Source organism: Ensifer sp. ENS03 (assembly GCF_014852035.1).
In the GTDB taxonomy this organism is placed as follows: domain Bacteria; phylum Pseudomonadota; class Alphaproteobacteria; order Rhizobiales; family Rhizobiaceae; genus Ensifer; species Ensifer adhaerens.
Window position 1 is genome coordinate 1 of sequence record NZ_JACVAV010000020.1, and the last position, 42,177, is coordinate 42,177.

At 57.7% G+C, this 42,177-nt stretch carries 42 protein-coding genes and 2 pseudogenes; 22 read left to right on the top strand and 22 right to left on the bottom strand.

Going from position 1 to position 42,177, the window contains the following annotated elements:
* The 4 genes from IB263_RS33375 to IB263_RS33390 form a co-directional block, all read right to left on the bottom strand.
* A partial coding sequence (locus IB263_RS33375) for an amidohydrolase family protein (RefSeq protein ID WP_192439588.1) occupies positions 1-514 on the bottom strand: 514 nt, incomplete at its 3' end.
* A 2-nt stretch (positions 515-516) separates the two neighbouring features.
* Positions 517-789, bottom strand: a complete 273-nt coding sequence (locus IB263_RS33380; RefSeq protein WP_060520944.1) for a XapX domain-containing protein — start codon at positions 787-789, stop codon at positions 517-519.
* Positions 790-860: 71 nt separating this feature from the next.
* A complete protein-coding gene (locus IB263_RS33385; RefSeq protein WP_034802234.1) occupies positions 861-1,550 on the bottom strand; it encodes a hydrolase in 690 nt (229 codons plus the stop codon).
* A gap of 134 nt (positions 1,551-1,684) precedes the next feature.
* The gene (locus IB263_RS33390; protein WP_034802231.1) at positions 1,685-2,617 is read right to left on the bottom strand and encodes a VOC family protein; all 933 of its coding nucleotides are present in this window, start codon (positions 2,615-2,617) and stop codon (positions 1,685-1,687) included.
* Between the two features lie 116 nt (positions 2,618-2,733).
* Between IB263_RS33390 and IB263_RS33395 the strand changes: the two genes are divergently transcribed.
* A complete protein-coding gene (locus tag IB263_RS33395; RefSeq protein WP_034802228.1) occupies positions 2,734-3,633 on the top strand; it encodes a LysR family transcriptional regulator in 900 nt (299 codons plus the stop codon).
* A 261-nt stretch (positions 3,634-3,894) separates the two neighbouring features.
* On the opposite strand, the gene IB263_RS33400 is transcribed toward IB263_RS33395, so the two are convergent.
* Positions 3,895-4,662 (bottom strand): alpha/beta fold hydrolase, encoded by a 768-nt coding sequence (locus IB263_RS33400; RefSeq protein WP_090429265.1) that lies wholly within the window; start codon positions 4,660-4,662, stop codon positions 3,895-3,897.
* A gap of 466 nt (positions 4,663-5,128) precedes the next feature.
* Between IB263_RS33400 and IB263_RS33405 the strand changes: the two genes are divergently transcribed.
* The 4 genes from IB263_RS33405 to IB263_RS33420 all read left to right on the top strand — a co-directional run bounded on the left by IB263_RS33405 (position 5,129) and on the right by IB263_RS33420 (position 8,298).
* Positions 5,129-5,518, top strand: coding sequence for a hypothetical protein (locus tag IB263_RS33405; RefSeq protein WP_034802223.1), 390 nt, complete (start codon positions 5,129-5,131; stop codon positions 5,516-5,518).
* A 66-nt stretch (positions 5,519-5,584) separates the two neighbouring features.
* Positions 5,585-6,088 carry a DUF3833 family protein gene (locus IB263_RS33410; protein WP_034802220.1) on the top strand — a complete coding sequence of 168 codons (504 nt, stop codon included), beginning with the start codon at positions 5,585-5,587 and terminating at the stop codon, positions 6,086-6,088.
* Positions 6,089-6,091: 3 nt separating this feature from the next.
* Complete coding sequence (locus IB263_RS33415; RefSeq protein ID WP_192439589.1) at positions 6,092-7,420, top strand: MFS transporter; 1,329 nt, start codon at positions 6,092-6,094, stop codon at positions 7,418-7,420.
* A gap of 71 nt (positions 7,421-7,491) precedes the next feature.
* Entirely contained in the window at positions 7,492-8,298 is an 807-nt protein-coding gene (locus tag IB263_RS33420; protein WP_112984513.1) for an SDR family oxidoreductase, read from the top strand.
* Positions 8,299-8,304: 6 nt separating this feature from the next.
* Here IB263_RS33420 and IB263_RS33425 read toward each other — a convergent pair whose 3' ends face one another.
* From IB263_RS33425 to IB263_RS33435, 3 genes are read right to left on the bottom strand one after another with little or no spacing between them, the layout of a single operon-like run.
* Positions 8,305-9,522: a cyclopropane-fatty-acyl-phospholipid synthase family protein gene (locus tag IB263_RS33425; protein WP_112984514.1), complete on the bottom strand. Its 1,218-nt coding sequence runs from the start codon at positions 9,520-9,522 to the stop codon at positions 8,305-8,307.
* The gene (locus IB263_RS33430) at positions 9,519-10,379 is read right to left on the bottom strand and encodes a DUF1365 family protein (RefSeq protein WP_335669416.1); all 861 of its coding nucleotides are present in this window, start codon (positions 10,377-10,379) and stop codon (positions 9,519-9,521) included. Before IB263_RS33430 ends, IB263_RS33425 begins: the two co-directional genes overlap by 4 nt.
* A complete protein-coding gene (locus IB263_RS33435; protein ID WP_051659616.1) occupies positions 10,316-11,674 on the bottom strand; it encodes an NAD(P)/FAD-dependent oxidoreductase in 1,359 nt (452 codons plus the stop codon). The genes IB263_RS33430 and IB263_RS33435 overlap by 64 nt, the downstream gene beginning before the upstream one ends.
* 89 nt (positions 11,675-11,763) lie before the next feature.
* On the opposite strand from IB263_RS33435, the gene IB263_RS33440 reads away from it, so the two are divergent.
* From IB263_RS33440 to IB263_RS33450, 3 genes are read left to right on the top strand one after another with little or no spacing between them, the layout of a single operon-like run.
* Entirely contained in the window at positions 11,764-12,477 is a 714-nt protein-coding gene (locus IB263_RS33440) for a sigma-70 family RNA polymerase sigma factor (protein WP_309139286.1), read from the top strand.
* Entirely contained in the window at positions 12,474-13,145 is a 672-nt protein-coding gene (locus tag IB263_RS33445) for a ChrR family anti-sigma-E factor (RefSeq protein ID WP_034802209.1), read from the top strand. Before IB263_RS33440 ends, IB263_RS33445 begins: the two co-directional genes overlap by 4 nt.
* 13 nt (positions 13,146-13,158) lie before the next feature.
* Positions 13,159-13,563 (top strand): DUF2177 family protein, encoded by a 405-nt coding sequence (locus IB263_RS33450; protein WP_112984515.1) that lies wholly within the window; start codon positions 13,159-13,161, stop codon positions 13,561-13,563.
* A 34-nt stretch (positions 13,564-13,597) separates the two neighbouring features.
* Here the strand turns inward: IB263_RS33450 and IB263_RS33455 are convergent, their stop codons facing one another.
* Genes IB263_RS33455 through IB263_RS33475 form a run of 5 tightly spaced genes read right to left on the bottom strand, consistent with a single transcriptional unit; the run spans position 13,598 to position 17,782 of the window.
* Complete coding sequence (locus IB263_RS33455) at positions 13,598-14,368, bottom strand: ABC transporter ATP-binding protein (protein WP_090302314.1); 771 nt, start codon at positions 14,366-14,368, stop codon at positions 13,598-13,600.
* Positions 14,369-14,391: 23 nt separating this feature from the next.
* Positions 14,392-15,510 carry a succinylglutamate desuccinylase/aspartoacylase family protein gene (locus IB263_RS33460; protein ID WP_192439590.1) on the bottom strand — a complete coding sequence of 373 codons (1,119 nt, stop codon included), beginning with the start codon at positions 15,508-15,510 and terminating at the stop codon, positions 14,392-14,394.
* Entirely contained in the window at positions 15,507-16,250 is a 744-nt protein-coding gene (locus IB263_RS33465; RefSeq protein ID WP_089046277.1) for an ABC transporter permease, read from the bottom strand. The genes IB263_RS33460 and IB263_RS33465 overlap by 4 nt, the downstream gene beginning before the upstream one ends.
* The gene (locus tag IB263_RS33470; RefSeq protein WP_034802202.1) at positions 16,247-16,936 is read right to left on the bottom strand and encodes an ABC transporter permease; all 690 of its coding nucleotides are present in this window, start codon (positions 16,934-16,936) and stop codon (positions 16,247-16,249) included. Before IB263_RS33470 ends, IB263_RS33465 begins: the two co-directional genes overlap by 4 nt.
* 54 nt (positions 16,937-16,990) lie before the next feature.
* Entirely contained in the window at positions 16,991-17,782 is a 792-nt protein-coding gene (locus tag IB263_RS33475; protein WP_192439591.1) for a transporter substrate-binding domain-containing protein, read from the bottom strand.
* Between the two features lie 51 nt (positions 17,783-17,833).
* On the opposite strand from IB263_RS33475, the gene IB263_RS33480 reads away from it, so the two are divergent.
* Together IB263_RS33480 and IB263_RS33485 are read left to right on the top strand one after the other, a co-directional pair.
* Positions 17,834-18,748 (top strand): MurR/RpiR family transcriptional regulator, encoded by a 915-nt coding sequence (locus IB263_RS33480; protein WP_060520958.1) that lies wholly within the window; start codon positions 17,834-17,836, stop codon positions 18,746-18,748.
* Positions 18,749-19,241: 493 nt separating this feature from the next.
* Positions 19,242-19,937: an SDR family oxidoreductase gene (locus IB263_RS33485; protein ID WP_113294392.1), complete on the top strand. Its 696-nt coding sequence runs from the start codon at positions 19,242-19,244 to the stop codon at positions 19,935-19,937.
* Between the two features lie 173 nt (positions 19,938-20,110).
* On the opposite strand, the gene IB263_RS33490 is transcribed toward IB263_RS33485, so the two are convergent.
* Positions 20,111-20,668, bottom strand: a complete 558-nt coding sequence (locus IB263_RS33490; RefSeq protein ID WP_112984519.1) for a fasciclin domain-containing protein — start codon at positions 20,666-20,668, stop codon at positions 20,111-20,113.
* Positions 20,669-21,051: 383 nt separating this feature from the next.
* Between IB263_RS33490 and IB263_RS33495 the strand changes: the two genes are divergently transcribed.
* Positions 21,052-21,549: a TspO/MBR family protein gene (locus IB263_RS33495; protein ID WP_112984520.1), complete on the top strand. Its 498-nt coding sequence runs from the start codon at positions 21,052-21,054 to the stop codon at positions 21,547-21,549.
* Positions 21,550-21,792: 243 nt separating this feature from the next.
* Here the strand turns inward: IB263_RS33495 and hemH are convergent, their stop codons facing one another.
* Complete coding sequence (hemH, locus tag IB263_RS33500; protein WP_192439592.1) at positions 21,793-22,839, bottom strand: ferrochelatase; 1,047 nt, start codon at positions 22,837-22,839, stop codon at positions 21,793-21,795.
* A gap of 221 nt (positions 22,840-23,060) precedes the next feature.
* Here hemH and IB263_RS33505 point away from each other — a divergent pair, with 221 nt between their 5' ends.
* The 5 genes from IB263_RS33505 to IB263_RS33525 all read left to right on the top strand — a co-directional run bounded on the left by IB263_RS33505 (position 23,061) and on the right by IB263_RS33525 (position 29,192).
* Entirely contained in the window at positions 23,061-24,284 is a 1,224-nt protein-coding gene (locus IB263_RS33505) for a putative DNA modification/repair radical SAM protein (protein ID WP_162744680.1), read from the top strand.
* Positions 24,281-25,744 (top strand): UdgX family uracil-DNA binding protein, encoded by a 1,464-nt coding sequence (locus IB263_RS33510; protein WP_113554969.1) that lies wholly within the window; start codon positions 24,281-24,283, stop codon positions 25,742-25,744. The genes IB263_RS33505 and IB263_RS33510 overlap by 4 nt, the downstream gene beginning before the upstream one ends.
* Before the next feature lie 239 nt (positions 25,745-25,983).
* On the top strand, positions 25,984-27,519 hold the full coding sequence (locus IB263_RS33515) for a sensor histidine kinase (RefSeq protein WP_192439593.1): 1,536 nt from the start codon (positions 25,984-25,986) through the stop codon (positions 27,517-27,519).
* A 154-nt stretch (positions 27,520-27,673) separates the two neighbouring features.
* On the top strand, positions 27,674-28,780 hold the full coding sequence (locus tag IB263_RS33520) for a PAS domain-containing protein (RefSeq protein WP_192439594.1): 1,107 nt from the start codon (positions 27,674-27,676) through the stop codon (positions 28,778-28,780).
* A 13-nt stretch (positions 28,781-28,793) separates the two neighbouring features.
* A complete protein-coding gene (locus tag IB263_RS33525) occupies positions 28,794-29,192 on the top strand; it encodes a response regulator (protein WP_113080340.1) in 399 nt (132 codons plus the stop codon).
* Between the two features lie 1,441 nt (positions 29,193-30,633).
* Here the strand turns inward: IB263_RS33525 and IB263_RS33530 are convergent.
* From IB263_RS33530 to IB263_RS33545, 4 genes and pseudogenes are all read right to left on the bottom strand, one after another.
* Positions 30,634-30,936, bottom strand: a complete 303-nt coding sequence (locus IB263_RS33530) for a DUF982 domain-containing protein (RefSeq protein ID WP_034800027.1) — start codon at positions 30,934-30,936, stop codon at positions 30,634-30,636.
* 100 nt (positions 30,937-31,036) lie between these two features.
* Positions 31,037-31,285: pseudogene (locus tag IB263_RS33535) on the bottom strand (DUF982 domain-containing protein); the annotation flags it as partial.
* Positions 31,286-31,350: 65 nt separating this feature from the next.
* A complete protein-coding gene (locus IB263_RS33540; protein WP_060520794.1) occupies positions 31,351-31,827 on the bottom strand; it encodes an Hsp20 family protein in 477 nt (158 codons plus the stop codon).
* 192 nt (positions 31,828-32,019) lie between these two features.
* Positions 32,020-32,292: an usg protein gene (locus tag IB263_RS33545; protein ID WP_034799997.1), complete on the bottom strand. Its 273-nt coding sequence runs from the start codon at positions 32,290-32,292 to the stop codon at positions 32,020-32,022.
* A 278-nt stretch (positions 32,293-32,570) separates the two neighbouring features.
* On the opposite strand from IB263_RS33545, the gene IB263_RS33550 reads away from it, so the two are divergent.
* The 3 genes from IB263_RS33550 to IB263_RS33560 all read left to right on the top strand — a co-directional run bounded on the left by IB263_RS33550 (position 32,571) and on the right by IB263_RS33560 (position 34,982).
* Positions 32,571-32,885 (top strand): co-chaperone GroES, encoded by a 315-nt coding sequence (locus IB263_RS33550; RefSeq protein WP_034799999.1) that lies wholly within the window; start codon positions 32,571-32,573, stop codon positions 32,883-32,885.
* A 56-nt stretch (positions 32,886-32,941) separates the two neighbouring features.
* Complete coding sequence (gene groL / locus IB263_RS33555) at positions 32,942-34,570, top strand: chaperonin GroEL (RefSeq protein WP_110819907.1); 1,629 nt, start codon at positions 32,942-32,944, stop codon at positions 34,568-34,570.
* A 109-nt stretch (positions 34,571-34,679) separates the two neighbouring features.
* Positions 34,680-34,982: a DUF982 domain-containing protein gene (locus IB263_RS33560; RefSeq protein ID WP_162728919.1), complete on the top strand. Its 303-nt coding sequence runs from the start codon at positions 34,680-34,682 to the stop codon at positions 34,980-34,982.
* Positions 34,983-35,173: 191 nt separating this feature from the next.
* On the opposite strand, the gene IB263_RS33565 is transcribed toward IB263_RS33560, so the two are convergent.
* Positions 35,174-35,425, bottom strand: coding sequence for a hypothetical protein (locus IB263_RS33565; RefSeq protein WP_110819905.1), 252 nt, complete (start codon positions 35,423-35,425; stop codon positions 35,174-35,176).
* A 269-nt stretch (positions 35,426-35,694) separates the two neighbouring features.
* Between IB263_RS33565 and IB263_RS33570 the strand changes: the two genes are divergently transcribed.
* Positions 35,695-35,970, top strand: coding sequence for a hypothetical protein (locus IB263_RS33570; RefSeq protein ID WP_146243060.1), 276 nt, complete (start codon positions 35,695-35,697; stop codon positions 35,968-35,970).
* A 188-nt stretch (positions 35,971-36,158) separates the two neighbouring features.
* On the opposite strand, the gene IB263_RS33575 is transcribed toward IB263_RS33570, so the two are convergent.
* Together IB263_RS33575 and IB263_RS33580 are read right to left on the bottom strand one after the other, a co-directional pair.
* Positions 36,159-36,563: a hypothetical protein gene (locus IB263_RS33575; protein ID WP_110819902.1), complete on the bottom strand. Its 405-nt coding sequence runs from the start codon at positions 36,561-36,563 to the stop codon at positions 36,159-36,161.
* Positions 36,564-37,638: 1,075 nt separating this feature from the next.
* Positions 37,639-37,956: a hypothetical protein gene (locus tag IB263_RS33580; RefSeq protein ID WP_089046285.1), complete on the bottom strand. Its 318-nt coding sequence runs from the start codon at positions 37,954-37,956 to the stop codon at positions 37,639-37,641.
* Positions 37,957-39,459: 1,503 nt separating this feature from the next.
* Between IB263_RS33580 and IB263_RS33585 the strand changes: the two genes are divergently transcribed.
* Positions 39,460-41,565 (top strand): putative bifunctional diguanylate cyclase/phosphodiesterase, encoded by a 2,106-nt coding sequence (locus IB263_RS33585; protein WP_371814294.1) that lies wholly within the window; start codon positions 39,460-39,462, stop codon positions 41,563-41,565.
* Between the two features lie 388 nt (positions 41,566-41,953).
* Positions 41,954-42,177, top strand: a pseudogene (locus IB263_RS34010) (DUF4118 domain-containing protein); the annotation flags it as partial.

Sequence of the window (42,177 nt, forward strand, 5' to 3'; positions counted from 1 at the left end):
CGGGCGCGACCGCGTTGATCTCATCGATCGTCGGCAACCGCTTTTCGGCGAACTGGTGCTCGGTGAAGCCGCCGACGACCCGCACCCATTGCGGCGCCGGCGTGATCGCCACCTGCCGCTTCAGCATGTCCATCGCATCGGCAAGCGAGCGCACGCCGTCCCAGCGCAGCTCCATGTTGAAGTTGAGGCCGCCACGCACGACGTGGGTATGATTGTCGTTCAGGCCCGGCAGGACGCGCTTGCCCTTGAGGTCGATGGTCTTTGTGCCTGAGCCTGCCAGCGCCATGATCGTCCTGTCGTCACCGACAGCGAGGATCAGGCCATCCTTAACGGCAACGGCAGTGGCAGTCGGATTGGCGCGGTCGAGCGTCGTCACGAGGCCGCTGTGAAGGATCAGGTCGGGCGTCATCGAAGTATCTCCGGTCTGTTGGGCGCCGGCGGTGCGGGCCGACGAGAAGAGAGCGGGCAGCGCCAGCGACGAGGCGGCACCGAGGAACGAGCGTCTAGTCGGCATGATCAGACACTCTCGCGATCGTTAACTTTGCGAGCCGCTGTCTGTCCGCCCGGGAGGTGGCCGAACATGTGCGGCTTGACCTGGTTGATCCACGAGATTGCCGCCGTCTCGTTGCTCCACAGGGTCTTGGCAAAGGGGACGATCTGTTCGCCGAGCAGAATCCCAAGAAGGCCGACAAGGGCAATGACCGGGGGCGCTGGCGAACGGACATTGAGGAGGCTGTAGACGATTCCGACCAGAAGTCCGGCGCCGAGTGACATGAGGTAAAGTTTCATGCGGGTGATCCTCACCTGTTGAGGCTGCCGCCCTTACCGGTTCGACCCGGTCAGAGCGGCTGCCTACTGCATCACTTGACCGGGTTCGGGCCGATCCGCTTTCCGTGGGTGACGCGTTCGCCGGCCTTGTGGACCATGGTGTAGGCATAGTCGATGCCCATGCCATAGGCACCGGAGTGCTCCTTCACCAGCGAAGTGACGGCGTCGTAGGTTTCCTTGCGAGCCCAATCGCGCTGCCATTCGAGCAGGACCTGCTGCCAGGTGACCGGAATGACGCCAACCTGGACCATGCGGTCCATCGCATATTTGTGGGCGTCGGCCGAGGTGCCGCCCGACGCGTCGGCGACCATGTAGATTTCGTAGTCCGGAACATCATGGAGGGCTGAAAGCGCGAAGGTGGTGTTGCAGACCTCGGTCCAGAGCCCCGAGACGATGATCTTCTTGCGACCGTTGGCGGCGTTCTTCGCCAGGGCATCACGGACGTTCTGGTCATCCCAGGAGTTCATCGAAGTGCGCTCAAGGATGTCGTTTTCCGGGAACACGGCGAGCAGTTCAGGATAGGTGTGGCCGGAGAAGGACTCGGTTTCGACAGTGGTGATCGTCGTCGGGATGTTGAAGATCTTGGCAGCCTTTCCGAGGCCGACGACGTTGTTCTTCAGAGCCTGGCGATCGATCGACTGCACGCCGAAAGCCATCTGCGGCTGCTGGTCGATAAAGATAAGCTGGCTGTTTTGCGGGGTCAGAACTTCGAGCTTGGACATCTGGAATACTCCGTTTGGTGTCGCCGGCGTGCGACGGTTGAAATGAGAAGGGTTTCGGAGACGAGCCGGCTGGCGCGAGTAGCCGGCTCAAGGTTGTCGGTTGGTTAAGTCGTGCGTATCAGATTCGACGGGTTCTAAGCGGCAAGCGGAACCAGACCGGCCTCGATCTTGTTGCGGAAAGGCTCGTAACGGTTCGGAAGCTTCAACGCCTCGCCGAGATGGGCGGTGTCCTCGTCACGGTCGAAGCCGGGCTCGTTGGTTGCAATCTCGAACAAGATACCACCGGGTGTCCGGAAATAGATCGCCCAGAAATAGTCCCGGTCGATGACGGGGGTTACCTGGTAGCCGGTATCCATCAGGGCCTTGCGCACTTCGAGTTGCTTTTCCCGATTTTCGACCGCAAAAGCGATATGGTGGACCGAACCCGCCCCCTGACGGGCGAACGGCGTCTTCGGCAAGGCCGCCAGTTCAATGGTGTCTGCACCGTTGCCACCCGGAAGGATCAATCGCGTGACGTCTCCTTCCACTCCGGCAATCTCATAGCCCATGAAGCGCAGCAATTCCTCGGTCGCAGCAGTGTCGTGCAGATTGAAACGGGCGCCGGTAAAGCCGCGAATGGCGTTGTCCTCCGAGATGCCCTCACCAAGCCATGGCGCCCGCCCGTCGATAGCCGTTTCGACCAAAGCGAGGCCATCGCCATCGGGGCCTGTGAAGCGCAAGCGCTCTGCGCCGAAGACCGTTTCAGCCTGCATGCCACCGACACCTTGAGCAACCAGGCGCTCCTTCCAGAAACTAAGCGTTCCTTTCGGGATAGAGAACTGGGTTTCGCCGACTTCGCCGACACCGGGCCGTCCGGTCATTATATGGGGAAAGGGAAAGTAGGTCATGACCGTTCCGGGCGTGCCCAACTCATCACCGTAATAGAGGTGGTAGACACTGGGCTCGTCGAAGTTGACCGTCTTCTTCACCCGGCGCAGGCCGAGCGTGTTGGTGAAAAACCTGTTGTTCTTTTGCGCGTCCGACGCCATCGAAGTGACGTGATGCAGTCCCTTGATATCCTTGATCATGGCCAGTGCCCTTTCCGTTGACGTTGTCCGTCGATAGACAAGGTTATAGCCGGGTTGATTGGCGCAAAGAATTGCAATATTTATCTCGAATGAATTGCAAAAATTGAAACAATGCGATGAACGACTACAAAGCCCTGAAGACCTTCCTTATGGCGGCTGAGAAGCGCAACTTCGCGCAGGTTGCACGCGAGCTTGATATGACGCCGGCCGCAGTTACGCGGGCGATCGCCGCGCTCGAAGACGATCTCGGCGTGCAGCTGTTTGTGCGGACAACGCGCCAGGTTTCGCTGACGACGGACGGCGCCGTCTTTGCCGCGCAAATCCAGCCGTCCCTAGAGGCGCTGGAAAGCGCCAGACGCGACGTAAGAAACGCTCATAAGGCGGACCAGGGTCGCTTGCGAATAAGCGCTCCGACTTGGCTCGGTAAAACCGTTCTACCGTCGATCCTGTCCGGCTTTCGAGAACTCTATCCAAAAATGTCGTTTGAAATCTCGCTCTCGGACGGCTTGGTCAACATCGTCGATGATGACTACGATCTCGCGATCCGCATCTCATCCCAGCCATCGGACAAGTTTACGATATGGCGCAAGATCCGGGCCGTGCCGAGAATTTTGGTGGCGGCGCCGGGCACCCGGTTCACCGAGATGGACCACCCGAGCGAGTTGACGCCGGACGACTGCCTTGCATACAGCGGCGAAAGCAGGCGGGAGACCTGGCACCTTTCTGATGGCGGATCGAGCACGACCATCACGGCCGGGAGGGCGTTCAGCGCCAACAGCGGCGAGGTGCTTGCCGACATGGCCGCCGATGGAGCGGGCGTTGCCATGCTTCCGGGATTTCATATCGCGGAGCGAGTCCGCAGCGGTCGCCTCGTCCATGTCCTTCAAGGCTGGTCGCCCCCGGAACTTTGGCTGACCCTATACTATCCGCCTTATCAAGCGCTGCCGCCCCGCATAGCGACCTTCTCGAAATTCTTCGAAGAACAGTTGCCGGCTCACATGATCATGCTTGATTGACGAGCGAATGGGATCCGGAGCTACAACCCGATGCGGCTGTTAGCGCCTGGCGTTCAGTCATTCTGACGCAGGGTTCGCGCGCGTCAGCACCGGCGCTTCGCCCGCAGGATCACGTCGAACAGCAGCGCCTCGCCGATGCTGTCGCTGAAGCGCTAGCACACGCCTCGGCCCGTCGGCGCCGCCGCAATGGCTGAACCGCCCCGTCACGGCAAAGCCGCCACCCTCTCGGGTGACGGCTTTGGTCACTGGAGTTTTCAGAGACTACTTCGCAGCCTCTTCGATCACGTCTGCGACGGCTTGGGGCTGCGACACCATCACAACGTGGGATGCACCCTCGATTACGACAGTGTGCTTGGAGCCCGCCCGTTCGGCCATGAAGCCGAGTGCCTTCGCTGGGATGTTCTTGTCGCCGTCCCCATAGATGAAATAGGAGGGCAGCGTCTTCCAGGCGGGCGAACCTGACTTTTCCGTCAAGGCAGCTTCGGTGATCGGGCGCTGCCCGGCGGCCATCAGTGCCGCATCCTCGATTGAAACATCGTGGGCGAACTGGTCGTGAAACTTCGCCTGGTCGATGGAAAGATCGACGCCGCCACCTATCAGCTTTACCGGGGCGGCGAGCGCTTGGCCAAGCGTGCCCCCGGGGAACTTACCGGCGAGATCGGCAGCTGCTTCTCCAGCTTCCGGAGCGAAGGCTGCAACGTAGACCAGCGACTTGACGTTGTCCTTGCCGTTTGCCGCGGTCGAGATCACCTGGCCTCCGTAGGAATGCCCAACGAGGACGACGGATCCTTTGATGCTCGAGATGATGTCTGAAACATAGGCCGCATCGCCTGCGACACTGCGCAGTGGATTGGCAGCGGCAACGACCGTGAACCCGTTTTTCTGAAGGATCTTCGTCACACCATTCCAGCTCGACGCATCGGCGAAAGCGCCATGAACGAGAACGACTGTGGGCTTTGCGGGCTGGGCAACAGCCCCGCCGGACAGGAGAGCGGCGATTAAGGCAACGGTCGCAGCGAGTTTAAACATGACGATATCCTTTGTGGCTTCGGTCCAATACAGGCTACGAGGGAATTTTTATCGCGCCCGATTAGTTTGTGCACAATCTATATTGCCTCAAAAGAAACATGTCAACCGCGCTAATAGATCGCGCGCGACTAATTTTTTTGCGCAACGAAGCCAGAGCGCTATTTTGCGTCGCAGATCGCCACTGCGAGGGTCCGGCCGCGCATTCTCATCCTTCAGCTGCTTCAGCTTTTCCAATCTCCGGCGGCAATATACCGGCGTATTTTTCTTCCAGCTGTAATGGGTCAACTGACTGCCTCCGGCACGCGATGGAGCATCTGCGGTAGCTTCAGTTTTTTATACGAATACGAATGAGGCGCGGATCGTGGCGCCTATCGAAATCACTACAAGTCTCATCCGGACTGATCCAACCGCGCCCACTTCTCGTAATCCAGGCTGACGAAAAACAACGGGAGCGAACGAACGAGCCATGTTCCGAACCGCAATAGCGATCGCAGCTGTGTGCGCAGCCGTACCGTCAGAGGCCGCTGCGGAGCAATACAGAGCAAACGAGATCAAGGGAGAGATCGTCGGCAGGCGCATCTTCCTTGAAGCTCCATTGGGTGGGGAATTCCCGCTAAACTATCGAAGAAGTGGCAGTGTCGACGGTGACGGCGAAGCTTTGGGCCTCGGCCGGTTCGTCAAACCCAAAGACACCGGCACTTGGTGGATACAGTCTGACCGTCTCTGCCAGCAGTTTCGCACCTGGTACGACGGTCGCCCGATGTGTTTTGAGCTCTACCGGGTCGAACAGAAAAAGCTGAAGTGGATCCGGAACGACGGAAAGACCGGTATCGCCCGAATAGGTCCCGAGCTTTGATGTGGCAGCGAAAGGAGGCCGCGAATTGAAGCTTATGCCGCGCAATCGATTTGACGGAGGAAATGCATGCGCATCTTCAGCGTTTTTCTTACGGTCCTCGCCATGAACCTTGCATTGGTTGCGCCAGCGGCCGCCGGGTCCTTTTCGCTTGAAAGCTTCTTTACAGGCAGGTCGAGCGCCGAGGGAAGCTTTCAAAGCATCACCGGGGTTAAAAGGACATTCGAAGTCCAGTTGGTCGGAAAATGGGACGGCCGCACCCTGACGCTCAGGGAAGATTTCAGGTTCGATGACGGCAGTCGAGATCGCAAGACGTGGCGGTTCATAAAGGATGGACCCGGCAGATACAGGGGTACGCGCGAGGACGTGATTGGAGAGACGCAGGTGCGGATTAAAGATAATGTCGCGCGCTTCAGCTATCTGGTCTTCCTCGACTCAAAAAACCGCAAGAACAAAGTTCGCTTTCACGACACCATGACATTGAACAATGACGGTCGTGTCCTCAATACCGCCTATGTGACGAAATTCGGATTGCCGGTTGCCTGGACGCGTGTCGAATTCAGGAGACAGTGACTGATGTGGAAAGTGTCTAGCAGACGAGCATCCAGGTCACACCCTTCGACACTCATCCTCTATGCGCTTCCAGCGTTCCCATTGGCGGCGCTTGCGCTGCCGCTTTTCGTCATCGTTCCGACGTTTTACTCCGAAGTCATGGGACTACCGGTCGCGGCCGTCGGCGGTGCACTTTTTGCCATTCGTCTTCTTGATGCAGCGAGTGATCCGATATTCGGCTGGCTTGCCGACCGGTGGAATGGCGTTGGCGGTCGCCGGCGTGGCTTTTTTCTTGCGTCAATTCCGCTAACCGCGGTCGCCGCGTTCATGCTTTTTTGGCCGCCTCAAACAATCGGGCTCGGTTATCTGCTTATATGGGGTGGCCTTTTGTCACTTGGCTTTACCTGGTCCTCTCTGCCCTACACCGCCTGGGGGGCAGAACTTTCAACCGACTATGCCGAGCGAACACGCGTTGCAGCTTTCCGCGAAGGCGCGACGCTTATCGGGACTTTATCGGCCATCAGCCTCCCCTTCGCTGTTGGGACGGCTGGGGCAAATAACGCCGATGGGCTAAAGGCGGTAGCCCTTCTTGTCGCGGTCTTGCTTCCGCTCACAGGGCTTATGGCTTTCGTTTTCGTCCCCGAACCCGTCAATCGGTCGACGCGGGAGTTTGGCCTGATGCAAAGCCTGGTTTTCATGTCGAAGAACCGGCCGTTCCTGCGTCTCATCGCCGCTTTTCTTTTGAATGGATTTGCAAACGCAATCCCAGCCACTTTGTTTCTTTACTTTGTCTCAGGGCGGCTGGGAGCTGCGGAATGGCGCGGCCCGTTTCTCCTACTCTATTTCGCATGCGCAGTTCTTGGCGTACCGCTCGCAGTAAAGGCCGCAAGGCGCTGGAGCAAGCACAAGGCCTGGAGCGGCGCTATGCTGGTGACGTGCTCGATCTTTGCGGTATCAGGATTTCTCGACGACGGAGACCTGGTCGCCTTTGGTGCCATATGCGTGTGCACCGGTCTTCTGCTCGCCTTCGACCTTGTTTTGCCTCCATCCATGCAGGCAGACGTAATCGACAACGACACAGCAGTCTCAGGCTCTCAGCGTTCCGGCATGTATTTCGCGGCGTGGGCACTTGCCACGAAGCTCTCTCTGGCGACAGCAGTCGGGTTAACGTTTCCCATGCTCAGTCTGATTGGCTTCGACCCGGCTCAAGATCGTTCGTCGCCCGACGCTCTCAATGGTCTTTCGTTGCTTTACGCCTGGGCACCAATCGTCCCGAAGCTCGCAGCAATCGGGCTCATGTGGGGCTTTCCGATCGATCGTGTGACCCAACGAGAGCTTATTGGCCGGACTTGACGGTATTGCGCTCGTCTACGGCTGCCAGGTTGATGACACGTTTTCCCCATCGCCCACTGAGGTAGGTTTCCATGACTATCGGTCGCGATTTAATCAACAATCACGCCTTCCACGAGACGGATCGTCGAAAGGTGGCGTGGGTTACCGGCGCAAGCTCCGGCATCGGGAAATCGCTTGCACTCCGTTTGGCACTTGACGGCTGGACCGTCGCCGTAAGCGCGCGCAACTCGGTGGAGCTCGATACTCTCGCACGATCGCTGGAGAACAAGATCCATTCTTTTCCCCTCGATGTGACCGACCGCGAAGCGGCAGAAAACACCGTACGCGACATTGAAACGCGCCTGGGTCCGATTTCCCTTGCGGTCTTCGGCGCAGGAACGTACCGGCGCGATAGCCTGTCGACCTTCGACGCCGCGGCGATCGGAGAGATGGTCGGGCTCAACATCATGGGAACCGTGAACTGTTTGCAGGCGATCATGCCAGCGATGACGACGCGCCGGTCGGGACGGATTGCCGTCATGGCATCTGTGGCAGGCTACACCGGTCTTCCTGGTGCCGCGGGCTACGGCGCGACCAAAGCCGCCTTGATCAACTTGTGCGAAGCCCTTTATCCCGAACTTGAACGGCAAGGCGTTCAGATGACAATTATCAATCCAGGATTTGTCGATACGCCTTTGACGCGTCAGAATGACTTTCCAATGCCGTTCCTGATCTCTTCGGAAAGTGCGGCGGAATACATCATGCGCGGGCTTGAGCGGGGGAAGTTCGAGATCGCATTCCCGTGGAGGATGAAAGTGGTCTTGAAGCTATTGAAGGCGCTTCCTCCAAGCCTGAGGTTCGCCTTGACGCGCCGCATGTTGCGTGAGGAGCAGACCTGACCTCCGTCACGTTGGTTCGAGCCGGAACTGGTAGACATCGATGGTCCCGTTGCGAAAGCCGGCGGCGCAGTAGTGAAGGTAGTAGCGCCACAAGCGCTTGAACCGTTCGTCGAATGCAGCGGATTCAATCTTGTGCCAACTTTTGAGGAAAGCACCTTCCCACAAGAGCAGGGTTTTCTCGTAGTCACGGCCGAAAGAAAATGCATCCCGCACCCGTAGGCCGGAAGTGACAGCCTCCTGCCTGAAGACTGCCGCAGAAGGCAGCATGCCACCGGGAAACACATAGGTTTGAATGAAATCGGCGTTTTGCCGATACCGCTCATACCGCCTCTCGTCGATCGTGATGACCTGGATCAGCGCTTGTCCGTCAGGAGCGAGGTTCGTCCGCAGCTTCTCAAAGTAAACCGGCCAATTCTCCTCTCCCACGGCTTCGAACATCTCTATTGAGACGATCTTGGTGAAACGTCCTTCACAATCCCTATAGTCTTGCAGCCGCACCTCGGCCAACGGAGACAATCCCTTGTTTGCCAGCCGAGCTCTCGCAAAGTCGGCCTGCTCCTTCGACAAAGTCAGCCCGGTAATGCGACACCCCGTGCGCGAGGCCGCGTACTCCATAAACCCGCCCCAGCCGCAACCGATCTCAAGAACATGATCTTGCGGACCGATTCGCAGCTCACTTAGGATCCTGTCGTACTTGGCTTGTTGGGCTTCACCGAGTGACTGCCCTTGCCGCTCAAAGATGGCGGCAGAGTACGTCATCGTCTCATCGAGCCATGCGCGGTAGAAATCGTTCCCGAGGTCGTAATGGAACGCGATATTTCGGCGGCTCCCGGCACGGGAGTTTCGTCTGAACAGATGCCGGAGGTAAGCGAGGCGGCTTATTAGCGGGCGAGAGGCGAGCGCTGGCTTGAGGGTCTCTTCGTTGGCAAGCGCCAAATCCATAAGCGTTCCCAGGTCTGGCGTCTCCCAGTCGCCATCAAGATAGGATCGAGCAAACCCGAGGCTGCCGCTTGTGAGCATACGCCAGACCGCTCTTGAGTTCGTAAAGACGATCGCTGCAGTCGGACCGGGGACGTCGCCTTTGACCAAGTGCACTGCCCCACAGGGGAACTCCGCGCGCAACTGCCCGCGTTTGATACGGGCAAGCCAACCGCATACTATTCTTTGCCACAGCGGGCGGCCCGACGATATTGAAAATGCCGCACCCTGATCAAGCTCGCTCATGCCAAGGTGTCTTTCTGTTCGAAACGGGAGACAATCGTTGTGGCGACCCGCAGGTCCGCCGGTCGATGACGATGCACGGGCATGCCCTTTAGCCAGATCTTGAGCGCCTCCCAATGGATCGCACCCATTACTTTTACTGTCATCATGGGGTGTTTCAGGAAGGTTAGAAAAAGCCTCTTATCCGAGATCTCTTCCCTTTCTCCGGAAAATACAGCCGTGAGAAGTCGCCCGTCACAATCGTTTTCGGTTATGCCGACGAACACGGTTTCCCCCGGCGGCCTGAGGTTGAACTCATAGCGGCAATCCATGGGTACAAACGGAGAAACGTAAAGTTCTTTGACGCACGACTGCCGGATCGCTCCGCCCTCGTCGTCGCTCACCGGAATGACATAGGTATGGCGTTCGTGGAATGTGTTGCAGACCTCATAGAGAACGGCCCGGACTTGGCCATCGCTTGCCTCACAGTAAAAGACCGTCAAAGGGTTGAAAACGTAGCCGAGTATGCGGGGATAACATAGCACACGGATACGCATCTGCTTCACGTCCACCCCGGCCTCGGAAAGCTGGCGTTCGACCCAACTGCGTAGCGCGCCTACTTCACCATTCCCGTGATCGCTGTCGCGAAAACTGAACAGAGCAAAGCGATTATGGCCGAACAGGCGCAACTTGCTGTCCAGCCAAGCCAACTCGTCCAGATCGAGGAGCAGCGAAAAGACCCTGTAGGAAAGCCTATGCCGGCGGGGTCTAAACCGAACGTGGCACACCTGGCCGCTGTAAAGAGCCGACCTCGACATCATTGAGCCGCCGCGTAACCGATCTCGCAGGGGAGCCTGCCAGAATCGTCGCGGACCGTCCATGGACGCCGCTCGCCGGAGATGGCCTCGGCAACCGCAAGCCCGGACTGCAGTCCGTCTTCGTGAAATCCGCTGCCGAAGTAGGCCCCGCAAAACCAGACACCGCCGCGTCCTTGGAGATCCCAAAGCTCCTTTTGAGACGCCAACGCTCGCTGATCAAACAGGGGATGGTCATAATCGAATGTCGCGATTATCCGCTCACTGGCTATCTTTTGATGCGGGTTCAGCGTCACAAAAAGCGGCGTCGCCGGATCGATCCCTTGCAATCGGTTCATCCAGTAGGTCACACAAAGCTGGCGCTCACCACAATCATCCGACGCGCCAATGTAGTTCCAGCTCGACCACACGTTTCGCCGCCTGGGCATCAATGAGGTATCTGAGTGCAGAACCGCCTTATTGCTTGTGTAGCTGATCGCGGACAACAGCTCTCTTTCACGTGCGTCAGGCTCGGCAAGCATCGCCAGCGCTAGATCGGCGTGAGTTGCGATGACCACATCCGTGAAAGTGTCACGATTGCCATCACGATCTGTTATGACCACCGTCCCCACCTCGCGGCGGATCTCCCGGACTGCCCTTCTTGTTCGAAGCTCACCGCAATAGTCCGACATCAGCCTGCTGACATATTCTCGGCTTCCGCCGGTTACGGTTCGCCAACGAGGTCTGTCCGTCAATGCAAGCAAACCATGACTGTCGCAGAATCGAATGAAGGCATGCAGCGGATAATCACGCATGCGTTTGGTCGTTGTGGACCAGATCGCAGCGCCCATGGGAAGGAGATGATCGGTAACAAAGGCATTGCTGTAGCCATTCTCGTCGAGATACTCCCCCAGCGTCTTGCTAGCGAGATTTAGCCGATTAAGAGCTTTGGGAGCTTCTCGATAGAAGCGCAAAATGTCTGACAATATTCTCCAGAAGCGCGGACGAAGTGCGTTTAACGGTTGACCGAACAAGCCTGTCAATCCAGAGCCCGAGTATTCGAATGCCCCGCCATCCAATGAAGCGGAGAACGACATATTGGAAGCTTGGGTCGGGACGTCAAGGTGGTCAAACAGCGCTACAAGGTTGGGATAGTTGCGATCGTTGTACACGATGAACCCGGTATCGACCGGAACCGGTCCAACAGCCGTCGGCGCGAGGACGGTGTTGGCATGACCGCCAGGTTTGTCGCCGGCTTCGTAAAGAACGACCTCTAAGCTTTTACCGAGTAGCCAAGCCGCGGACATTCCCGAGATACCGGCGCCAATCACAGCGACACGCCGTTGCCCGAATTCACCCCTCATACCCCGATCAAACCGCATGTTATCCCCTCAATCTGACGAACAATTACGAACGCACTACGAAAAAATCTCCCGATCGGATTGATCACCTTGAAAAATTTTGGACAACAATGATCCAAGAAGCAGAAGGCATCGTAATCGGTGCCATGGAGACAATTCTTGCGATTTCCGCTACCGCTGTTCCAGATATCCCATTTGTTCGATCTGGGCATGAGCCGCTGATCGACCTTGGGAGGCAGAAGAAGCGTGGACGCATGGTAGAGCCGGGCGGGGAACTGACTAAAGATGAAGCCTGCTCTCTGCTCGAGGCAGTCGGTCGCAAGCGAGATATTGAATCTTTCGAGGCGCTGTTTCGCTATTACGCTCCGCGCGTAAAGGCCTATATGGCGCGCCTTACGCGTGATCCAAACATCGCCGAGGAATTGATGCAGGAAGTGATGATCACCGTTTGGAACAAGGCAGGCCAGTTCGAAGCGACACGCGGTAACGCAGGTACGTGGATCTTCACGATTGCCCGCAACCTTCGTATTGACGCCTACCGCAAGAACCGGAGGCCGGATTTCGACGTCAATGACCCCGCATTTGTGGCAGACGATGCCAAAAGCGCGGAGAACGAGCTGGCGGAACGCCAGGATGCGACCCGGTTAAAGGACGCCATGAAGGACTTGCCTCAGGAACAGATCCAATTGCTGACGCTGTCGTTCTTCGACGATTGCTCTCACAGTGCGATTGCCACCAAGCTGAACCTGCCGCTCGGAACGGTGAAGTCGAGAATCCGACTTGCCTTTGCGAGGCTTCGGGCTGCGCTGGAGGACGGAAAATGAATATCCGTCATCATGTGAGCGACGAATTGCTGGTGGGATATGCATCCGGCACGCTTGAAGAGGGTTGGCGGCTTGCTGTTGCAACGCATCTTGCGTTGTGCCCCAACTGCCGGACAAGACTGACTTTGATGGAGAATACGGCCGGAGAGTTGCTCGAGAGCATGGAGCCAGTGCCAATAGAAATCTCGTCTTTCGATCGGTTGAAAGAGCGCCTACGAACCGCGGAATCTCACCCAAGCGTCTCGCCGAAGCAACCTGCGAGAGTAATGCAAGTCGTTTCGCCGCCAACCATCCCGGAACCGTTGCGATCCTATCTTGGAGGAGATCTGGCGGAGCTGAAATGGAAGTCTCTGGGACGTGGCGCCTATCACATTCCGATCAAGCTGGCCGATCGGTCGACAACGGCCCGTCTGCTTCGCATACCGGCCGGAAAACCCGTGCCGGAACACAGCCATGGAGGGCGCGAATTGACGCTAGTGCTCAGCGGAAGCTTCAATGACGGAGAACTCTTGTTCGCCCGCGGAGATATAGAGGAGGCAGACCCGAGCGTTGAACACCAGCCCCTGGCAACGCCTGAGCAAGATTGTATCTGTCTGGCGGTAACCGACGCGCCGCTCAGGTTCCGGAGCTGGTTTATGCGTTTGCTTCAACCTGTCCTTCGGATCTGATCGGAGGCGACGGATGACCTACGCGATATCCTACGTGGCGACAGCGATCGTCTTTCTCGGCTTGGACTTTTTGTGGCTGACCGGGTCGTCGAAATTCTATCGCAGCCGAATTGGAGAGCTTCTGCTCGAGCATCCAAATCTCATTGCCGCCGCTGCATTTTACGTCATTTATGTAACCGGTGTTTCATATTTTGCCGTCATACCTGCGCTCAGCTCCGGACGTTGGACGACAGCAATGGTATCGGGAGCTCTGCTCGGCCTTGTCGCTTTCGGCACCTACGACATGACAAATCTGGCAACGATCAAGGGGTGGTCGTTGGAGGTAAGCTTGGTGGACATGATGTGGGGTGTCTTCATCACCACGGCGTCCGCTCTCGCCGGGTATTTTTCCGTTTCGGCCGTACAAAAGCTGATTTGACCCCAACTCGGAGATTGAAGCGGCCAGGGGCCGCTCAATTCGTGTGCCGCGAAGAAAGAAAGCTTTGAAGACGTTCGGAACTCGGATTGCTCAGAACGTCGCGTGGATCGCCCTGTTCCTCGATCACACCCTGGCTGAGAAAGATGACATGATTGCCAACGTCGCGGGCAAATGCCATTTCGTGGGTGACGACGATCATGGTCCTTCCCTCCTCGGCCAATCCCCGCATGACCCGAAGCACTTCGCCGACAAGCTCCGGATCAAGCGCCGAGGTCGGCTCGTCGAAAAGCATGATCTCCGGTTCCATCGCGAGCGCCCGGGCGATCGCAACTCGCTGCTGTTCTCCGCCCGAGAGAAATGCCGGAAAGGCATCGCGGCGGTGCGACACGCCAACCTTTGCCAAGTATGCGTCGGCTCGTTCAGCTGCCTCAGCGCGACTTATCCCCTGTACGCGCATCGGCCCCAGCATCACGTTCTCCCTCGCCGTCATGTGGCTCCACAGGTTAAATTGCTGAAAGACCATTGATAACCGCGAGCGCATCGAAGCGAGCTTGTTGGGGTCATGTACCGTCAGGTCTCCGCTCGACGCCTTTCTCAGGTCAAGTTTTTCTCCCTGAAACCGATAGCTGCCCTCACACGGGTGCTCCAGGAAATTGAGGCATCGCAAGAACGTGCTTTTTCCCGAGCCGGACGCGCCGATCATGGAAATCACATCTCCGCGCCTCGCGCTGAGCGAGATGCCTTTTAGCACCTCAACGGAGCCGAACCTCTTTCGGATGTTGGTCACTTCGAGCATCGCTGTCATAGTCTGTCTCCGCGCCTTGGCGCTCATGGGCTTAAAAGTGGACCGTTGCGGAACACATCGTTGCCGGCGATCTTGCCAAGGCGTTTACCGCGCTCGGCGATGCGGCTGTCAGCGCGTGCGTAGAACACGCCTGATGTCTGCGCCTTCACGGCCGTCACCGTTCCTGAAAGCGGGTCGATGATCTCAACTATCACATCACCAGCCCTTACATGATGGCCAAGGTCGAGTGCGTAGCTCACGACCCCCGCAGACGGTGAAATGACAGCTTCTGAACCTGCGAGCGGGGTGGGCTCGCACAGCTTGGCCGGCGCCTGCGCGGCCGAACCCTTGACGACCCCCAGATCGCGTAGGAACTCGACGATCGCCTCGGCGTCGCTCCGGGCGCGTCGCCGATCCACATCGCTACGACCGCGCAACTCAACGGTGGTCGAAGCGCAGCCAAGCGGGATGTTCGCGTCGGGCAGCGATCTTGCCAGGTCCAACCATGGGCGCACGAGGGCCTCGTCGAACGGATTGAGTCCTGAGATCTCAGCAAGCAGCACCGCTCGGGCGTGAAGACGCGTCGCAAGCGACGAGAATATCCGTGCGAAATGCGGTTGCGTGTAGAGATGAACCTCAGCCTCTCCATCACAATGGAGATCCAGCACATAATCGGCATCAATCGCAAGTTTCATGAGGCATTTTCGAACGTTGTCCGAGGGGGTGACGACGTGCCATTCCTCAACCAGGGCCATCAACTCGGCGCGGATGACGGCCGCGTTAGCGCTGGCGTCTGTGCCCAAGCGGTTGGAAAGCCGGGCGGACAGCTTGGGTCCGAAATCCGGATAATGCCGGTTGAAGTTCCGTCCGTCATAAAGATCGAAACGGCCTTCCTGCTGACCAAGGGAAAACTGAGACAGCCCGACTGGATTGGCAACCGGAACGACCCGAACGCAGCCGAAGATCGCGTCGGCCGCCTCAAGCTCCGCCAACGTCTCGCAAAGCGCATGCGCGACAATGATGCCGGGAGCCTCGTCGGCATGGAGACCACCTTGGATATAGACGAGTGGCGTGTCTGCGTGCCGCCCGAATTCGACACATTTCAAGCTATGCCGCGTGCCGGGTCCCTGACCTTCGATATCAAAGATTGTCTCTTTCATCATGCAACTTTCGGGTTGAGATGCTCGGCTGGCTTCTCTCTGGCGTTCGGAGCGTCCGAGCGGGAGAGATGCCGCAAAAAGTGCGTCTCGAGCCAGCGGAAAAAAGTGGTGAGACCGATGGTCAGACACAGATAAATTGCGGCGGCGACGCCGAAGGATTCCGCCAGCACGAGATAATTGGTGTAGACGTCGCGCGCGACCCGCATCACCTCGACAATCGTCACCGTGCTCGCAAGGGCGGTGGCATGCATCATCATTACCACCTCGTTGCCGTATTGCGGCAGTGCGCGACGCCAGGCCGATGGCCAGATCACGTACCTGAGAACCGCCGCGCGGCTCAGGCCGATCGAACGTGCCGCTTCGATTTCGCCTGGCGCCGTGGTTCGGATCGCGCCGGCGAATATCTCGGTCGTATAGGCGACAGTGTTGATCGTCAGCGCAAGCCACGCGCAAAACCACGGAGAGCGGAATAGCGGCCATATCGCGCTGCTGCGCACGAACTCGAACTGAGCAATTCCGTAGTAAATGACAAACAGCTGAACAAGAAGCGGCGTGCCGCGGATGACGTAGGTGAACAGCCATACCGCGCGAGAAAAATAGGGCGACCGCATTGAGCGCACGAGCGCCAGTGGCACCGAGACCGCAAAACCGCTGACGACGACGGTTGCCAACAGGATCAAAGTGTTTACCAGACCGCCCGCAAATGCCGGCAGGTTATCGGCAACGATTTCCCAGTCGATCATGCAGCACCTCCGCTGCGAACGCCGCGTGAAGAAAGCTTCTCAAGCGCTCCGAAGAGGAGAACCGAAAATGTGGTGACCGCGAGATAGATGAGGCCGATAAGCGCGTAGAAGGTAAATGGCTCCCGCGTCGCCGCAGACGCAAGCCCGGCCCGGTGGACCATATCGTCGAGCCCGATGATCGAAACCAGCGCTGTCGCTTTCAACATGACCAGCCACGTATTCGTCAGGCCGGGCACGGCATGCCGTATCATCTGCGGCAGCAGAATGTAGAAGGCCACCTGCCAGCGGGAAAGACCGTATGCAAAGCCAGCCTCGATTTGCCCCGCCGGCACGCTCAGGATCGCTCCCCTGAACGTCTCGGTCAGGTAAGCTCCGAATACAAAGCCGATTGTGCTAACGCCGGCTATGTAGGGATCGACATCGAGATAACCCCACCCATAGGTTTCGGAGATGGAATTGAGCAGGATCTGGCCGCCGTAAAAGACGACGAGCATAACAAGCAAATCCGGCAAAGCGCGCACCGTCGTCGTGTACGCGGCAGCCGACAATCTTGCCGCTTTCCCGCCGTAGACCTTTGCGGACGCGCCAATCAGGCCGATAACACAGGCGATCGCCAGTGAGACCGACGCCACGCTGAGGGTCACACGGAGCCCCCCCAGAATCATCGGTAGATAACCTTGGAACATGGAACAGCACCCCTTGCGACCGGCGCCGCCCAGGCGCCGATCGCGGGAAAAGAACTACTTCTTTGCCGATTGCGGCGTGACGTCGAAGTCGAAGTATTTGCCCGACATTTGCTTGTAAGTACCGTCGCTCATGATGGAAGACAGAGCGGCATTTACTTCCTCGCGCAGAGCGCCATCTGACTTACGCACAGCGATGCCGACGCCGCCGTCGGCGTCCTCGCCCAAGAAGAGGGTGTCGCCGACTTGCTCAAAGTCCTTTCCTTCGGGCTTCTTCAGGAAAGATTCGGCCGAAACCACCGACGATCCGAAGGCGATGTCGCCGCGACCCGCCGCCAGCTCCAGGTAGACGGCCGGCTCCTTGTCCACCGCCAAAACGGTGCTGTCAGGGTAGTTCTTGGCAACATACTCGGCACGCGGAGAGTTGCGCAGGACGATGATCGTCTTGCCCTTTAGCTCTTCCGGCGACCAGCTCTTGTAGTCACCCTTGCGCGCCACCCATCGCGACGGGACGTCATAGTAAGGGTTGGAAAAGTCGACGACCTTCTTGCGCTTTTCGTTGATCGTCATCGAAGCCACGATGATATCGAACTTCTTGGCATTAAGCGCCGGGATCATCCCGTCCCATTCTTGCTGCACCATCACGCAGTTCTTCTTCATCTTCGCACAGATCGCATTTGCGATGTCGATATCGAAGCCGGAAAGCGTTCCATCGGGAGCAACTACTGAGAAGGGCGGATAGTTTCCTTCCACGCCTATGCGAAGATCCTCCGCAAACGCAGTACCGGCGAGCATCGTTGTGGCAACGATTGACGCGAGAAATTTCATTCGCATGCGATTTCCTCCCAAAATCAGCTAAGCTGACTTCTCAATGGCAGGATATTTTCATAGAGTCAACAAATGAAAGAAAATTTTCAGACATCCCTCACCTGGAACGCAGAAGCCGATCGACGCTTCGCCACCTCTGCTTTAGGTCTCGAACTCAGCAGACTGCTGCGGGACGGATCGGCTTCGCAGCGGGCACTGTCCGGTTTTGTACTCCGGGACCCGATGTTCGTGGCAACGCACGGCATCGAGGAACTCGCTTCCGCAACGGGAACTTCGGCTTCAAGCGTCAGCCGTTTTGTTCGAGACCTCGGATTGGCGGGCTTTTCGGAATTTCGATCGTCCATCGCCGCTATGGTGAGCGAATTGATAGCGCCTGTCGCCAAGCTCGATGCCTCGATAAGAGACCTCGATAAGCGTAGCCAGGGTGTTGAACTCAGCATCGAGGTGACGGGCTCCAACATTGACGCGCTCAAGAGCCCGCAGACCGCCGAATACATACGCGTTGCTTGCGGTGACATAAGAGCGGCTCGAAGGGTATTCGTGATAGGCTTTGGCCTTTCTGCGCACCTCGCGGCAATGCTGGTCCTTTCGCTGCAACCTTATCGGGACGAAGTTATAAATGTCGCTCAATACGGAGGAACGGAGTCCGCTGCCGCGCGTGCGATGTCGATTGGAGAAGGCGACGTACTGGTTGCAATATCTTTTCCCAGGTATTCCAGGGATGTTGTCGAGATCGTCAGATTTGCGCGTGACAAAAAGGCGAAAATTGTCGCCATAACGGATTCTCCAGCCGCTCCGCTGGCTCAATTCGCCGACCGATTGCTTCTCGCGCCATCCAGACACCCGGTTCTTTCGGCCACAAACGTTCCGGCCATGGCAATCATCGAAGCCCTGGCGTCCGACTTCATGCTGGCGGATCCTGACAATGTCAGGCGAGCAGAGCAGCTTGCAAAGGCTATTTCGTCATACCTAACCGAAGGCGATTGACGAGCCCACCATCCCTTAAGGCCACGAAGGATCGAAGGGTAACCATCGGTGCTCTCGCTCATAGGTCAACTTGCCGAGGATCCACTCACGCGTCGTTGTCCTATCAAATACGCCCTCTCTCCCGTCGCGTCCGCTGGACAGGGCATATCCGTCGCCTGAGGAAACTTTTGGCGCTGCCAAGCGTGAGTCCTCTATAGGGCCGAACTCTCTCTGCTGCGCCGAAAAACCTCCCCGGCCACGCTATGCGATAATCCAACGAGCCGTTCCCCTCGTAAACGCTCTTGGGTTTTCAAACGGTGTTCCCCCATGAAATGCTGTCGCAGACTGATCTTTATTTTTGGCGACCAAGAGCTTTCGGCAAACCGAAGACTTCAACACCCCTACGCCACCTGACGGCGCATGACGCAGGACCGGAGAAATGAGTACGGCAAAGCGCCAGCGCTTTCCTGCAACGTCTGGACGAGGGTCTTGGTGTTTAGAGGAGGATTGAAAGATGCCGCTTACGTCACTTGCTAAAGGATACCGCGCCGTTGTTTTGGGAGCCAGCGGCGGCATCGGATCCGCAATCGCCGGCGAACTCCGGTCCGATCCCAATTGCCTGCAGCTTGTAGCGCTCTCGCGTAGGGACAATTCCTTCGATATCACAGACGAAGAGAGTGTCGCAGCAGTAGCAGCGGAGACTGTAGATGGGCTGCATCTTGTTTTTTGTGCGACCGGCGGACTTGTTGTCGACGGCGTGGGTCCTGAAAAATCACTCAAGCAAGTCGACCCAGATGTGATGATGCGGCAATTCGCGCTGAACGCGATTGGACCGGCACTCGTTCTCAAACACTTCGCGCCGAAGCTCGTCCGCAGCGACCGCGGCATAGTCGCCTTCCTGTCTGCCCGGGTCGGGTCGATCGGAGACAATCGCCTGGGGGGCTGGATTTCCTACCGCGCGTCGAAGGCTGCGCTCAACCAGATCGTCCGCACAGCTTCCGTCGAATTGAGCCGCACCCATCCGCGCGCGGTGGTCGTCGCACTCCACCCGGGAACGGTCGCGACAAAAATGACGGCAGACTACTCCACTCGCCACCGCCGGTTGGATCCCAGTGAGAGCGCATGTGCAATGCTCCGGGTTATTGATCGGTTGACGCCGGAAAATACCGGAGAGTTCTTCGACTATGGTGGCCTGCCCGTTGAGTGGTGAGCATTGTTAGGGGGCACAGCACTTAGATCTTTGGTCCACGGCGAAAACGTCCGGTATTTCAAGCATTGCCATCGTTTGACGGTGAACGGCGCAGGGACCGATGTTGCCAGTTTGCCGCCGACCTAGCCGGCGGCAAACGCATGTGGTCAACCACGACCCGTTCTTATGTTTTACTACGCTTTCGGAAGCAGCACTTTGTCGATCACATGAATGACACCGTTTGACTGCTTGACGTCGGCGATCGTTACAGTGGCAATGCCACCCGTTTCGTCAGTGAGTGTGATCTTGTCGCCATCCATCTTTGCCGAAAGCGTGCAACCGCCCACGGTCTTGACTGAATGGTTCCCTCCGTCATCGGCAATCATCTTGCCGACTGCATCGGAAAGCGCATTGGCAGCCACGACATGACAAGTCAGCACTTTGGCGAGCTTTTCTTTGTTCTCGGGTTTCAGGAGTGTGTCGACAGTGCCGGCAGGCAAGGCATCGAAAGCTGCGTTCGTCGGCGCAAACACGGTGAACGGGCCATCACCGGACAGCGTATCCACGAGACCGGCGGCTTTCACTGCTGCAACGAGTGTCGTGTGGTCCTTCGAATTTGCTGCGTTTTCCACGATGTTTTTGCTTTCGGACATGGCCGCTCCACCGACCATGGGGTTGTCGGCATTAGCAGCGAAGGCTACGAGAGCGAAAGTAGACGCGATCGCGGCGGTACGTCTTAGGGACCGTTTCATTCGTGCATTCCTCCTTGCTGGCCCGCACCATGCGGGCGTTCCCAACCGATGTTCGCCAGACGTTGTCCAGCACCATCAATACGCCGTCTTTACCAAACTGGATCACCGTCGCGTCCGATATGACCGACGTTGCGGAAAACCGACCCAATGTTGGACCGCTGCTTCAGTGAATGCGTGAGAACGGGATTGGGCTCGCCGGGCCGCGTAAGATCCCAACTTCAATTCGCTGATCCAATCAGCAAGGTCGTACGTAAAGGAAGAAAAGTCAGCCGTCGGCTCGCGCTTCGACGGCAACCGCTCGCCAGCGCCGCCAGCGGATCTGGCAGTCCTCACCGAATGAGACAGGTCTGGTCAGCGTTGGCACCGCATTAGGGGGTAGAAGAATGTTGCAACGAACTTCCACTGACAAAAGAAGATGGGTCCGTGCGCTGGCATTTGCGATTGTACCGGTCGGCGCGACATCCATGCTAGGACAATTGGCGACCTATCCAAACCTCGAACGCTGGTATTCAGCGCTGGAGAAGCCGAGTTTTAATCCTGCGAACTGGGTGTTTGCTCCGGTCTGGACAACGCTTTACATCCTCATGGCTTACGCTGCCTGGCGGCTCTTGATCCTCCCTGCCAGGACGCCGGGCAGGCTGACGGCACTGGCGCTATTTTACGTTCAGCTCGCCCTCAATGCGTTGTGGTCCTGGATGTTCTTCGCCATGCAAAGTCCGGTCGCCGGTCTGGTGAACATCATCGTGCAAATCGGGTTTATCCTCGCAACGATCGCGCAGGCCTGGCGCCTCGACAAGAAAGCGGCACTTTGCCTCTTGCCGCTCGCAGCGTGGGTCTCCTTTGCGGCTGTACTGAATTTCGCAATCTGGTTTCTCAATTGATGGCGTTGGCGCGCAGGGCATAGGTGTTCTCGCTTTCGGGCGAGCTCGCGTTGCCCCTTGCGTTGCCTCGTAAACAGCTACGCGCTCGAGCAATTCGATCTTCTTTTCGAGACCTACGCGCTTGCCGCGATGAGAGTCGACGAACTGTTGAGCAAACAATCTCCTGAGCAAGACCTTGTGTAGGACTATCGCGAAATATGCCTGGACATCCAGGAAAGGAAATCCGAGTAAATTTGGGGCGACTTACAAGCTATTTTCCCGGTTTTCCTGTAGCCAGCCGGCAAGCTCCCGGCGCACGACGTGTTCGAGCACGGCCATGCCTTCGGCGCTGTCGTTCAGGCAGGGGATGTGGGTGAACTTCTCGCCGCCATTGTGATGGAAGCTTTCGGCCGCCTGCTCGGCGATCTCTTCCAACGTTTCCAGACAGTCGGAGACGAAGCCCGGGTTGAGGACGGCAATGCGCTTGACACCGTCCTGCGCAAGTTTTTCGACCGTCTTGTCGGTATCGGGCTGCAGCCATTCCTCAGGCCCGAAGCGCGACTGGAAGGTGACCTGCAGCTTCTCCTTCGACCAGCCGAGCTTTTCGCGCAAAAGCCGCGCGGTCTTCTGGCACTGGCAGTAGTAGGGATCGCCCTTGTCGAAATAGCTCTTCGGAATGCCGTGGAAGGAGGTCAGAACCACCTCCGGCACCCAGTCGAGCGTCGCCAAGTGACGCTCGATCGAGGTTGCCAGAGCGTCGATGTAGACGGGATCGTCGTGGTAGGGCGGAACGGTGCGCAGTGCCGGCTGCCAGCGCATCTTCAGAAGCGCCTCGAAGGCCTTGTCATTAACGGTGGCGGTGGTGGCGGCGGCATATTGCGGATAGAGCGGGAAGACGAGAATGCGTTCGCAGCCGGCCTTCTGCAGTGCGTCCATGCGCGAGGCGATCGACGGCTGGCCGTAGCGCATGCCCCAGTCGACGATGACGTTAGGCTGGTCGGCGAAGGACTTCGCCATCAGTTCGGACTGGTTGCGGGTGTAGGTCCGGAGGTAGCTTTCGTTCAAGTCCTTGTTCCAGATCGTCTCATAGGCCTTGCCGACCTTGCCGGGGCGGGTGTTGAGCACGATGCCGAACAGGATCGGGTACCAGAACAGTCGCGACCACTCGATCACCCGGCGGTCGGTCAGAAACTCCTTCAGGTAGCGGCGCATCGAGGTGTAGTCGGTGCCATCGGGCGTGCCGAGATTGACCAGCAGCACTCCAATGCCGCCGTGTTTAATATTGGGGTGACTGGCAGGTTTTTTGAGCATCACATCCTTCTTCATTTATCAACCCAATGAAATACGCATGGAATGCGGGATGGATCAGCGGCGACTGAAAATTCTGAAGCGACCAGGGAAAGCGTTCTTGATTGAAAGCTCCGATACTGGAAGCGGAACACAGCGACCGTTCATCTTCGACATTCGCCTGCGGCTCCCCGCGAAACCTTGACGAACATAACGTGAACATCTAAAGTCGCGTCATGACACCTATGGCACTTGGAAAGAAGCTGGCGATCCTATCGGACGCAGCCAAGTACGACGCCTCATGCGCCTCGAGCGGTGGCGAGAAGCGAGATTCACGCAAAGGAGGAATAGGATCTTCCGGTGGGAGCGGTATTTGCCATGCCTACACGCCAGATGGGCGATGCATATCGCTATTAAAGATCCTGATGACGAACTTCTGCATCTTCGACTGTGCCTATTGCATCAATCGCGTCAGTTCCAATGTCGAGCGCGCGCGGTTTAGCGTCGAAGAAGTGGTATCATTGACGCTCGAGTTTTACCGACGCAACTACATTGAAGGCTTGTTTCTCTCCTCCGGTATCATCCGCTCGCCTGACCAGACCATGGCCGACATGGTCCGCATTGCCCGAACGCTGAGAGAAGTCCACGAATTTAAAGGCTACATTCACCTCAAGACCATCCCCGACGCACAGGCTGAGCTCATTCGTGAGGCCGGCCTTTGGGCCGACCGGTTGTCAATAAATGTCGAACTTCCAAGGGATTCGAGCGTAAGGAAGTTCGCGCCGGAGAAGCGGCCGGAAACCATTCGTGCCGCCATGGCACAGGTTCGGCTGGAAGGTGAAGCCGCGCAAGACAAGACCCACACCGGCCGCAAGCCGCAACGCTTTGCCCCTGCCGGCCAGAGCACGCAGATGATTGTCGGCGCTGATGGCGCCGACGATACCGCCATCCTGTCCTGCGCAACCCGGCTTTATAGCGGTTACAAGCTGCGGCGCGTTTACTATTCGGCGTTCTCACCGATCCCGGACGCTTCCTCTGCGCTTCCCCTGGTTCAGCCACCGCTTGTTCGCGAGCACCGGCTCTATCAGGCCGACTGGCTTCTGCGATTTTATGGCTTTACGACCGACGAGATCGCGACCGGCACGCAAGGAGGCTTTCTGGATCTGGAGCTCGATCCGAAGACGGCATGGGCGCTGCAGAACCGGCAATTCTTTCCGGTCGACGTCAACCTCGCCTCCCGCGATACGCTTCTGCGCGTGCCGGGATTTGGGACGCGCGTGGTCGACCGCATCATCACCGCGCGACGCAACCGCCGCCTCCGTGTCGAGGATCTCGCTCGAATGGGAGCGCTGACACGAAAGGCCCGCCCCTTCGTTGCCCTGCCCGGCTGGAGCCCCGGCGGTTTGACGGACAGCGGCGATCTGCGCGCGCGCCTGGCGCCCCCGCCAAAGCAACTTCAGCTTCTATGACTTACGGGGTCTCACTTCCGGACAAGGGAACTTTTGATGCCTGGCGAAATGCCGCCAGGCGCGCTATCAGCCACCGGATCGCCCCCGACCAAATTGACTGGAATAGCGCGGGCGGCCTATTCGACAGGGCCTTTCTCCCGGAGACTACAGGCGAGCACGCAGCACGCGTTCCTCAAGCCTTCATGACTTTGGCGCAGTCCGTGATCTGGCATTCAGCACCAGAACGCTTGGCGCTCCTTTATCGCGCGCTTTGGCGCCTCGACAGGCGCGAGGGCGAGCCGCTCTCGCCCGCCGATCCGCTCGGTCGCAAACTGTCGCTTATGCGGAAATCCGTCGCACGGGACATTCACAAGATGCATGCATTCGTTCGCTTCCGCGAAATCTCAGCAGAGGGTCCGCGTCGACGCTTTGCCGCCTGGTTTGAGCCGACGCACAATACGCTGGAGCCGGGAAGCGCTTTCTTTGCCCGCCGGTTCGGCGACATGGATTGGATGATTGCGACGCCGCGCTTGACCGCCCTTTTTGTTGACGGCGCGTTGACCTTTGATCAGGGTGGCACGAAACCAGACCTGCCGGAGGATGCGGCCGAGAAACTTTGGGCAGCCTATTTCGTCAACATCTTCAATCCGGCCCGCATCAAGCTCGACGCCATGCAGTCGGAGATGCCGAAGAAATACTGGCACAACCTGCCGGAAACGCGCCTGATCCCCGAGATGCTCGCCGCAGCGGAAGCACGGGTGAAAAAGATGCACGAGGCAGGCATCTCCGCGCCGCGAACGGGCGCAGCCCCGGTGTCCGAGCGCTATCGGGCTTCAATGCCGCAGCCGCCCGAGCAAATTGACACCCTGGAGGAGGCATCGAAGGCCGCGGCACAATGTCGGCGTTGCGACCTGTGCGAATCCGCGACGCAGACCGTCTGGGGTGAAGGTGCCGCTGACGCGCAGCTCATGATCGTCGGCGAACAGCCTGGCGACCGGGAAGATATCGAGGGCCGCCCGTTTACGGGGCCGGCCGGGCAGTTGCTTCGGGCATTGCTTTCCGACGCCGGTATAGACGCAAGGACGCTGTGGCTGACGAACGCCGTCAAGCATTTCAAGTTCAGCCCACGTGGCAAGCGGCGCCTGCACCGCAATCCGGACCGCGGTGAAATTGCTCATTGTCGCTGGTGGCTGGGACTGGAACTGACCCTTGTCAAACCGAAGTTGACGGTGGCGCTTGGCGCGTCCGCGGCCTTCGCCCTCACAGGCGACAACCGTCCAATGGCGGAGCGGCGGGGGGAGATTGAAACCGGTCTTCACGGCGGCCCCGTCCTCGTGACATGGCATCCTTCCTATATTCTGCGTGCAGGCGACCCAGCAGCCGCCACGATCGCCCGAGATGATTTGGCGCGTGACCTGGCCAAGGCCATGGCAGTTATCTATGAAAGAGGAGTGGAGCAACTCAACCAGAGATCGTGCTGAGTTACCGAATATGCAGCCTCCGGCCGTACGAGGGGATGGCGAGAGTGAAAGAGAGGCACGTACTGCTTGGTCGCTTGGCGCTTCCCAGCCTACCCTACTCTTGAGGATCTATCGGCCGGAGCTTCCATGATGCCCAGGTGCTTGGTGACCAGGACTGAAAGGCGTCCGATCGAGGGGTGGAGTTTCTTGCATTGGATTAGAAGCCTTCTAATATGTACTCAGGTTTTAGGGACTGGGGCATGGCGAGAAGTCTGACGGTTACGGTGTCCAGAGCCGCGACGTTTGTCATTGCGGCAATGTTTGCGGCGCTTGTCGTGCTACTGAGCCTGTGGTTATACGAGAGCTACCATGCCGCGATACGGCGGACCGAAGAGCGCGCAATTGCCGCCTCGAAAATCGTATCCACGAACGCCTCATGGATAAACGCGCTCTCGGCACAGACACTTCAACGAATTGATGACGCTCTTGGACCGACGCTGGGCATTGCCACGGATGACGTCAAGAACATCAACGAGGCGGTTTCTAATCTTCCGGGTCAAGTTCAGGCCTACGTCGTCGACCGGAATGGCCGGACACTTCTGTCAACCGATCCCGATATAAAGCCCATCGACATAAGGGACCGCGAATACTTCGCCGCCGTCGAAAAGGGAGCGAAAACTTTCGTTTCCGGTCTCCTGGTCAGCAGACTCAACAATCAGCAGATATTCGTGTTCAGCCGGCGCCTGGAACGGAACGGCGTGTTCGTCGGCGCTGCAATGGTGTCGTTCCAAGGGAGCGACCTGCTGAAGGATGTTTGGGAGGCCGTCTCTCTCGGCACGAATTCGACTATCAGCATGATCCGCAAGGACGGAGAACTCGTCGCACGCTACCCCGCCCCCGGCGGTCCGTTGAACATGAGCAAGTACGTATTGTTTACCGACTATCTTCCCTCCTCGCCCACCGGGACTTACGAGGCAATATCTCCAGCGGACGGCGAGCACCGTATGGTCGCCTATCGGGTTGTTGAGGGAACGGACATCGTTGCGCTCGCGTCGGCTGACTACCGTGTCGGGCTGGTCCCCTTCCGCAATGACGTCTTCATCGCGATCGCCGTTATGGCACTTGCTGCCGCTTCATCGCTTGCCGCAGGAGGATGGGTCAGGCACCTCGTTAAGCGCGATGTGAAGAAATCCGCCCAACTTGAGGCCGCACTTGAGGACAATCGCCTTCTGCTGCGCGAAATCCATCATCGGGTCAAAAACAACTTTCAGGCTGTGCAAGGCGTCATCCGCATGCAGCTACTGCCGCCCGAGGCACAGAAGTCGCTCTTTGACCGGATCGGCGCCATGATCGCGGTCCATGAGCAAATATATGATCGCGACCAGTTCAACGCCCTGTCCGCCCGTGATCTTATCCCGTCGATCGTGGACAAACTCGTCAGCGCCTATTCTGACAACGTATCCGTACGGTACGATATCGGTGAGTTTGACCTGACACCCGAACAGGCCACGGCCATCGCGCTCTTGGTGAACGAGGTCGTGACAAACAGTCTTAAATACGCGTTTCCGGACGGCCGCCCAGGGAAGCTCGAGATAGCGTTCCACAAAGTGTCTTCGCGCCGCTCCCTGCTTACCATCTGCGACAACGGCGTGGGCTTCGACACATCGACTGTGCGCAAAGGCATGGGCAGCCGTATCATTCGCGGGGTCGTAAGTCAGTTGCGCGGTTCATTCGAATACAAGTCAACAGAAGGCACGCACTTTATCGCGCAAGTCGAGCTCGGTCTAACAGACTGAGGAGCAACCTCGTTAAGACTGTTTGCGTGACCTCCTAAGATGCCGTGTGCGCCCCATTTCGGAAAACCTTGAAAACACAAAACGCGCGGATAGATACCTATCATCTGCAATCCGTTGTTTGGGTGGCCCGCAACAGCCGACCTGGATGAGCAAAATGGCCGACGAAAACCACCTTCGTGACGCCCGTGATGCGGGCGACCGCCTCTTAGCTTCACACCCATCTGAAGATCCATTCGCGGCTGCGTTCAAGGCCACACGCATGCCGATGCTAATTACCGATCCAAGGCAGGACGATAATCCCATCATCTTCGCGAACCGAGCCTTCACCGAGTTGACCGGCTACAGTCAGAATGAGTTGGTCGGCCGGAACTGTCGCATTCTCCAAGGGCCGGACACGGACAAAGCGGCGATCGCTAAGATCAGGGATGCCATTTCAGAAGCGCGCGATGTCTCGGTCGACATCCTCAATTACCGTAAGGACGGCGGTAGCTTCTGGAACGCGCTGTTTGTCAGCCCCGTCCGCGATCAGGGCGGCGCAGTGATCTACTTCTTCGCGTCGCAACTCGACTTCACGAGCACCAAAAGCAAAGAAGCCGAGCTGGCCAAGGCGCGCCAGCTTGCGGAAGAGGAAGTCTCAAGTCGCACTGCGGAGCTCATGGAAGCGCTGCGCGTGAAAACTGCCCTTGTCCACGAGGTCGATCACAGGGTTAAAAACAACCTTCTGACAATCGCCTCGATCATCAGATTGCAAATGCGGATGACCAGCAACGCTACGGTCGCACAGACACTTAAATCAATACTCGACCGCGTCGAGGCTCTGAGTGCCGCGCAAAGGAAGCTTCTCAATGATAACCGCGTTGGTCAGTTCGATGTGGCCGATTTCGGTCGAGACCTGATTACCGAAATCGTGGGTTCTCTGAAAAGGCCAGACATCATCTTAACTACGGACCTTCATTTTGTGACAGTCTCGGCGTCGAAAGCTTCGGCCCTCGCCCTTATCGTTAACGAACTCGTCGGTGATGCAGTCCGACGCGGCCTCAGTGATGGCGGGGGCGAAATACACCTCGAAATCCGAAGGCTCAACGGACACTTGCTCATACGCGTCCTGGACACGGTCACACCCGTCGAGGTCGACAAAGAACAAGAGTCCTTCAGCCGCGCCATGCTTGACGCCTCGATCAGGCAGCTAAGGGCAACGAGCGAGCGAGAGGTTTCCGGTCACCGCACGGAAGTTCGTGTAACGCTGCCGGTAGGAGATTAGGAAGGGCCGATATTTGCGAACCCTGATTGTCGAAGACGAAATGCTCCTGGCCCTGCAACTTGAACATGAGGTCGAGTCCAGCGGTTACAGGGTTATCGGCCTGGCAAGCGACGCAAGCGAAGCGATTGCGCTCGTCGAGCGAGAACAACCAGAGTTCGCTTTCGTCGATATCCACCTGCGCGATGGTCCGACTGGTATTGATATCGGTCGATACTTGGCCTCGAGGGGCATCCCCTTCGTTTTTGTCTCAGGCAACCTTAAACGAATTCCGGCGGACTTCGCGGGTGCACTCGGCGCTATCGAGAAACCTTACTCGGCCAACGGCCTACAAAACGCTCTGTTGTATCTGCGGGCGGTGTTATCTGGAGAGGATCTGCCACCACCTCCCTCAAGCCTGACAATCTTTCAATAAAGCATCTCCGGAGTAGCGCCGGCGCCGTCGATTATCTCACACCACTTGCTCTGATCGCATGCCTGTGCCCATCTCAAGTGCCGAGCAGCTGGTGTGTTTCGGCGACAGCGCCGCTCGCCCGCTCAGACCCTTACTGCACCGCCGGAACGTTCTGCCGGCCGAACTGGCTCTTATGCAGTCTTATCCGAGCCGCGGAACGCGGGCCTGCGCTTCGCTTGGACGCAGTCTGGTACGAGCCGCAAACGTCAGGCCAGCTTGAACGCGCCACTCGCCCCGCAGATGCTTACGGGGCGAGACATTCCTCGCATATGCCACAACCATCGACGTCCATACGTGAGGCTGGGAACTGCTTTTGACAACACTGACACGTCAAAGTGCTCCGCGCGTCCCGCTTTACGGGCGCAGGCGGGATGATTTCGATCACGCGATCGGTAGGGAGTTTTCGTGCCATCTGGTCCATCTCGAGGCTCCATGTCGAGGGTGGAATCTGAGATAGGAAGTGCTGAGGCTTGTACAAGATAATCCTCTCAAAGAGTCTTCGCTGACGCTTTCATCGGTCGTCCCTCGCTGAAAGGCCGATGGCTTCGACAACCAATCGCTTGTCTAACACCCGGCCGCTTCCGTTGCTCGGTCCGTCGAACCATCCATCGCGGCAGATTCAGCATGGTTCATTTCATCAAATGTCACGCGGTCAGATCAATTGAGGGAGTACGTTTTGGACGGCCACACAGCTAGTCACGGAAGCGAGCCCGGGAGGTATACAGCTCCGCTCTGGGGCGTGACGTCTTGTTCCCCATCGCAAGCACCACGTCCGGATGGTTACCGTATTGCAGTTCAGCGACGAGGACCTTCTGATGTGCCCACAACTCCCGCATCTCGTGGACGTCGGTCGACGTTCCGAGCCACTCGAGGATCCAGCCAGTTTCATTTCGAACCGGCGCGGCTCGGGAACCAGCGGTACTCGTCGAACCGTGCACGACAGATGGGTGGCTCAAACTCAAGAGGTCCCTTGCTTGGGACTGACCTATCGATCAAGCAGAGCCGTCAATCGATGTGAGACGGGTGCAGCCACCCACTCTCGCCGGCCCTCTCTGCCCCAACGACCTGTCGCTTGCTGAGGGCTGGAACCAGTTATTCCCCAACGCGGTTTGACAAGCGGCGACGGATACAGCTCTGCTCTGCAACCGAAGTCGCCCCGTCCAGCTGCTGTAGGGGCGAGGTAAGGAATCGTGCAGAGGTGCCCACAAGCCACTGCGCTCGTACGAGGGTTCTGACTGGTTTCTACGGAGGTTGATTTCTCGTCTCCTACCCGGTCGCGTCGGCGACCGGGTCGATGACCCTCGTCTCTCACATGCCACTCCTGCGGCTAAAGCAGTCTGGCGCACGAGCGGCCTCGAGAAGTGGGGAGTCGGGCGCTTCGGGTTGCCCGGATTATCACATTCTAAATTGGGGAATGGTGGCCACCAGCATCGGGTTTGGCGCCGAACGGCCGCTCGGCATCTGTCGACATTCCAGCGTCTCGGCAGGCCTCAACGAACGCTTCGCGGGCGATGGCAACCGGCGTCATTCGGTTAAGCGCCCGACGACATGTTTGTACCGCCCTATTGTGCTTGCGGCCTCTATAAATAGTCCATTCGCCTTCCAGGAAATCGAGAACGTCGTTGACAGACGCAAATACCTGCCGCGTGCCGTCCTTCATCTGGACCGAGATGGGTGCCATGAGCAGTAGTTCGGGATTAAGCATGGTGATCTCCCTTCGCCTTGATGCCATACAAAGACTTTTCAACGGCCGTGCCAGGCACGGTGCCGATCTCAAAAGCCGGCGGCGCAGATGGGATGCTCGCATCCATCGCTGGCGCTAGAAGATGGTGCCTTTCGGCGAAGGCGACGAAAAGGCCGCGCACAGTCTCTGCTTCAACCTCTCCACGTAATGCAGCCAGACAAGCCTTGATCGCCACCGAATGCACCGCATCCCCCGACGGGGCTGGCCAATCGACGAGGAGACGATAAGCGTCCATCACGGAGCGGATTTCACCGGGGAAACCAAGACCAACAAGGATGCTAACAGGCCGCTCGAACATATCGGGTTTCATCGTGCTCTCCTTTCCAACCCGGAATGCCGATGGGCGCCTTGAAACCGGCGCCCAATTTACGTCAGCTACGCGGCATTCGATGCTTCGATTTGCATCTGAGCTTTTGACTGCTCAACCGCCGCAGCTGTTTCGATCGCGATTTTGCGTGGCTTCATCTCCTCCGGGATTTCCCGCACGAGATCGATCTCTAGAAGGCCGTTGTTCAGATCCGCGCCCATCACTCGGACGTGGTCGGCAAGCTCGAACCGATGCTCGAACGGTCGGCCGGCGATCCCGCGATGCAGATAGGCTTCGGAAGAGGTCTCCTGCTTCTTGCCGACGACCGTCAAAAGATTGGTTTGAAACGTGATGTCGAGATCGTCGCGAGCAAAGCCGGCCACCGCAATCGAGATCCGGTAGCTATCGTCACCGGTCTTGGCAATGTCGTAGGGAGGCCAATCACTGATCGAACGAGCGCGCTGCGCGTTTTCGAGCAAATTGAAGAGCCGGTCGAACCCGACAGTCGAACGGAACAGTGGTGCGTAGTCGTAAGTTGTTGCCATAACCATATCCTCCTTGAGCAACATGGGTACGGAAGCGCCGAAAGACGACGCTTCCAGCAAGGCCAGCCCTACAACGAGCGGCTGGCGGAAAGCGATTTGGTTAGGATGGACCGCAGTTTCAAGGGCCCATAATAAAAAAAATCGCGTGCGCTTTTCGACGTTTTTGAACGACTCAAAACCCCAACAGAGGGCTCAGTTCAGTCGGAACTCGCCATCCACGCGTCGCCATTCATTCGGGCCGATCAGATGGTGATGCGTATAGCGAACGGAATGCAGCGGACCGTCAAGATTGGCTTGCCAGAAATCGAGGAATTTCTGCATCTCAGGAAACTCGGGAGCAAGATCATAATCCTGCCAGATATAGGTCTGCAGAACGGATTCGAAATCGGGAATGCGGTAAAGGATATGCGCGGTGGTCAGTCCGTAGCCGTTTATTTGACGCTCGAAATCCGATGAATATCGCATGTTTCATCTCCGTTGCCTCAACAAGCGCCAAGGTGGCGCAATTGTTCGCGGTCATCAACGAAATTCTAAACGGCAAGGAGGCTTTGTTGTTCCTTTACAGCATGTTAGCAGCCGCACGATGCGAGTGCTGATTTTTTTGATTTCACCCCTTGAATTCGAAAAATTGTGAAACCAGATGATTTGCGCAAGACGCTCATTCGAGGTTTTGCACCCGTCCGGACTGTCCGGTCCGGTGATGGGGGAACAACGTCAATAGTGTTTGTCCATTGGAGGAAAACATGTCTTTCCGACCGCTGCATGATCGCATTCTCGTCCGCCGGGTTGACTCAGAAGAGAAAACCAGGGGCGGCATCATCATTCCTGATACGGCAAAGGAGAAACCCCAGGAGGGAGAAGTCGTTTCCGTCGGACCTGGCGCACGCAATGAAGCGGGCCAAGTCCAGGCGCTCGACGTCAAAGCAGGCGACCGTATTCTGTTCGGCAAGTGGTCAGGAACCGAGATCAAGATCAATGGGGAAGACCTGTTGATCATGAAAGAAAGCGACGTCCTGGGTGTCCTCGAGGCCCAAGTCGAGCGCAAGCAGGCAGCTTGAGCCAACCACACCATAAATCCATCAGTCAAATAGCTGCCTATTGAGGAGTTAAGGAAATGGCTGCGAAAGAAGTCAAGTTTCATACCGATGCCCGTGAACGCATGCTGCGTGGGGTCGATGTTCTTGCCAATGCCGTCAAGGTGACGCTCGGCCCAAAGGGGCGCAATGTCGTTATCGACAAGTCTTTTGGCGCCCCTCGCATCACCAAGGACGGTGTCTCGGTCGCCAAGGAAATCGAGCTGGAAGACAAGTTCGAGAATATGGGCGCGCAGATGCTGCGCGAAGTCGCCTCCAAAACCAACGACCTCGCCGGTGACGGGACGACTACGGCCACTGTGCTTGCGCAAGCGATCGTCAAGGAAGGCGCGAAGGCCGTTGCTTCGGGCATGAATCCTATGGATCTGAAGCGGGGCATCGACCTTGCGGTTGACGCGATCGTGAGGGAACTCAAGACAAACGCCCGCAAGATCTCCAATAATTCGGAGATCGCCCAGGTCGGCACCATCTCGGCCAACGGCGACGAGGAGATCGGCCGCTACCTGGCTGAGGCGATGCAGAAGGTGGGCAATGAAGGTGTCATCACCGTCGAGGAGGCCAAGACTGCAGAGACTGAACTCGAAGTCGTTGAGGGCATGCAGTTCGACCGCGGCTATCTCAGCCCGTATTTCGTAACCAATGCGGACAAGATGCGGACCGAGTTTGACGATCCCTACATCCTGATCCACGAAAAGAAGCTTTCCAACCTTCAGGCCATGCTGCCCGTTCTCGAAGCGGTGGTGCAATCCAGCAAGCCGCTGCTCATCATCGCTGAAGATGTGGAGGGCGAAGCGCTAGCGACGCTGGTCGTCAACAAGTTGCGCGGCGGCTTGAAGATTGCAGCGGTCAAAGCTCCGGGCTTCGGCGATCGCCGCAAAGCCATGCTTGAAGATATCGCCGTTCTCACCGGCGGCACGGTTGTCTCCGACGACGTCGGTATCAAGCTCGAGAACGTCACCCTCGACATGCTCGGTCGGGCAAAGAAAGTTGCGATCGAGAAGGAGAACACAACGATCATCGACGGCGTTGGCGCCAAAGCTGATATCGACGGCCGTGTCGCACAGATCCGCGCCCAGATCGAAGAAACCACGTCCGACTACGATCGCGAGAAGCTCCAGGAGCGTCTGGCCAAACTCGCCGGCGGTGTTGCTGTCATTCGAGTGGGCGGGTCGACTGAGGTAGAGGTGAAGGAAAAGAAAGACCGCGTCGACGATGCGCTGCATGCCACCCGAGCGGCCGTTGAGGAAGGTATTCTTCCGGGCGGCGGTGTCGCGCTGCTGAGGGCCGTCAAGGCGCTCGACGATCTGCCTTCGGCCAATCGAGACCAAAAGGTTGGGATCGAGATCGTTCGACGTGCGGTCGAGGCCCCGGTTCGCCAGATCGCTGAGAATGCTGGCGCAGAAGGCTCAATCATCGTCGGCAAGCTGCGCGAGAAGACGGACTTCTCCTACGGCTGGAACGCCCAGACCGGAGAATACGGTGATCTTTACGCCCAGGGCGTGATCGACCCGGCGAAGGTCGTGCGCACAGCGCTCCAGGATGCTGCCTCGGTCGCTGGCCTCCTGGTAACTACCGAGGCGATGATTGCAGAAAAGCCGAAGAAGGACGCCGCGCCAGCACTACCGGCCGGCCCTGGCATGGACTTCTAAAGCGATGGTTCAGGCCCGTTCTCACGGGAGCGGGCCTGACGACTCCACCGATCGGCCCCGCCGGCTGGTCCACAGGTTGGTGGTGCCGCAGCTATTAAGTGAGGTAGAAATGCAAATGAAGATGTTTGACCGGCCACTTTACCTGCGTGAAAGGAAGGATCTAATCCTCGAAATCACAAACCTGGACGATGCGATCGATTTCCTTGAGGAGTGGTCCAAAGGAGACCGTGACATCATTCACGACGCAACCCTGAAGACGTGCTACCTCGCCCACGACGGACATAAGCCCCTTCAGGTGGCGCGAGACGCACTGCGCGCCTTCGCGAAGAAGAAGGGTATACTCGTGAAAACTCCCGCGGTTGGGCCGTGGATGATCAAAGCAAAGTCCGGCGGCGGGCGACTCTCGCCGTAAACCAACCTTCCCGCGAGAGGCTGCGATTGCAGCCTCTCCCCCCAGATCCTTACGCTCGCCCGTATCGGCGAAGTATGCGGGCGAGCAAGCAGTGGCAGCCGGCAATTCCACTGCTTAGGGAACGAGCGCGGGATGCACTCCAGGCGCATTGTCCCCCGCTTCAAAGGGACGGCGTGCTTGCCCCGACGACGTTACGACTTATCCTTTCTCAGCGCGAGCATCGTTATCACTTCCGCCTGCAAATCCAGGCAGATCTGACGATACTCATGTGTCAAGTGCTCACTCCTCGTCATCTCTCGCTCGAGCTTTTCAAGTGTCGTCGATGCCAATGCGTAGGCCTCGAAAAGCTCACAGACGCGTTCGTTCATCGCGCCCCGCAACTGCTCGCGATGGCGTGGCAGTACCATGGCCAGCCGAGCCCGCCCCAGTTCTAACAAGCTCATGCGCCTTCCAATCTCGCCCGGCCCGCATTTGCCAACGGCGCGAGGGTCGGGACCGCAAGGGATTGCTCCCCACAAGCCTTCATATCTCGCGCTGTTCGCGACGTCCGGCAAACATCATTGCTTGTTACGCGCGGAAGAGAAAGTACGTAACAGTTAACACTTGCGATGGCAGCCATAACCCGGCCGTCGACGAACAAAGCGTGGCTGTTGCTTCGATCTTGGCGCGAAAGGGAGGCATCGGATCGTGAAGACTGGCGCTGGCGCCGTGGATGAAGACGATCGGCGGGAGATCGGCCTTGCTACCGGGCTTCACGTGTACTGTTCAGCCTGACGCCTCAGACATGGATGCGAACCGCCCGCTCTCCGGGCCATTGATCGCGCCGGGCCTGAAATGGACGCTGATCGGCCCGAAATTCATGGCTATCGAGCGGACGCTGATCGTTCACCGGAATATAGTGGATTTACGCATCAGATACGTCGGCGACAAGCAGCCGGCTCCGTTCTTGAAACGAGATCGAAGGTTTTTTAGTCGCCGCACGCCCTGATTGGCGAGACGCCCCCTCCGGGGGCTAGCCCAAAGCGGCAAACCACCGTCGTTCCCGGTGAGTAAGTCGCCGTGCCTTTCAAATCGACGCTTGTCTCCCCGCCGGAAAAAGTGATTTCAGGTGCACCGAAGCTATAGAACCCACCTTCGACGAGTTCCACCGAATGAACGATCCGGGACAGGCCGCGTTCATTTGGCACCAGTTTCCGTTCCGCCACGACGCGTGACGAAAACTTGGTTGACAACTGCGACACGGTAGCTCCCCTCGCCCAGGCGTTCCTCTTTCCAGGGCCCGCCTTCCACGACCGCCACGACGCCGGGGCTGACCAGCACCTCCTGGGCAACGGCCTCATTTGCTGTGAAGAGTGCAAGACACCCGCAAAGAATGCGGAGCTTGCGGTTTCGTTTTAGCTTGCGCTCGTTCATTCCCTTCTGGCCACCAAGACTTAAAGCCTGCCCAGCGAATTTCAAGAATCTGTCGTCGCAGCGATGCTTCCCTTGATGAAAGAGAGAAATGTGCTTTTTCAATTCCGTGTTTGTGAAGCGCCTATGAAACACCGGAAAAAGCCGCAGGCGATGGTCGGGGTTAGACATCTCGGGCGCCCGCGGGCAAATAGAAGATCGTCGACGCCATGCTGATCGAATATGCGCAACCTGCTCGGCCGGTGACGGGCCGACTATGCGGCCGCCATCCAGGCGCTGCTCGATGAAAAGTTCGCGTTCCGATGATTGCGATAGCCGATCGCGGTGTGGATGGTGTCATACTGGCGCTCAGGCCTTCACAGTCGCGAATGCTGCGCTAGTGGACGGTCGTGGGCCATGGGACGTCCACGTACCGACCAATGGACCGAAGGTAGGCGACGATCTCCTTGGCTCTTTCCTGCGATAAGGTGTCTCGCGATCTCTGCGGCTGCGCAATCGCGCGACAGGCCGCGCTGCCGCAATATCCCCTGGAAGATCTAGTTCATTTCCTGGGGAGGAAGGTTGGGCGACATCTCTGTGATCTCTGCAGCTGGAGAGCCGAGCGCCTTCCGTGGCCGGGCCATACCAGCTAGGTCGAATTATTGCTTGGGTGCGACGGAAGATCAGATTTCGGGGTGGGGCGGTCAAAAAGATGGCCCCGAAAGGTCATGACGGGGCCGAGGACAGAGTGTACGGAGGCCCTCGTTTAGAAGGGATAACTCGGGCCTCAGGCTCTGAACGGTCATAGGCGGCGACTGTTTCCGCGCTTTCATGAAGATCCTACGAATTGCGCGGCTTGGGGAAGCCTCATTTATGCGGGTATTACCACGAAGCTATCAGACTTGAATGTGCCGTCTTGTGTACTCTCCGACCTCTTAGGACGTGGAAATGAAACGGCCATAAGGAATGGCCCCGTCGGGAAGCGACGAGGCCATGGGCACTTATCGGGCTTCACTTCCGGAGGGATTGTGAAGGTGTCACCCTGATCGGCGAAAGGGCTCCACAAAGCCAGAACCGCCGATACTCCAAATGGGTTCCCGGTCCTCCCCGAAAAAAGATGGCCCCAAAAAGGCGCAGTGTGCTTTGTCTTGGGCCAGGAGGATGGAAACACGCTGGGCGCGGGTTGTTAGCTGGGACACCAGAGGTTCCTTCGGCGAAAGCCCGCCCCAGGGTCTCCCAAGGGCGGTAATGAAGCGAGAGTTGCCGGCTAGAAGTCAAAATAGACTGTCACGCCTTGCCGCCGCTGATAGTAGTCTCGATGGCCGTATCGGTAATGGTCACGATAGCCGTAATACCGGGAATAGCGGGGGTAGCACCTGTCGTAGTAGCCGCAGTGACGATGGGCGTACTTCCGTTTCCAGTGGCGATCCGCATGCTCATGACGATGTTTCCGGTGCTTTACCTGTTCGACATCGCCGGTCTGCACTTGTTCCGGTTTCGGCAGGTAAATAGGCGCGGCGTTTAGCGGTAGCGCGAAAGATGCCGTCAGGACGACGGCGCCAAGGGTGGATATTATCAGTTTCATTCGACGCATCCTTTCTAGCCTTAGCTTGGCTCCTCAAGCCTGAACGTCAGCTGAACCGTCCTGGCTCGACGCTTGCGGAGCTGCGCTCGGTGAGATCTTTGGCGGCAGGGGGCTTCTGATACCGCTTGTGCTTAACCGGCAATTGGCGGAGCGATTAGGATTCGGCAATGCAACCCGGACCTTTGCGCGACCACGTCGGACCTAAGTCCGAGGCGTAGCCGATCAAAGAAAACGGCCCCCGTGCTCGGGGAGAGCGGGGCCCGGAGGAAGGGCATAATGCCACTCGGCTGGAATCCGGGGACTATTGATCGTAGGCGGCCAGTAGACGCACAGGGCTGGCGGAGGGTCCTCTGCCTTCCATTATTGTAGATACTTGTAATTGCGCGTCGCGAGCAGACCTGCTCAATATCAGAGTATGGGCAGGAAACTTTCAGACTTGGCATTGAGAAATCCAAAGCTTCTCGCTGAACTCGAGCGGCGAGGGTACGAGTCCGTAGACGACATGAAGCACGTTCCCACGACAGACGCGTTGCGGATGAAGGGAATGGGCGCAAAATCGTGGCAGAAGATCTGTGACGCATTGGGCAGAGACCCAGCCCAGCCGTGAGGTTCGAGAGCCATTTTCCGTGATCATTGGTGCAACTTTTTTCATGGTAGTCCCCTAAGGAAGAGTCGCGATCTGGGGTCACCAAAAGGCCTCGCCGTATGCGCGCAACGACGCCAGCTGGCTTCACTAAGCCCGGGCGCGCTTTCAATCCCCGGGATACAGCACTGTTGATGGGCGTCAACGTCGGCGTGCCGCGTCGACTCGGGCAAGCCTATGTCTCGGCCCATCGGCCAGAGCCGAGCCGGGTGTCCAAAACTGGTTAACCCCGAGTGAGACTGCCCGCCTACTGCTGATGCGGCGTTCCAAAGTCGTTCGCCGATCGCTACGAACCGTCAAGCTGCAGAGTGCTCGGCTTCATCATTCCTGATCTCGGTCACGTCCTAAAGATGGAAACTACTTTCCGAGCCCAGCAAGTCCGGGAGCTGGGCCGGAGATGCTACAGGGCCATATGACGGGTGAGAATAAGCCCGCTTCGGCAACTCTATAGAGGAGATGATGGACTGCGGGCGCCCAGTCGCGGAGGTCTTCGCAGTTACACTTAATTTGAGATTCTCAGCCCACGGAATCTCGAATTAAATGCCAACCAAGGAAACAGCCACATTCTTACGTTAGTGCCAAACGATAAGCAGCATCAGCTTGGAGCAAGGATGCAGGCAGGAAATGCTCAGGTCGCATGATGGCGCGTTCTTGGAGAGTCTCTCAGCCGCTTTGCCGAAAGAAGCGCGTAGTTCGACGAGTGATCGTTTCTCATTAACCACCTCGCTTTCGCCACTCTTAACCGACCCGTGATATCTACTCGTCGTTCTATAGCAGGTTCAAGCATGTCCAGGCATTCACAGTGGTTGTTTAAATGGCTGATCCCGGCGGGCATATCGGCTTTAATAGGTCTAGTGTTGGTGAGTACGCTGCACTGGGCGGCATCCAAGACCGATGAAGTTGCGAGGGAACGGCAGCAGGATCTGATCTCCTTGATAGTGTCTCAGTTGCAAGCGAAGATCGCACACGATCAAGAGAGCGCAACTGTTTGGGACGACGCTGTAGTCAAGGTCGCCGAAGGTGATGTTTCCTGGCTTCAGGCCAATCTCGGCGAATGGATGAACACCTACTTCGGCCATGACGCCGCAATCGTGCTTACGTCAAACGATGAACCGGTTTACGAGTTTATCGTCCCGTCCAAATCCACGTCGTTGCACGCTGATCTGCGCACCAGCTACATGCCACTCGTCGAGCGGCTTCGAGCGCGGCTTCGCGCGGGCGATCGCGAAGGTATTTCTGGCCGCGTTCTTTCCATTGGCGAGAGCGATTTAAAAATCGTTGGCTCGCGGCCGGCGGTGGTCAGCGTAAAGCCGATTGTCTCCGATACCGGTGAGATCACCCAGCCGGCGGGCAAGGAAAGCCTGCACGTTGCTGTACGGTTTTTGGACACGGACTTTCAGCGATCAATCGCGGCGGAATACCAATTTGCAAACATCCGGTTCACGCCCGAGGATCATGTCGAAGCAGGTCAATCGCACATCGTCTTGAAGTCCGACACGGGGGAGGTCGTCGGATACCTCAGGTGGAATCAGTTTACGCCGGGCCTTAATGTTCTGAACGCGACGCTCCCGACGATTGGATTGGCGGTGGTGGCAATCTTCCTCACCACATGCGCAGCTGGACATTTGCTTTGCCGGCGCTCTGTGCGGCTTGCGTCAAGTCGGGCGCAGCTTCAGCATCTCGCGATGCACGACACACTGACCGGATTGGCCAACAGAGGCTACTTCGAACGCGAAGTTGCAGCACGTCTAAGGGGTGCTTTTTCCAGTAAAGATTGTGGCGTGCTGTTTCTCGACCTCGACCGGTTCAAGGCGGTCAACGACACCTATGGCCACCCGACCGGCGACAAGCTCATCCGCATCGCAGCCGAGCGTATGAGGAACCTCTTGCCGGACGCGCTCGTCGGACGGATAGGTGGCGACGAATTCACTGTACTTCTGGAAGGTCGCGACCGGAACGCGATTGAATCGATCGCAAAGGAGCTGGTCGGTTGTATGCGTGAACCATTCGACATCGAGGGTCTCAATATATCGATCGGCGCGAGTGTTGGTGCGGCAGTTGGAAATGCGCAAATGGACGCAATTGAGCTGACGCGGCAAGCGGATATCGCGCTCTATCACGCGAAATCTGCGGGGCGGAACACTTATGCTGTGTTTGGCGCTCATATGGACGAACTTCTTAGAACCCGGAGAAAGCTAGAGGTAGATCTACGCGCGGCAGTCGAAACTCCGATACAGATTGAAACCGTCTATCAACCTGTTTTCAGCGCCGATGGAGGTACCGTGCGTTCCATAGAGGCTTTGTCTCGCTGGCGCCATCCGCAAATGGGTCTGGTCGCACCCGACGTCTTCATTCCGCTCGCGGAAGAAATCGGGGTGATACATCAAATTGGGGCGATCGTACTTGAGAACGCTTGTCGTCTGGGCGCCAGTTGCAAAGCGGTCGGCGTGGCCATAAACGCCTCAGCGGTTGAGTTGGATTCGTCCGGCTACTGCTTAAGAGTATTGACAATGCTTTCGAAGTGGGGCGTCGCGCCTGCTCGCCTCGAAATCGAGATTACAGAAACCGCAGCAATCAAAGGCGAAGAGCAGACGGATCGAAACATTGCGATGCTCAGGGCTGCAGGGGTTCGTTTCGCGATCGATGATTTCGGGACCGGGCACTCGTCGTTCGCGCGCATTCAAAAGATGGCGGTCGATAGGATTAAGATCGACAAGTCCTTCGTGCAAGCCATTCATCATGACCGAAGCCGCGCGCTGGTGGAGGCGATGATCGCCATGGCTCGGGCTCAAGGTCTCAGCACTACGGCCGAGGGGGTCGAAACCGTAGATCAACTCAACGCTCTCAAGGTTCTTGGCTGCGACAACGTCCAGGGCTTCCTCATGTCGAAACCGATACCTCCAGACGAGTTGATCTCCCTGCTTGAGAGCGGCAGCGTTGAGGAAAGCGCTAGGTTTCGCACGTGACGATCCGTGCCGGATTGCATGGATGCTTCAAAAGCGGCCAGGAAAGCTTTCGGATTGCCGTCCACAATTGAATGGGGAAATATAGCGATCCGGCGGAGGTTGCTATAGTGGTCGAGGCATTCCTGCCGCAATTCTCGAACCACATGCAGGCTTGAACATCCTGCACGATGGCGATTTCAGCCGAGCGTATTGAGAATGATACCAACGTCTTGTGGCCGCGCGCACGCCAGTCAACGTCGGCGAAGCTGCCCGACGACCCGATCGCCCAATCGGTTTCTGTCGCCCTCAAACAAGCACGGCCAGGTGAGAGGTGCAGCTTTCATGTGACAGCACCGTTATCAAGATGATAAGCGTCAATTCGCTTTCAATTGGGAATGCGGAAGACATAATGCTCACTGGTCGGGCCGGCTTCATGCGCACCATTTCGGATTGCGTGCTCCACAGAAATTCGTCACCCGTCAAAGCGTACGGATTTGCCGCCACTACGGTCTTGATTGCCTTTGTCCTTCGCTATTTCCTAATGGGTGTTCTAGATGATCGGGCAATCTACATTCTTTTCGTGCCCCCCGTCCTCCTTGCAGCCGCAATCGGGGGCATCGGTCCCGGGATCCT

Excerpts from the sequence above, each read along its gene's own strand:
- IB263_RS33380 (WP_060520944.1), bottom strand. The coding sequence starts at position 789 with ATGAAACTTTACCTCATGTCACTCGGCGCCGGACTTCTGGTCGGAATC.
- IB263_RS33385 (WP_034802234.1), bottom strand. The coding sequence starts at position 1,550 with ATGTCCAAGCTCGAAGTTCTGACCCCGCAAAACAGCCAGCTTATCTTT.
- IB263_RS33390 (WP_034802231.1), bottom strand. The coding sequence starts at position 2,617 with ATGATCAAGGATATCAAGGGACTGCATCACGTCACTTCGATGGCGTCG.
- IB263_RS33395 (WP_034802228.1), top strand. The coding sequence starts at position 2,734 with ATGAACGACTACAAAGCCCTGAAGACCTTCCTTATGGCGGCTGAGAAG.
- IB263_RS33400 (WP_090429265.1), bottom strand. The coding sequence starts at position 4,662 with ATGTTTAAACTCGCTGCGACCGTTGCCTTAATCGCCGCTCTCCTGTCC.
- IB263_RS33405 (WP_034802223.1), top strand. The coding sequence starts at position 5,129 with ATGTTCCGAACCGCAATAGCGATCGCAGCTGTGTGCGCAGCCGTACCG.
- IB263_RS33410 (WP_034802220.1), top strand. The coding sequence starts at position 5,585 with ATGCGCATCTTCAGCGTTTTTCTTACGGTCCTCGCCATGAACCTTGCA.
- IB263_RS33415 (WP_192439589.1), top strand. The coding sequence starts at position 6,092 with ATGTGGAAAGTGTCTAGCAGACGAGCATCCAGGTCACACCCTTCGACA.
- IB263_RS33420 (WP_112984513.1), top strand. The coding sequence starts at position 7,492 with ATGACTATCGGTCGCGATTTAATCAACAATCACGCCTTCCACGAGACG.
- IB263_RS33425 (WP_112984514.1), bottom strand. The coding sequence starts at position 9,522 with ATGAGCGAGCTTGATCAGGGTGCGGCATTTTCAATATCGTCGGGCCGC.
- IB263_RS33430 (WP_335669416.1), bottom strand. The coding sequence starts at position 10,379 with ATGGACGGTCCGCGACGATTCTGGCAGGCTCCCCTGCGAGATCGGTTA.
- IB263_RS33435 (WP_051659616.1), bottom strand. The coding sequence starts at position 11,674 with ATGCGGTTTGATCGGGGTATGAGGGGTGAATTCGGGCAACGGCGTGTC.
- IB263_RS33440 (WP_309139286.1), top strand. The coding sequence starts at position 11,764 with ATGATCCAAGAAGCAGAAGGCATCGTAATCGGTGCCATGGAGACAATT.
- IB263_RS33445 (WP_034802209.1), top strand. The coding sequence starts at position 12,474 with ATGAATATCCGTCATCATGTGAGCGACGAATTGCTGGTGGGATATGCA.
- IB263_RS33450 (WP_112984515.1), top strand. The coding sequence starts at position 13,159 with ATGACCTACGCGATATCCTACGTGGCGACAGCGATCGTCTTTCTCGGC.
- IB263_RS33455 (WP_090302314.1), bottom strand. The coding sequence starts at position 14,368 with ATGACAGCGATGCTCGAAGTGACCAACATCCGAAAGAGGTTCGGCTCC.
- IB263_RS33460 (WP_192439590.1), bottom strand. The coding sequence starts at position 15,510 with ATGATGAAAGAGACAATCTTTGATATCGAAGGTCAGGGACCCGGCACG.
- IB263_RS33465 (WP_089046277.1), bottom strand. The coding sequence starts at position 16,250 with ATGATCGACTGGGAAATCGTTGCCGATAACCTGCCGGCATTTGCGGGC.
- IB263_RS33470 (WP_034802202.1), bottom strand. The coding sequence starts at position 16,936 with ATGTTCCAAGGTTATCTACCGATGATTCTGGGGGGGCTCCGTGTGACC.
- IB263_RS33480 (WP_060520958.1), top strand. The coding sequence starts at position 17,834 with ATGAAAGAAAATTTTCAGACATCCCTCACCTGGAACGCAGAAGCCGAT.
- IB263_RS33485 (WP_113294392.1), top strand. The coding sequence starts at position 19,242 with ATGCCGCTTACGTCACTTGCTAAAGGATACCGCGCCGTTGTTTTGGGA.
- IB263_RS33490 (WP_112984519.1), bottom strand. The coding sequence starts at position 20,668 with ATGAAACGGTCCCTAAGACGTACCGCCGCGATCGCGTCTACTTTCGCT.
- IB263_RS33495 (WP_112984520.1), top strand. The coding sequence starts at position 21,052 with ATGTTGCAACGAACTTCCACTGACAAAAGAAGATGGGTCCGTGCGCTG.
- hemH (WP_192439592.1), bottom strand. The coding sequence starts at position 22,839 with ATGCTCAAAAAACCTGCCAGTCACCCCAATATTAAACACGGCGGCATT.
- IB263_RS33505 (WP_162744680.1), top strand. The coding sequence starts at position 23,061 with ATGGCACTTGGAAAGAAGCTGGCGATCCTATCGGACGCAGCCAAGTAC.
- IB263_RS33510 (WP_113554969.1), top strand. The coding sequence starts at position 24,281 with ATGACTTACGGGGTCTCACTTCCGGACAAGGGAACTTTTGATGCCTGG.
- IB263_RS33515 (WP_192439593.1), top strand. The coding sequence starts at position 25,984 with ATGGCGAGAAGTCTGACGGTTACGGTGTCCAGAGCCGCGACGTTTGTC.
- IB263_RS33520 (WP_192439594.1), top strand. The coding sequence starts at position 27,674 with ATGGCCGACGAAAACCACCTTCGTGACGCCCGTGATGCGGGCGACCGC.
- IB263_RS33530 (WP_034800027.1), bottom strand. The coding sequence starts at position 30,936 with ATGCTTAATCCCGAACTACTGCTCATGGCACCCATCTCGGTCCAGATG.
- IB263_RS33540 (WP_060520794.1), bottom strand. The coding sequence starts at position 31,827 with ATGGCAACAACTTACGACTACGCACCACTGTTCCGTTCGACTGTCGGG.
- IB263_RS33545 (WP_034799997.1), bottom strand. The coding sequence starts at position 32,292 with ATGCGATATTCATCGGATTTCGAGCGTCAAATAAACGGCTACGGACTG.
- IB263_RS33550 (WP_034799999.1), top strand. The coding sequence starts at position 32,571 with ATGTCTTTCCGACCGCTGCATGATCGCATTCTCGTCCGCCGGGTTGAC.
- groL (WP_110819907.1), top strand. The coding sequence starts at position 32,942 with ATGGCTGCGAAAGAAGTCAAGTTTCATACCGATGCCCGTGAACGCATG.
- IB263_RS33560 (WP_162728919.1), top strand. The coding sequence starts at position 34,680 with ATGCAAATGAAGATGTTTGACCGGCCACTTTACCTGCGTGAAAGGAAG.
- IB263_RS33565 (WP_110819905.1), bottom strand. The coding sequence starts at position 35,425 with ATGAGCTTGTTAGAACTGGGGCGGGCTCGGCTGGCCATGGTACTGCCA.
- IB263_RS33570 (WP_146243060.1), top strand. The coding sequence starts at position 35,695 with ATGAAGACGATCGGCGGGAGATCGGCCTTGCTACCGGGCTTCACGTGT.
- IB263_RS33575 (WP_110819902.1), bottom strand. The coding sequence starts at position 36,563 with ATGTCTAACCCCGACCATCGCCTGCGGCTTTTTCCGGTGTTTCATAGG.
- IB263_RS33580 (WP_089046285.1), bottom strand. The coding sequence starts at position 37,956 with ATGAAACTGATAATATCCACCCTTGGCGCCGTCGTCCTGACGGCATCT.